Below are 53,613 nucleotides of genomic sequence, written 5' to 3'. Positions count from 1 at the left end.
GCCCTGCAGGCGCTGGCGCTGCGTTGCCAGCTCACCCTCTGGCGTCAGGCTATCGAGCCACATCAGCGAACCCTCACAATCAGCGGCTCGCCGGTTTTCGGATCAAGCTGCATCCGTCCGCCGTTGAGCAGGTAATAAGCGCCATCAGTGCCCTGCACGGGCATCAGCGGCATGGATTCCAGCGATCCCTTGGCGATGCCGCTGCGTTCGGCCAGAGCGCTGATCTGGATTTTGACGGCGCTTTTGAAGTCTTTGTCTGTCATGCCATACGGGCGTACAACCTTCTCGCTGCTGAACCAGCCGGTATCCACTTTGCTTATGCCACCGGTCGCCATCTCCAGTGCCTTGGCTGCCAGGTCATCGTTGACCTCTGCGGCAGTGCCGTCATGCTTCACGTTGGCCGGGCCTGCCATGCCTGCATACAGCGCCTTGTACGCGGCGAAAGCCTGCTCGCGCTGGCTGCTGCCGCTGGGGATGGCCTGGCCGACAGACTCGTCGAACACCGCGCGCAGCTTGGCCTCGGTCGGCATCGGGCTGGACTTGTCCTTGAGCACCTTGTTGCCGGCGAGGATCAGCGGCGCGACGTCCATGCCATCGGTGCTCTTGAGCTGGCGGGCTTGCGCCATGCCGGCGAGCATCAACGGCTGATCGTCTGCCGCAATCGCCTTGAGCGCCCCAGCGAAGTCGTTGGCGTTGGCCGTGGCCTGGGCTATGGCACCTACTACCTGCAACTTGGTGCTGTCGTCTGCCTGGGCCAGGGCAGCCTTGAGCATGCCGGTCTCCTGCGGCAGGAAAGGGTTACGACTGACCTCCGGGCCGATCTGCTTGCGCATGGCGTTGATGGTGTCCATGCGGGCGGCGATCTGCGCCGACAGAGCATCTTGGCCCTCTGGACTGCCAATGCCGGTGAAGTCCAATGGCTCGACAGCTGCGCCAGTACGCATGGCGTTCCACTCCAGCGGCTGGTCACGCATCTGCTTCATGTTGGCGGCCACGGCCCGGTCCAGCCGGTCCAGGTTGGCGATCTGGTCGACGCTGGCACCACTCTGCGCCATCTGCTGCCGCTTCTGCTGGATGTACGCCTGCTGCTCGGCCAGAGGCATGCGTAGCAGGGTTTGCACCTGGTTCATCTGCTCAATGCGGGCTTTGTACTCGCCGGCCATGCTGGTGCCAGACAGGGCAGCCTGCCAGCGCTGCTGCTCGGCAGGGCTGGGCGGAATGCCCGTGGCGGCCTGGCGGTCCATCTGGTCCATCACCCGCATGGCGCGCATCTCGGCAATCTCTGCCTGGCGCGCGTTGTGCTCCTGCACCTGGAAGATACGACCGGTAACGCTGTTGAGCAGTTGGGTACGCTTATCGGCATCGAGTCGCGAGGTGTAAAAGCCGTCCTCCGCGGTGAGTTGGTGCTGCAGGTCCTGCAACTTGCCCAAATCGTTGCGAGCCCCCACAAGCTGTTGGCTGGCGTGGGTGGTGAAGATGCCGTCCTTGAAGTCCTGCTTACGCCGATCCCAGTCCATGCCGTAAGCCATGCGACCAACGGTGTCGATATCCTTCTGATCCATGCGGCGAACGATCGCCAGAGGATCGGAGCCTGGCATGCCGGCGTCCTTACCGAGCATGTCCATGCGCGACAGCAGGTCGCTCTGGGCTGAGGCGATGCGCGCCTGGGACACCTTGCCACCGAGAGACGACAACCCACCTTGCTGCATGCGACGAAGCGACAAGCCGAACTGCTCGGACTCCACCTCGTCCAGTCCATCAGGCGCCATCGGATCAAGCGCACCAACAGCCTGCTCGTAGGCTGCCGATGCGTCCTCTGGCTTCAATTGGCCGAGCCGCAGTTTCTCGCCTAGATCGTTGGTGATGGTGTTGATCTGGCTTTCACGATCGAGCAGCTGATTGCTGGCCTTAACACGCGCCAGGGCGCGAGCTTCCTGGTTCTGCTGATCAACGATGCGGTTAGCCGAATCGGAGATGGCGCTGGCCAGTGTCTGGGCGCCGCGGCCTGGACCGTCCAGCGTGATGACTCGTCGTTGCTCGGCAACAGGCACCACCTGGCCGAAGTTGCCCATCGGAATCCTGGCCATCAGGCTTTCCCCTTAGCGCCGGTTTTCCAGCCCGTGTACATGTTCCCTGCCGTCGAGAGCAGGGTTGCACCTGCCTGTGCATTGGCATTCGACCTGGCCTGCGACCCGGCAAGGCGCAAATTCGACGCATCGAGCTGCATCCGCCCTGCCCTGTTGGCACCGCCAAACACGGTGAGCGCGGCATCTTCCTCGGCGTTCTCGTAGATTTCGCGGTTGATGTTGATCGCCGTGCCCTCGCCCACCTCAACGCCTGACGCGGCCAATGCAGCGTTGGCCTCGCTCGCCTGGATGCGCGCCAGCTTGCGGATGCGCTCGGCCTGCACTTTCGCCGCGCTGCGCTCGGTAGCGGCATCGGCTTCAGCCTGGTCGGCCTGTGCCTGTGCGTTGAGGTTGGCCTGCTTGCCCTGTTGTGCGGTGGTATACGCGCCATACACCGCCGCCGCAGCCATTGCTGCATATGCTGCGTACCCCGCTGCCCCAACTGCTCCTACTGCCATTTCAGACCTCCTTCACGAACATCGGGCCGAAGTGCTTGAATCCGGCCGCTTGGTACAAGCGCGAGGTACCATCTACGTTCACCTCGGTACCAATCCCCATGTAGATCAGCTTCGCCCCCATTTCCTGAGCCCAGTATTCGAATGCTTTCAGCAGCGCCAGAGCTGTAAGTCCGTGCCGCTTCCCAGGCTCTATAAACACCGAGTAGTCATAAGCGATCAGGTCATCCGAGAACCACTGATCGATTAGGCCGCCGAGCAACCCGCCGATTACAACCCCATCGCGCTCAGCAACAAAGGCGACGCCTTGCCCGTCAGCGATCAGGTGTGCGATGAACTTGGCGGCCTTCTCTTTACTGAAGGCCTGGCGTGCGTAGCTGCTGGACTGGTGCAGGATCGTGCCCAGCTCAATCAGCCGGGGGATGTCGTCAAAGGTGGCGACTCTGATCATGGGAACCTCAATCGTTGGTGGTCAGTTTCTGGATCACGCACAGCAGATGGAACGGCAACGGCTGCCGCTGCTCGATCAGCAGCGAGGCCTCGTTGCGATCCCATCCGAGGTTTTCCATGCGGTGATCACCGGTGTAAGGCTCCAGCGGCGCGTCCAGAACGTCGGCGCCAAAGTTCCGGAAGGCGATCACCTTGCCGTTGACCCGGCAACCGATGGTCTGCAGGAAGCGCAGCGTCACCTCGCCGATGCGCATGCTGTTGCCCTGCGAGCTACCGCCGGGGCCGGCAATCTCTGGCCGCAGGGTTTCGATGGTGGTGGTGTACGGCAGGCCTATCTCGATGACCTTGGCAGGACGGCCAATGGTGATTTCGCCCCCAACGACTTCCATGGATGGCATCACCACGCCGTCGGCGACGATATCGACGGTCTTCCCCTCCAGATGTCCGAGTCCATTCCAGGTGGTCTGGCCGGCCGGGTTGGAGCCTGTCACCGCCGAATGGGTCAGCACGCTGGTGTCGATGCGTTCCAGATACCGGACGGTCTGACCGTCGACCTCGCGACGAACGATCATCCAGACCTCTTCGCCCGTGGCGTTGGGCACGGACGCAACCGACTCATAGGCGCCGTCGGTGGTCTGCCTGGCCCAACCAATAACGTCTTGGTCGCGGTCGACCGTAACCGTCGCTATAACGCCGTCTGCCCGCACCAGCCATAGCACCGACTCCGGTTCCTGCTGGTAGGCCATATCGACGATTCCGCTCTCGGTTGCGTGCTCCGACAGCACTGAGGTGTCTGGAGCACCGTAGGCGTCGGTGTCGTAGCGGTAGGCCATCGAGCGCAGCTTGCGGCCGGCGCGCTGCACGAAGTACAGCTCGTTGCCGATCCGGCACGGCCGGACCCGGTTGCAGCCATAGGTCGACTGGTTCTTGACCTGGATGTTGGTCGGGGCGATCGCCTTCTCGACACCGCCGGACAAAGTGAACTCACCGCCATAGGTCAAGGCGATCAGGGCGCGGACCTGGCCCATGTGCTCAATCGGATTGATCTGGTCACTGGACACGGTGAACGACATGGCGTCGTCGTCTTTGGTACCCAGCTCGAAGTTCAGGTATTCGCCGATGCGCGACATCCAAACGACTTGGGGGTACTCGGGAGAGCCCGCGCAGACCAGCCGCTGTTCGTGCAGGGTCACGGCGCCCGGATATCCGTTGGCGCTATTCCAGACGGCGCCCTCCAGGGTCCAGGAATTGGCGATTGCGCCGATGGTCGCATCGAGAGCGCTCTTGATGATCCCGTTCGCAGAGGTAGCAGAGCCGATTGAGGTGATCTGCACGATGCCGCGGTTGATCCGCACGTACTTGCCCGCGTCCTCCGACCGGAACCCTGATGTCCCCAAGGTCAGCGTAATCGACGCCCCAACAGGATCCTTCGCACTGGGCGTGCACACCGCCTGCGGGCTGCCAGTGAGGCGCCAGGCGCCAGACGGAATGGCGGTGCCGCCGAAGGCGGTGCGGATGGTCACGGTGGCAACGGTCGCCGAGGACACGGCTGTGATAACCGCAACGCCTGTGCCATACCAGACTTCGCGCCCGACATCAGCCGCCAGCCAGACAGAGCCAGAAGCCGTCGCCGTGCGGCCGGTGCCGGCGCTTGGGTCGGACAGGGTCACCGATACCGCCGGCTTATGCCCGGTCTCGTCGAACGGCTCAGTCACGAACGGTGCCGCCGACAGGGTCCATTCGGCGTTGGTAACGCGCCGCAGCCGGTAGATCGGCAAGGCCTGGTGGGCCAGGAACATGGTGTCGGCGCCCTGGACGTAGCCAATGTCGAAGAGCATGCCTTCGGTGTAGGGCGTCACCAGCTCGGTCAACTGCACGCCGGCGAGCGACCAAACGCGGACGTAGAGGTCGCCGAACTCCAGCATATAGGCCTGGGATCGGTTGAAAACATAGGGGATCAGGCGGGTGCGCTTGGTGCCAGAGAACTTGGCCGCTGCGACGAAGCGAGTGCCCCAGGTGCGCATCACCCCGCCATGCACAAGCGGAATACCGTTCTCGATCCGGCGGGCGCCGTTCTGGTACCGGGCGATATCGACCCGGCCAAGCATCCGCGGCGACAGCTCGCCGGCGGTGAAGTTGGTCTGCAGGTACGTGACGCGGGCCATCAGAGCACGCCCCCGCTGGTGAAGCGGCCGACCAGCAGCGGGAAGTCACCGAAGGTCTGCGGCGGCTCTTCCTGGCCATCGACAGCACGGGCCTTGCGCAGCGTGAACTCCAGTTCCTGCATGCGCGACTGTTCCATGCTGGTGGACTGGGTGATCGCGTAAGCCATGCGCGCGGCCATGGCCAGCGTCATCACTTGCACCAGGGTCGCGTCCCAGGTCGATTCAACGGTGTTGCGGAACACGTAGCGGAGATTGATCGCTTCCGAGTCACTAAGGATCGATCGTCCCTCAATGGTGAAATCGAAGTTCCCTTCGATCTCGATGGTGCGCAGCCAGTCACCGGGGAGCGTGAATTTGCGGGCGTAGCCAAATGCCGGAGCTATGGCATCCGGAGCAAGCTGGATGCGCTTGATGGCGCAGTTCCATGGATGGGCGCGAAGCATGTCGTCACGGACGGTGCTGTACAGGTTCGACGCCAACCTGGCGCGGTCGTTGTCCTCATCCAGGGCATTGATGGTCTGCGCGCCGAGGATCAGCAGCGCATTGGAGCAGATGGATACGGCGGTCGCGGTCATTCTCACTCTCCAGATGGACAAACCGGGGCGCATGGCCCCGGTCTGAAAGTCGCCATCCCTGGCAGGCCAATCAGTTGCCGTCGACGTACTGCACCTTGAGTGCGACGGTTCCAGCAGAGCCGGCGGCGGCGGTCAGGGTGACAACGACGTCGTACTGCTTGCCCGGATCGGCAGCGAGGCCCAGGGCCTGCCACAGCGGCTTCTCGACATCGGCCAGGCCGAAACCTGCGCCAGCGTCGGCGGCGTCCGCCTCATGGGTCACGTCCTGATTGACCAGGGCAGACGCCAGCGACTGGGCCGAGGCGAAGAAGTCGGCATCGACAACCGCGCCAGCGTTGACCGCCGGGATGTCGTAGAGGCCAACATCGGCGGCGCAGGTGGTGATGGCGTCGCACGACAGCAGCACGCGCGACACGCGATCACCAGAGCTAACGCGTGCCATGCGGTACTGGGAACCGATGGAATCGCCGCTGACGGCCTCCACGACGCCCAGGGACTCGCGCAGGCGGCCACCGTGGATCTTCTGCTGGGTGTTGGTTTGCGGGAACGCATCGCCTGCAGCGCAGGCGGTGGACTTGGTGGTTACGACAGCCATGGGGATGCTCTCCTGAATGCGTTGGGTAGGTGGCCGGTACCGGGCTTACGCCTCGGTTACCGAAATCTCCACGACCTTCTCTTCTTCAACGCGCACCGAGCCAATGGACATCTTGGCGTAGATGCGAACGTTGAAGCCTTTGCCCGGGTCTTCGCCCACCTTGGTGACGATGTCGGCGCCCTTGCCCAAGGTGACGCCGGACTTGGCCCAGGCGTACAACTGGCGGGTGCCAGCACTCAGCGGAGTGCGCTCGGTCGGAATCCAGGTGAAGCCCATCCAACGGCCTTCGACGTCGCCTTGTTCGAGGAACTTGGCGGCCATGTAGTCGGCGCTGGTCAGGGTGGAGTCGGCGAGGATGTCGGCAGCAGCGGACGCGGTGTAGCAGATGAACAGCTCTTCGCCGTTGTGGTTGTCCGCCTCGTTCTTGCGGAACAGCTTGCGGGCCTGAATGATCTTGGCCTTGGTCAAGCCGGTGCCGCCAACGGCGATCTTCTGCGAGCTGGGCAGGACGATGTTGCCGGTGGTGGAGCGAGAGTTTCCGCCCAGGGAGGCGATAATCACGTCGTCCTTGGCACGGTTCAGGCTCGCGACCATCGCCTTGACGTATTCCGACTGCGGGTCGACCAGCATGCGGATCTTGTCCTGGTCGTCGAGCATGTCGCCGTCTTCCCAGTCGAACAGGTCGACGAATCGGGTCGAGTGCGGTTGGTCGTTGATCGGGGTGTCGCCGTGTCGCTGGGTACGGCGCTTCGCGGTGCGCTGGCCCAGGCGGTTGATGGATTTGGACATGCCGACGATGTTCGGCTCGATGCTTACGCACGGCTCGAAGCGCGAACGGGTCTGCTGCGCCAGGTGGCGGAAGTTGTCGCCGTACTGCTGGACGAATGCTTCGGTGATCTGGAAGGACATGTGATGCACTCCTGATGGAAACGGGGTTCATGCCTGCCGGTTGTCCGCGTTGGGGCCGGTGTTCCTGGCGTGCATCGGCGCTGCAGCCTCGGGGCTCTCCGGTTATCTGCGCGCCACCGCAGGCCGGCCCATTGCTGGGATGCCTGCGATGGTGTTTCAGGGAGGGTGTCGGTTTCCCGACTATTTGAAGCGGGAGTTGCCGGTGGGGTACTTGCGGGCGTAGAGCGCATCGAGTTCGGCCTGCACGGCCTTGCGCTGCGGATCTTCGATGGACATGGTTTGCAGCTTGCCGCGCAGCTCGGCGGTCTTGGCGGTGAAGTCGCCTTCGCTGACCTGCTCGCCACCGACCGGCGTATCCTCGCGCATCTCTCGTCCGATGCGGGCGGTGAAGGCGATGAAGTCCGGGTCGTTGCCGAACTTGGCCATCAGGTTGTCCATGCTGCCCAGGCCATCGCCAGCAAAGCCCTGCAACGCGCGGTAGGAGGCACCAAGGCCGGCGTTGAACTCGGCGTCGGTCTTCCACTCGCCGCGCAGCACTTCACTGGCGCCCTGCTGGTCGAGCTGGACGGCACCCTCCATCAGCTGCGGCGCCACGCGCAGGTACTCGCCGATCACGAACTCGAGCTGGGAGTTGGTCAGACCCTTGGCGTGGGCGCCCTTGAGAAAGGCCTGGGTCGACTCGTCCGCCTTGAACTCGTTGAAGTCGAAGCCTTCAACTTCGATCTTCGGGGCGTATTCCTCGACGGACTTCGGCGGCAGGTCGCCGCTGCCCATACGCTTCTCCAGGTGGCCATAGGACTCGGCAAGCTTGCGGCTGGACTGCTCCAGGTCGAGCGAGCCGTCGGCCTTGGTGACGCGGTACTTCTCGGGGATGAAGTCCTGCCCCTGGCTGGCGGCCTGGTTGAGCAACGATCCGCCATCAGCGGGCGGGGTTGGTGATTGGCCGCCGTCGCCCTGGCCGCCATCTGCCGGCGCCTCGTCCTGCAGGTAGTGGCCAAGCATGCGGTGGATGAACAAGTTCATCGTCATTCCTCGTCGGGTTGGTCAGTGTTCACGCCGTTGGCGCGGTTGATGCGGAGCAGGATGTGGTCGAGCACCTCGCGGTGCCCGGCCTGCATGTAGGTCTTGAGGATGGCGTCGATGCCGCCGGTGGTGACTGCGTTGCGGGCGAAGCGCTGGATCAGCAGATCAAGGGCAATGCGTCCTTCGTGGTGATCCTCGAACACGCGCTTGAACAGGGCGTCCTGTTGCTCGGTGGTCAAGCTCATTGGTTACCCGCCTGCCGCATGGCGGCTTGTCCGGCAGCGAGCTGCATCTGCTGGGCCGTCTGCTGCTGCATGGCCTCCTGCTGTTGCTGCTCACGCTGGTCGCGGCGATCTTCGACGCTGGCCTTGCTGCGGATCACCTGCGACGGGACGCCGAGCGCTTCGCCGCGGAAACGGGCGGCCTCGTCCAGGTCGACGTTATCCAGGGCATCGGGCTGCATCTGGGCCTTGGCTTGCAGCTCAGCTGCCATCGCACAGCCGGCAACGAACTGGTCAATGGCGCTGACCTCTTCCAGCTTCTGGGCACGGGCCAGGGGGCTGACGTAGCGGACGGTGAAGTCGCGGCCACCGAGGGACTGCGGCGGCTGGCCGAAGATGCCGGCACGGTAGGCGATGCCGAAACAACGCTCGATCAGCGGTTTCAGGTACTCGGCCTGCAGGCGGCCATAGACCGGGCCCAACAGCTGGCGAATCAGCCCGACGCGCACATGCACTTCGGTCGCGGTCATCGCCGGGCCATCCTGGGGCTGCAGCTGGTCGGCCATCATCACCTTGCGGATTGCGGCGCGCAGCTGCTCGGACTTGGTGAACGAGACGTTGAAGTCAGCGCCAGACAACAGCGGCTTCATGCTGTCGACGCTGTTGGCCACGATGATCTTGCGCGGCCCGACTTTGACGGTTCGCGGATTGAGCACGCCGTCGTCTTCGGCGATCCACATGCCGCTGATTGCCAGGTCTGCTGCGGCCATCTCCATGCGGATGATCTGGTTCAGGGTGCGGGCATCTGGCAGCGCCTCAGAGGCCGGCCCGATGGCATAGACGCTGTTCGGGATCATCATCCAGCGCGGAACCACGACGGGCAGTTCGTGATAGCCGGACTCGCGCACCAGCTTTTTGCTGGCCACCTCGACATGGTACGAGCCAATCGGCATGTTCTTCGCCAGCTTGGCGCCGACCATGTAGGTGCTGCGCGGTTGGATGGCGTGGACGAACTCGAACTTCTCGTCGGGGCTTTCCTTGGCCGCCTTCTGTACCTTCTCGCTGACCTGATCAAGGCCAAATTCGGCAACCGCCTGCTCGGCGGTCAGCTGATAGCAGCGATACACGGTGTCGATGGGCTGGCCTTCCTTGCTGGCCGCGCAGTAGCAGCTCGACAGCGGCCAGAGCTGGAACAGGAACCCGCCTTGGTCGCGGTTCTCGTCGATGTACATGACGAACCAGCCGGCGCACACCTCGTCGATCATGCCCTCATAGGCGGCGCTGTCGAAGTTCGCGGCGTGGATGTTCTCCCACAGCAGCTGGGCGGAATCATCCAGCCAGCGGCGTTCGTCGTCGCTCTCTTCGCCCACGTCCAGGGCGAACCAGCGCGAGTTGGCCGGCGTGATGCCGGACATGATCGAGGACGCCTGCAGCCGGGCGGCATCAGTCAACGTTGAGTCCACCAGCCGGGCGATACGCGACTGCACGTCCTGGGCGTCGTTGAGCTTCATGCCCGACAGGCCGTCGCCGCGGATCGGGTAGGTGTGATCGAAGCAGTCCCGCCAGACCGGCTCATGCGGCAGGCGTAGGGCCTTCAGCGAGGCCAGGCGCTTTACGATCTGGTCGGCGGGTGCTGTCGTCATGATCCGAGCTTGTCCTTACCGGAGGCGATGAGGGATGCGGTGTCGCCACGGGCGCCGCCGGCGGTCGAGAGCAGTGAACTCTCGATCTTGCGTTTCTTCCGGGTGGCGGTTTCCTGGTTGGCTTTGGCCGCCGCTTCGTTCGCCGCCTTCTCGGCCTCGACCTTCGGGTCCGGCTGGGGCTGCACCTTCGGTTTCTTCGGCTTGCTTCCCATGGCTCAGGGCTCCTGCTTGGGCGCCGGGCACAGCCAACCTTCAGAGGTCAGCACGGGCTGTTTCAGCGTGGTGGGATCGATGGCACCGGGCTTCGGCTGAGCTGCCGGCGCGTTATCGTCCAGCTCATGAGCCGGCGCGGCGGGGGCCGTCATGGGCTCACCGCCGGCGTTCAGGCGGGCCGCCTCTGCCTCTGCCTCGGCTTTGGTGCCCTTGAAGTCGCCGACGGCTTCGCCACTGGCATCGACTACGACGTGCTTGCCACCGCCCTTGTGCAGTGGTTTGAACGCCGGTTCGGGCTGCGTCTCGGTGCTGGGTGCGGTGGAATCAGGCGCGTTCGGCGCGGCGCCAGGGGTCTGCGTTGAGAGGTTCTCTGGGGCGGGCATTGGTCTGTCCTCGGTTGATGGGGTTCAACGGCGAGGACAGCATCGGCGTGGTGGGGTGTCGGGTTCCCGACTATTTCGAGTGGTACGCCCGCCAGTCCCCAGGCTCACAGGTCGGCAGCTTGTCCCGACCCAGCCCGGTGATCTGGCTCCAGAAGGCAATCAGGCTCTCGCCCTCGCTGTAGCGCGGTTCCGCCCCCTGCTTCCAGCCGATCAGGGTGGTGCGCGGCACTTTGATCACATCGCTGATTGACTGAACCGAGTAGCCGGCCTTCATGAGCATGGCGATGACCTGGAACCAGTCGATGATGCGACGCTCGTCCGGCTTGGCCGCTGGTTTCTGGTGCACCTGGGGCGGCCTAACTGCCACCATCGGACGAACAGGCGCAACAGGCTCGGGGCGTGCGAAGCCCAGGTCGAGTTGCTGCTGGTCCACCCCTTCCCGCATTGATCAGCCCCCAAACGCGCACGCGCGCGAGGCAGGCAGGGGCTGAGCGACCGCCACCGCCCGCTGCTGCATCTCGGAAATGATCGCCCAGAACGCTTCCGGGTTCTCGTCGAACTGGAACGGATGCACGGCGTATCGAAGCCCGGCCATCGCCTCTGGTGCGTCTTCATCGGTCAGATTGATATCTACGGCGAGCATGACCCAGCCGTCGTTCAGCTCCCTGCAGTGCCAGTGCATCACGAACACTCCCCCACCAGCGGAACGACACGGACCGAAACGCCTGGCGTATCGCCGAAGCGCTTGGACATGGACACGTTCACCACCTGGACGTCATCGCGGAAGACGATTCCGTTGATGCCGTCGCAGATAGCCTTGAGCACGTTGTCGGCGTCGGGCTTCTTCGTGGGCATCACCTCGCCGGCGAGCGCCGCGGCGGTCTTCTTCTTCGACCAGGACGGAGCCACCGGCAGAACAATGCGCAGCTCCATCAGTACTGGGCCGGCAATCAGCTCGCGGTCTGCCATGGCCTGCTGGGCAACCACGGCGATCAGGCTCTCGTAGTTGGCAGTCTTCTTCGGGGTGAACAGCCGGGCATGGTTGCCCACCTTGCCGACGCGCGGCCTGCCTTTCCCTACCGGCTCACCGGGCACAGTGAAATCGACTGGCTCAAGCATGACGCCCCTCCAGCTTGTCCATGCCGATCAGGAACACTAGGAGCGCCACAAGAGGCTCCCGGCCGAATGTCGCCACAAGCATGCAGCCTGTGCACAGACCAATGGTGTAAATCGCCCTACGCATGCTGCTCCCCTCCCCTTTTGATGCCCATTTTTGCCAGCAGTAGAGCGCGCGCGGCCTTCGGGTCGGTTGGCAGTCCCTGGGCGATGATCAGGTCGCGGGCCTCACGGTGGGTCGCGGCGAACTGCACCTGCATTGGGGTCTTGCTGTCGTGCTCGATGCCTTCTGGAATGCTGTCGTCCAGCGGCTTGCCCATGACGGCGCGCGCCCGGACGATGGCGTAATTGCGGTTGAAGCGATCACGCAATCCCTTGTCGTTCAATCGGCCGGCCTGCAGGTCGAACGTGCCGGTGGCTTTGGCGGCGATGCGCACGGCTTCGTGGCTGTACTGGCCGCGTAGCGCCTGGTCCCATGCATCAGCCTCAGTGGGTAGTCCTGGCACCTGTAGGCACATGCTGCGGAACTGCGGCGCGCTGGGTGGCCATCCGTCGCTGTCCAGACTGCTGAGTTGCGCCAGCCCGTTGGCGATCTGCCGTCCGGTTATGCCGGTGAGGTGCTTCGCCCATGCGTGATCAGGCCTCGGGCTCTCGCCAAAACTCGACGTCCAGCGGTGGCCGTAGGTTTCCGCCATGGTCGCCCACAGCTTTTCCAGCAGGTCCATGCGTAATGGCTCCACCCGCTTTGGCTCGCTCCGCTCGGTTTCGCTCGATTGCGGCTTGCACCCGCTCTGGTGCGGAGAGAGGGCGCTGCCGATCAGCTCTCCCACCGGCTTGGGTGATTCCTGGTCGTTGTGCATTTCGCACCTCTCGCTTGAGTTTTTGCGCCAGTTCGTGCTCCCACTGGCCTTGGGATTGGTACTTGTCTGGGCGGTTGATCCAGTACGAACGGAACTCCATCAGCAGCTCAGCGCCCACAGGTGTTGCGCCAAGGCCGTTTCGCATGGCTGTTGCTTTCCAGCCGGCGCTGGTGGGAAGCCAGTCGTCATGCATCGGGAATCGGTCTGAACTCGCGCGCGCGTGGTGACGTGACGTAGGAAGAAACCCGGATACCGGAGGTAGGTTGCTGTTCCCGGTGTCGCCTGTTTCTGATGTGGTTGCTGATGCGCTTTCTTCATCGCTGAAAGCCTCGTCTTTGCTGGCTTCCGGCTGGTTGTCGATGGGTTGCTGATACGGTTGCTGATGTGGTTGCTCATCGGTTGCTGATCGTTTGGGCAGACCATCCCTTGAGGCGAGCGGAAGCTCGTAGACCATGGGGCCTATCGGGCGGATTGCTTCGAGGGTTATCAGTCGATCGATCACTGAGCGGACACGCTGGCGCGTGGGTGACCCAGACTCATGGCGTCCCCTGGTGGGCGCCACGTACAGCACTTCCCTGATCATCTGCTCGCTGATGCGGCGGCGAACGCCGGCGATGCCGGTCTCGTAATCCATGAAGCGCCTGATCGAGCAGTACGCCAGGAACACGTCGCCCGGCTCTTCCATCAGGGCCGCCCACTCGGCGTCGTTGATCTGGAAGGCAGGCATCGTCAATCGAACTCCAGTTGATCGACGCCCTGGACGTGCTCCATCCAGCGCTTCGCCTGGTACAGGATTGCCTCGATGTCGCGCTCGTTGAAGCAGCGCATCTCCTTCGGAACGACCTTCAGATCGAGCACCGCCAGGATCTGGCAGAACTGCTCGAACTTCTCCGGCTTCATCCGGCTGATCGTCGCCTCGTCGCAACCGACTGCAAGCGCCACCGGCGCGTTGCCGACCGATGCAAGCGCCCGCATGAGCACGCTGTAGTTCTTGCGAGCCCTTACAGCCTGTTCCTGGCTCAATTGCTCCGTGGACATGGTCAGGACGCCAGCTGCTGCGAAGGCACATCTTCCTGGCGGGCGGTAATGACACCGCCCGCGGCCTTCTCCAGGACGCATTGCTGCTGGTAGGAGAAACCGCCAGCAGTCTTGCACTGCGAAACGCGGCCTGGGGTAAGCCCGAGCTTCTCCGCAATCGCTCGCCCGGTGCCGAAATGGGCCAGGGCTTCTTGGTAGGTCATACGCCTATCCTCCGGTGACTTCGGCTGGAGTTTAGAAAAGTAAACGCAATAAAGCAAGGTATCTAAACCGAATTATGTTTAGTCTCCTAAACATGGACTTTTCGAACCGATTGAAAGACCGCATGCGAGACACCGGCCTCAGCGCCGCGGATATCGCTGCGCGGGTGGGCGTCTCCAAGGGCGCGGTAACCCACTGGACGAATGGCACGAATCAGGCCAACGGCAAGCGCTTGCTCAAGCTCGCCGAGGTGCTGCAATGCGACGCCAACTGGCTTGCAACCGGATCGACGCCGTCAGTCCACAAGCTTGCATCTGGTGCCCTCTACGCCCCTGCTTCAGATCATGAAGGCAGCAACGTCGAGATGGCGCTCCAACCAACCAGAATGGCTAAGGAGTACCCATTGATCAGTTGGGTTGCCGCTGGAGAGCGAGCCGAGTCCCCGGACAATCACTGTCCAGGTGACGGCGAGGAAATGATTCAATCGACGGAAAATGCGGGTCAGCACGGATACTGGCTGACGGTGAAAGGCCACTCGATGAGGTCAGACGGGGCGCCAAGCTTCCCCGAGGGCACCAAGATACTGGTTAGACCGGAAGGATTCGACCTGATCAGCGGCAAGTTCTACATTGCCAAGCATCGAGACGGCGAAACCACCTTCAAGCAGTATGTGCGCGACGCCGGCACTGAGTACCTGGTGCCACTCAACCCGGCATTCAGAACGGTTGAGATAGATGGCGAGTGGCGGATTATTGGGCGCGTGGTGGATGCCAAGATCACTGGACTTTAAGGCGCATACGCATGAAATGGAAAAAAATAGGACTTTTGATTTTATGCACCCTGGCGCTTTCAACTGGAAAAGTCTTATACGAAAACCGCCAACGATCAAACATGATCCACGAAAGAGACAAAGCTGTTCAGGACGCAGTTAAAGAGATAAATAAAACTTCTCCAAAGATGATTGATGAAGTAACAAGACTTGATCATGCAGTGTTCAAAGACCAAGTATTTACTACTCTTTACACGCTGATCGGAGTAAAAAAATCCGAAACAGATCAATCATATTTTTCAGCAGAAGCCAGAAAGGCCGCAGTTAATCAGCTATGCACTGGAAAGACATCAATGCCCATGCTCAGAGGCGGCCTGGTTTATGGGTATCTTTACCGAGATGAAGACGGCGCGATCCTTACCGACTTCAGGGTATCCAAGTCTGACTGCGCCTCCTACCATGTGCCGAAATGAACTGGCCACGCTACTTCGACGCACTGGTACGCGGTGAACGCTGGGCGGTTCGCGGGTTGGTGGCGTGGGTGGCAGTTGTTGTCGCTGTTTGTATAGCGGCAACTTTTCTATAATTAAGAAGGGATTCAAACGAATGAATACAGCAAAGTGTCCGAATTGCAACAAGACTCAGAACTATTTGAAATTGGAGCGTGTGCTCATCCATGAACACGCAACAAAATGGAAAGGCCTCAATATAATCTGCCCCGGCTGCAACACTATTATTTCATCATCGGTCGATCATCTTACTTTGCAGGATGTTCTAGTAGATCGGATAAAGAAGTTGTTTGGTCGATAGACTCGCACAAGCCCCATTCCTCCCACTGATTGCGGGACTCCGGCGTCATCCAAGCGTGTGGGTCTTCGTTCTCACGTAGGGTCATGCTGGGTTCAGCGTAATTTTTGTATTTCGGTGCTGTATCGGCCATTGCCGCGATCTCCTGTCGTAATGCCTGCAGCTTGCCAGCCAAGCTGAGTCGGTTTCCCGACTATCCTCTCTCCCCCAAGCCCGCACCGAGCGGGCTTTTTTGCGCCTGCCGCATGCCAAGCGAGGCCTTCGGCCGCCCGCGCTGTTTAGTTTTCTAAAATTCTTCTTGACTGCCATCGTTTAGTTTTCTAAATTCACCCCATCGCCAGCCGCAACCGGCCAGCGATGGGCAGCGATGAACCGGCCCGAACGGTTCAGAGGGGATGCCTCACCCCAGGCGTGCAGCGTAAAGCGCCAGAAGTCGAGAGTCGGCAGCCATACCAGCGTGGCCGACTGTTGGGCCCACAGGGCCCCCGAGAGCCGAAAGGCAGCCAAGGCCACCGTGGCGTAACGGAGCCCAGCAACACCCGATTTCCTCGATGCCCTTCCCTCCGAGGGGCATCCGGGAAACCAACCGGAGGAATCCACATGAAAGCCTGGTCTGAGCCCCATTGCGGAGTCACCCACTACGGCTCCTGCGATGACCACCGTCGCTCCAGCATCACTCAGTACAGTACCAGCGTGCTGCTGTCTCGCTGGTACCGGGGCTGCGGCTTCAACCCTGAAACCGAATGGTTCGACTCGATGGATGCCGCCAAGGCAGCCGGCGAGGCCTGGGCCAACGGCAAGTAAACGACGCACCACCTGCTCTACCGCGCCTTGCCCCGGTTCGCCGGGGCCCTTTTTATCCGCCTCCATCCGACAGCACTCCCTATCCGCGCCCACCGGCTCACAGCGGATCGGCGGAGTGTTGCCGCATGCAGGCGAACCAGCAGAGGACACCACCATGCATCACGCAATCAGCCCGGTTGGCTCCAGCGTTGCCAGCTACGAACGCAGTATCAGCCGCGACTACGACTATCGGCTGGCCTATGAGCGGCGCTCCGACGAGGTACGCGACGAACTGGACTGGCAGGAGCTGCGCGACCTGATGGCTGAAGCCCCTGACGCACAGCAGCGCGAGTTCTGGAGCGAACTGCTTGGCCTGCTCGACATCGAGCCCAGGTTTATGGCCAAGCGGAACGTCTCGCTGATCGCCGGCCCGCTGCAGGAAGCCGTGGCGGTCTACGTCGACGAGAAGGTCACCAGGGAGCTGCAGTCATGATCTCGAGCCAGATGAAGCCCACCACCAAATTCGAAGAGGTCGCCGGTAAGACGCTGGCCCAGGCGCGAGCGCTGGCCGCCCGCTGCGGCTACGGCGAGCCGGTGTTCACAACCATTAGCCGCGGCCTGTGCGTGCTGCGGTTCGAGGTGAAGTCGTGAGCCGCAGCCGCTGCACGTTGCGCGTTCACCACCTCGATCGATTCGCGGCCTTCTGTGAGGAACAGGGCTGGCAAAAGGTTGAGACAGGGGGCCCCTACGAGGTCTTGCGCATGCGCCACCCAGACCATCGTGACCCTCTGATCGTGCACAAGCGCAACAAGACCAACATGGGCGGGACGCTCTGTCACCTCACGACATGGGGCATCAGCCAGAAGCTCGCCGCGGCGTACACCCGAAGCAAAAAGCAAAAAGCTGCATCGCCTGCCTCAGAACCCCGCTGATCCCCTTCCCCATCACCACCTATACGCTGCGCCACGCGCGGCGGGAGACCGTCATGACCGACCTAGCAGTCAAACAAACATTCAGCCTGATGCCGCAGAACATCGACGAGGCGTTGCGCTTCGCCGACCACCTGTCCCAGGCAGACATCGTGCCCAAGGACTACCAGCGCAAGCCGGGCAATGTCCTGGTCGCCATCCAGTGGGGCATGGAGCTTGGCCTACAGCCGATGCAGGCCATGCAGAACATCGCCGTGATCAACGGTCGACCATCGCTCTGGGGCGATGCCGTGATCGCCCTGGTTCGCAGCTCGCCGCTGTGCGAGTACGTCTACGAGTCGGACGACGGCGAGACCGCCACCTGCCGGGTGAAACGCCGCGGCGAAGAAGAGCAGGTCCGCACGTTCAGCATGGCCGACGCCAAGCTGGCCGGCCTGGCCGGCAAACAGGGCCCATGGAGCCAGTACCCCAAGCGCATGCGCCAGATGCGCGCCCGCGCCTTCGCCCTGCGCGACGTGTTCCCCGACGTGCTGCGCGGCATGCCGGTTGCCGAAGAGCTGATGGACACGCCCACCGAGCGCGAAGTCGGCCCGGCCCGCCAGGCCGAGGCGCCGAAGGAACTGCCGGCCTACCCCGACAGCAAGCTCGAAGAAAACGCAGACAAGTGGCGGGCAATGATCGGGCAAGGCAAGGCCAACCCTGACCACCTGATGGCAACCATCAGCAGCAAGTACACCCTCAGCGAAGCGCAGAAGGATCGCATCCGCGCGCTCGCTCCCATCGAAGGAGAAGCCACCGATGCAAGTGCATAACGTCCAGCAGGGCACGCCCGAGTGGCATGCCCTCCGCGCCAGCCACTTCACCGCCTCCGAAGCGCCCGCGATGATGGGCGCTTCGAAGTACCAGAGTCGCACCGACCTGCTGACCCAGAAGAAGACCGGCATCGTGCCGGAGGTCAGTGCCGCACAGCAGAACCTGTTCGACCTGGGCCATGCCACCGAGGAAATGGCCCGCCCCCTGGTCGAAGAGCTGATCGGCGAAGAGCTGTATCCCATCGTCGGCACCAGCGGCAACCTGCTGGCCAGCCTGGACGGCGCCACGATGCTGGGCGACACCTTGTTCGAGCACAAGCTCTGGAACGAGAAGGTCGCCTCCCAGGTCCGCACCGGCGAGCTGGAGCCTCAGTACTACTGGCAGCTGGAACAGCAGCTGCTGGTCAGCGGTGCCGAGCGAGTGATCTTCGTTTGCTCCGACGGCACCCGCGAGAACTTCGTGCACATGGAATACCGCCCGGTCCCAGGGCGCCGCGAGCAGCTGATCGCCGGCTGGAAGCAGTTCGAGGAAGAGTTGGCCGATTTCGTGCCGCAGGAAACCAAGGTCGAAGCGGTTGGCCTGGCGCCAGAGCAACTGCCGGCGCTGCGCGTCGAAGTCACCGGCATGGTCAAGGCGTCCAACCTGGACGAGTTCAAGCGTCACGCGCTGGCCGTGCTGGGCAGCATCAACACCACGCTCGAGAGTGACCAGGACTTCGCCGACGCTGACAAGACCGTGAAGTGGTGCGGCGACGTCGAAGAGCGGCTGGAGCTGGTGAAGAGACAGATCCTCGGCCAGGCCACCGACATCGACCAGGTGTTCCGTACCATCGACGAGATCAGCGCCCAAACCCGCGCCAAGCGCCTGGAGCTGAACAAGCTGGTGGAGTCCCGCAAAAAGTCGATCCGCGAGGACATCGTCATCGGCGCGGCCAAGGCTCTGCAGGACCACATCGACCAGATCAACGCCACCCTCGGCGGCAAGATCCGCATGCCCAAGGTGGCGGCCGACTTCGCCAACGCCATCAAGGGTAAGAAGACCGTCGCCAGCCTGCAGGAGGCCGCCGACGCCGAACTGGCCCGGGCCAAGATCGAGGCCAGCCGGATCGCCGACGGCATCCGCGCCAACATCGCCAGCTTTAACGAACTGGCCCGCGCGCATGGCTTCCTGTTCCACGATGCGCAAGATCTGGTGCTCAAGGCCAATGACGACCTGGTCGCACTGATCAAGACCCGCATCAGCGAGCACGAAGAGGCCGAAGCCGAGAAGCGTCGAGTCGCCGAGCAGCAGGCACAGGCTGCAGCGCAACCGCTCCAGGCACAGGCCGTTGAACAGGCGAACGATCTGGTTGAGGTCGCCAAAGAGATTGACCGCGAACAGGCGGTGGCAATCACTCCGGCAGCCGCTCAGCAGGCAGACAACGGCCAGCGCATCAAGCTGGGCGACATCACCAGTCGCCTCGGCTTCACGCTGACTGCTGACTTCCTGTCCTCGCTGGGCTTCGAGCCAGTTGGTCAGGAGCGTGCCGCCAAGCTCTACCGCGCCAGCGACTTCCCGCGCATCTGCGCTGCTCTCATCAACCACATCCAGGGCGTCCAGCTGAGCAAGGTCGCCTGATACAGGAGACCGGCATGGCCAGCCAGACAGTTGAGGAGCTGTACGACCGGATCGAGGAATTCACCTCACTGCTCGCCGCTGCGGAACTCCACGCGGCGAACGCCTGGGAAGACGAGTTCGTAGAAGACATCCGGGCCAGCTTCAAGCGTCACGGCCCGCGCACCCTCCTGAGCATCGCCCAACAGCGAAAGCTCGAACAAATAGCCAAGCACTGAGGATCATCCATGAAAATCGAACACCGCGAAGCCATCGAACGCGCCCGCCTGCACGGCGTTGAACCGATGGTTCTGGCGCATCAACTGATGGTGCACGACCTGGTCGAAGCCGCGCTCTTCGAGCTGCGCAACATGAAGTCGCCATTCGGGCGGCTGAACGAGGAAGACCAGCAAGAAGTTATCGATCGCATCACCGAGAAGGTGAACGACGTGGTGCCGACCGCCATCAGCATCATCAGCTCGCGCAGCGTCGACACCATCCCGATCAAGATCGCCGACTCGAAGTTCAAGGAAAAGAGCATCACCGTGACTGGTCAGGTGGACGCCCAGGACCCGAACCGTCACGGCCTGATCGATCTTTCCGGCAAGCTGGCCTTGCTGGTGCTGGCCCCGAACGACTATGCCGACGGTCTCGACGGTATTCGCGGTGAGCGAGACCAGCGCGAGCTGCCGCTCTCTGCGGCGGAACTTGCGGCCGGCATGGGGCTGAACGAGAAGGAGCCCGAGGAAGGCGCCTGGGGGGCAACCGATCCGCTGTACCAGGAAGCGGTCGCCTTTGTCTTTGAAAGCCAGCGCGCCAGCATTTCCGCAGTGCAGCGCAAGCTCAAGATCGGCTACAACCGCGCAGCTCGCCTGATTGAGGCGCTGGAAGAAGGCGGTATCGTCACTGCGATGAACAGCAACGGGGCGCGTGACGTGCTGACGCAAACGCCGCCAGCCAAAAGCACCGGCACCCTGCTCGACGACCTCAACGCAATCACCCTCGACGAGGTCACCCAACTGGTCCGCAAGTCTGGCGGCAGCATCGACATGACCTTCCTGCAGCAGCACCTGGCCGTCGACAGCAGCAAGGCCACCTCCCTGCTGTTCCAGTTGGTCGAGCAAGGCGTCATCGCCGTAGAGAACAGCGATGCGGCCAACAGCGCCGACTACGTCTACAAGGTTCTTCCGTTCGCAGACGCCAGCTGATCACCGCCAGCATCACCATAGCCGCCTTCGGGCGGCTTCTTTTTGCCCAAGGATTCCCACCATGTCCGACCTGATCTGCGTCTTCGACACCGAGACCACCGGCCTGCCCCTATTCAGGGAGCAGAGCACCGACCCGCTCCAGCCCCATATCGTCGACATCTGCGCCCTGCTCTACACGCCGGACGGCGAGCTGGTCGACAGCTTCGAAACCCTGGTCAAGCCCGATGGCTGGGAAATCCCCGACGACGTGGCCGCCATCCATGGCATCACCACCGAAATGGCCATGGCCGAGGGCATCCCCGAGGTCGACGCCCTGCTGGGCTTCCTGGGCATCTGGCGCCAGGCCGGGCTGCGCGTGGCGCACAACGTGTCCTTCGATGACCGCATCGTGCGCATCGGCCTGATGCGTTTCTTCAGCGACGAGATCGCCGACGACTTCAAGGCCGGCCCCAACTACTGCACCTGCCAGAACAGCAAGAACCTGGTGAAGTGCCCGCCCACCGAGAAGATGATCGCCGCCGGCTTCGGCAACCAGTTCAAGAACCCGACCGTGGCAGAGGCCCTGCTGCACTTCACTGGCGAAGAGCTGGTCGGCGGCCACCGCGCGCGGCCGGATACCGAGGCTTGCGCCCGGATCTACTTCGCCCTGCAGCAGCTCAAGGCTGCGTAACGATCGCCGCCTACGGGCGGCGCAGCACCTGCTCCGAGGTAAGCATGCTCAAGCGCACCCTGTACCACTTCCATTTCTGCTGCGGCCTTGGCGGTGGCGCCAAGGGTTTCAACCGCGCCAAGCCGGTGGTCGGCAACGTGCAGGCCAACTGGGAATGCCTTGGCGGCATCGACGTCGACCCGGCAGGCCTGGCCGACTTCTCCCGCCTGGCCGGCGTGCCGGGCACACTGCTGGACCTGTTCACCCGCGACCAATACACCCGCTTCCACGGGCAGGAACCGCCGGCAGGCTGGCGCGAGGCATCCGCCGATGATGTCCGCCGCGCCGCGCAGAACCAGCGACCCGACGCGGTGTTCATCAGCAGCCCATGCAAGGGCGCCAGTGGCCTGCTGTCCGAGGCCACCAGCAAGACGCCCAAGTACCAGGCCCTCAACGAATTGACCTTGCGCTGCATCTGGCTGATGGGCGAAGCCTGGAAGGATGACCCGGTACCGCTGATCGTCTTCGAGAACGTCCCGCGCCTGGCCACCCGCGGCCGGCATCTGCTGGACCAGATCAACAGCCTGCTCAGCCACTACGGCTATGCCGTGGCCGAGACTACCCACGACTGCGGGCAGCTGGGCGGCTTGGCCCAGAGCCGCAAGCGCTTCCTCCTGGTGGCGCGACACGTCGCCAAGGTGCCGCCGTTCCTGTACGAGCCAGAGAAGAAGAACCTGCGCCCGGTCGGCGACATCCTTGGCCGCATGCCGTTGCCGGGCGACATCGAGGCCGCAGGCCCGATGCACCGCATCCCCTCGCTGCAGTGGAAAACTTGGGTGCGCCTTGCCCTGGTGCGCGCTGGCAGCGACTGGCGCAGTCTCAATGACCTGGCGATCGAGGACGGCTATCTGCGCGACCTGGTGATCGTGCCCGACTACCGTGCCGGCTATATGGGCGTGCGCAGCTGGGACCAGCCAACCGGCACCGTCGCCGGCCAGTCCCTGCCAACCAACGGCGCCTTCTCGGTCGCCGATCCTCGCTACGAGCAGTCGGCACGCTGGAACCACGGCCAGCAGTTCGGCGTGGTGGACTGGAGCGAATCGGCACCGACCATCACCGGGCAGACCATGCCAGGACAAGGCACGTTCAGCGTGGCCGACCCACGTCCGAACTGGAACCGCCACAGCGGCAACTACAAGGTGGTGCCATTCGACCAGCCGGCCGGCACCATCATCGCCGGCGGCAAGGGCGTGCAAGGTGGCCAGCAGTCCGTGGCTGACCCGCGCATCCTGCATCGGGGCAAGGGCGACAACTACCTCACCGGCGGCCACTATGGCGTGATCCCGTTCGACCAGAGCTGTGGCGCCATTGCCGCCAGCTCGCGCTACGACAGCGGACGATTCAGCGTCGCTGACCCACGCATCCCGGCGGCAAACGAGCGGTTGACCTGCATCATCCGCAGCATCGACGGGACCTGGCACCGCCCTTTCACCACGCTGGAGAAAGCCGCCCTGCAGAGCCTGGTGGAGCCGGAAGAGCAGCTGATCCTGGACGGCATGAGCGACAAGGACTGGAGCGAGCGCATCGGCAACGCCGTGCCGCCGCATGCCGCCGAGGCCATCGGCCACGTCATGGGCACCACCCTGCTGCTGGCTGCTGCCGGCGAAACTTTCATGCTCAGCAGCATGCCCATCTGGGTGCGACCAGTAGCGGTCGGGCTGAGCGTTTCTCAGGTTCAGCAGTAAACCACCCTGCCCGGCCGCCATCCTTGCCGGATGTGCGGCCGGTGGGCTACCAGGGCGGCTAAATTCGCCCTGCTTTTACTCTAGCGAGCAGGGTACTTATCCGGTCCGCCATCAGCTTGGTATCAACCAGCGCAAAGCAACCAATACCGATGTTTGCCAAGTCAGCATGGAGTCGGCTAGCTATCCCCCGGTTGGTGGAGTCATTGAAGAATTCGACTTCAAAAACTTCCAGGGCGATGGCGGTATTAAGTAGATCCTCTTGTTCACCGCTTTTGATCGCATCCCCCGCGGCAGTGAGGGCTTCAAGCAATTCATTACGCTCCATCGTTTCCTCCTTGACCCGGCGCTATGCCGGGATCGTAACCAATAGCCCATCACCACCATTCACGCCACCCGGCGAGGACTCTCCATGCCCGCGAAACGCATCTACCTGGCCGGCCCCATGACCGGGCTGCCCGAAGAGAACTACCCAGCCTTCAACGCCGAGGCCGCCCGCCTGCGGGCCTTGGGCTTCCACGTCGAGAACCCGGCCGAGAATCCCCGCCAGGACAGCTGGGAGGCCTATCTGCGCTACTCGATCCGCCAGATGCTGACCTGCGACATGGTTGCGCTGCTGCCTGGCTGGGAAGGATCGCGGGGCGCCGGGTTCGAACGCAGCGTGGCGCTGCAGGTCGGCATGGCCCTGGTGCTGGCCGACCAGCTCACGGAGGGCCTGCAATGCGAGGCGGCCTGACCGAGAAGACCACCGTACAGCGGGCGACCTACCTACACCGATCCAGCGGCATCCGCTACCACATCGCCTACACCGTTGCCGGCGTCCACGAACTGCACCCCATCAGCGGCCAGTGCCGCTACGCCACGGACGAGCAGCTGGCCAACGCCGAAGTCTGGGAGAAGAAGCCATGAAAGAACGCCCCATCCTGTTCAGCGGCCCGATGGTGCGCGCCATCCTCAGCGGCCAGAAGACCGTCACGCGGCGGCCCGTTAAGCGGCTTGCGCTCCAGTGGCTCGAAGATGGTTTCGAGCCTAGCTTCGTAGCGGATCCAGACAACGCCATGTGCCCCTACGGCCAGCCAGGCGAACGGCTGTGGGTGCGTGAGACCTGTCGCGCTGACGAACTGATCAGCGGGGAAGATGGCGTTCGCTACTTGGCAGACGATGCCTGGATGATGATCAAGGACGACAGCCAATCCGCCATCGACTGGCTCAAGCTCTACAACTACGCCAAAGACAAGGGCCGGATGGTTCCCAGCATCCACATGCCTCGCTGGGCCTGCCGCATCCTGCTGGAAATCACTGCCCTGCGCGTCGAGCGCCTGCAGGAAATCACCGAACAGCAGGCGCTGGCGGAAGGCATTGATCTTGAGCAGCTCGCGGACAGCCAAGAGCGGTATGACATGGTGGCCGACCACAATATGACTGGACGACCAACAGCGGGCGGGGCATTTCGCGACCTGTGGGCGAGCATCAACGGCATCGAAAGCTGGGACGCAAATCCCTGGGTCTGGGTCGTCGAGTTCAAGCGGGTGACGCCATGAACCGCCCAGCACTCAGGCCGGCAGACCGCAAACAACTGCGCGCCATGGCCAACGACCTGGTGCGCAAGCCAGCCAGCGAGCCCATCAACAAGGTGATGTTCAACGAGGGCAAGCGCGATGCCGTGGACATCGTCAACGCCTGCAAGGCCCTGCTGCGTTCCCCGGTTGGCCGTGAATCGTTGATCACCAAGCTGCGGGCAGCCAGCAAAGGCCGTCCGCTGAGCATCGTCAAAGGCTTCGACCACATCATCACCATGATCGAAACCGCCCCGCACTAACCCTCCAGCGACCAACCACCGTCACCCCATCACAGCGCCGGCCTCGTCGGCGGAGGTATTCCCATGCCCGCAATTCAGGCTATCGCGCCAGCAGTGGCGCCTCAGTCCGCGCTACAGCCGCGAATCATCAGGGCCAAGGATGCCCCCGCCTACCTCGGCATGTGCCGCAACGAGTTCAACCGGTCGGTAAGGCCGAACATCCGCGAGTTTCGCATCGGTACCCAGGGCGTCGGCTTCGACCGAAAGGAGCTTGACGCCTGGGTCGATGCAGCGCTCGCACCATCCGCAATTGAAAACCCAGGCGCCGGGGGCAACAATCAGCCCCGCAGCGAGCGCCAGGGCAAACAGGAGTTGCCATGGCCAGAAAGACAATCACCGGCCTCCAGAAGCAGCCGAACGGCATCTGGAAGATCGACAAAATCTACAAAGGAGAACGAATTCAGGAGAGCACTGGAACTTGTGACCGGGAAGAAGCGGAGCAGTACCTGATCCACCTGCTGGAGAAGAAGCGGAACGAAAAGGTATACGGCGTGCGCCAGGTGAAGATCTGGCGCGAGGCCGCCACCAAGTTCCTGCTGGACTTCAAGGATCAGCCGTCAATCAGGCTGTCAGCGCTATACCTCGAGCAGCTCGACCCGTATATCGGTGATCTGCCGTTGCCGTTTGTGGATGACGACGCGCTTGCGCCCTACATCCACGACCGGCAGAACCCGGCGACCGGCAAGCCAGCCAGCCCCAGGACGATCAACATCGCGCTCGAGCGCGTGATCCGCGTACTGAACCTGTGTGCCAGGAAATGGCGCGATGATCAGAAGCGGCCATGGCTCGACACGGTGCCGATGATCACCAAGCTGAACGAGAAGAAGGCCAGCCGGAAGCCGTACCCGATTTCATGGGACGAGCAGTCGGCGCTGTTTGCCGAACTGCCCGACCACCTGCAGCGCATGGCGCTGTACAAGGTGAACACCGGGTGCCGGGAGCAGGAAGTGTGCAAGCTGCGTTGGGATTGGGAAATCGCTGTTCCGGAACTGAACACCAGCGTGTTCCTGATACCGGACGGGTTCGGCGGGCGGCATGAGAAGTCGGGCGTCAAGAATGGCGAGGATCGCCTGGTGGTGCTGAACGACGTGGCGAAGCGTGTCATCGACGGTCAGCGCGGGATGCATCCGGTATGGGTGTTCCCCTATGGCCAGCCCGATGACTACGGGCCGACACCGGTTCACCGGATGAACGACAGCGCCTGGAAGAAAGCCAGGGTAAGAGCTGCTGCGAAGTGGGAGAAAGCCCACGGCACACCAGCCCACCCTGGTTATCGATCACTGCGGATTCACGACCTCAAGCACACGTTTGGCAGACGGCTCAGAGCGGCGGGAGTAACCGAAGAGGATCGCAAGGCCCTATTGGGCCACAAGAACGGGAGCATCACCAGCCACTACTCTGAGGCGGAGCTGGACCAGCTGATTGACGCAGCCAACAAGGTGTCAGCAACCGACAGTCGCGCACCGGCGCTGACGATTCTGAAAAGGAGGCAAATTTAGGGCAGTCACTTGGAAAGTCACTGGCCCCAGAAATAACAAAGCCACCCGAAGGTGGCTAAGTCATTGAGGTATATGGTCGGGACGGAGTGATTCGAACACTCGACCCCTTGCACCCCATGCAAGTGCGCTACCAGGCTGCGCTACGCCCCGACTATCACATCTACCTTCGAGCTTCGAAAGCGGCTCGCACTATACATTAACCTTCTGAAATATGGAAGTTTTTAGTGCCAATCACTTTCGCAGAACCAGGAGCACATCTTCCAACTCGACAATCATCTGACGGATCAGTTGTTTGTACTGGGTGGTGTCATCCTTTGCTTCATCGCCTGACAGTCGCTGGCGCGCACCGCCTATGGTGAAGCCTTGGTCGTAGAGCAGCGCGCGGATCTGCCGGATCATGAGCACATCCTGGCGCTGGTAGTAGCGCCGGTTGCCGCGGCGCTTGACTGGATTGAGCTGCGGAAACTCCTGCTCCCAGTAGCGCAATACATGCGGCTTCACAGCGCAAAGGTCGCTGACCTCACCGATGGTGAAGTAACGCTTGCCAGGTATGGGTGGCAATTCGTCGTTATGACTTGGTTCCAGCATAAGCCTCGACTCTTGCCTTCAGTTTCTGCCCTGGGCGGAAGGTGACCACACGGCGAGCCGTGATTGGAATTTCTTCCCCGGTCTTTGGATTGCGTCCGGGGCGCTGACGCTTGTCGCGCAGGTCGAAATTGCCGAAGCCGGACAATTTGACCTGCTCGTTGTGCTCCAACGCCTGGCGGATTTCCTCGAAGAACAGCTCGACCAACTCCTTGGCTTCCCGCTTATTCAGGCCAAGCTCTTCATATAGACGTTCGGCCATTTCAGCTTTCGTCAGAGCCCCCATACGCTATTTCCTTAACGTGGCATTGAACCTGTCTTCCAGCGAGGTGAGGATGTTCTGCGTTGTAGTGTTCACCTCATCGTCATTAAGAGTGCGCGATGGATGCTGCCAGGTCAAGCCGACGGCCAGGCTTTTTCTATGTGGATCAATGCCTTTACCGTGATACACGTCAAAGAGTCTGAGGTCTGTGAGCCACTCTCCTGCGGCTTCGCGAATGGTCTGGAGAACAGCATCGGCTGCCACCTCGCGGTCAACCAACAGAGCCAGGTCGCGACGCACTTCAGGGAAGCGGGACAGTTCATGGAACTGCGGGAGGCGACCACGGGCGACCTCGGCCAGTACCAGCTCGAAGAGATAAACCGGCTGATCCAGATCCAGCGCCTTTGCCAATTCGGGATGTATGGCGCCAAGGAAACCAACCAGCCGGCCGTCACGCTCTATGCGCGCGCACTGCCCTGGATGCAAAGCCGGATGTTCACCCGACATGAAGACGAATGACTGCCGATCACCGGCAAAACCGAGCAGAGCTTCGACATCGGCCTTGAGATCGTAGAAATCGACGGCTTCTCGACCATGGGCCCAGCCTTCCGGCAGGCGACTGCCGCAAATGACACCCGCCAGCATTGCCTCTTGCTTCAGGTCTTCCAATTGGCCGACGAAGCGCAGACCGCTTTCGAACAGGCGAACACGCCCCTGCTGGCGGTTGAGATTGTGCTGCACAGCCCTGACCAGGCCCGGCCACAACGAAGCACGCATCGCCGCCATGTCAGCGGAAATGGGGTTGGCCAGCAGGAGCGGATCGATGCCCGGCGCAAACAGTTCAAACAGCTTGGGATCGATGAAACTGTAGGTGATGGCCTCCTGGTAGCCTCGCGCGACAAGCAGGCGGCGCAACGCCGGTAGCTCGGCCTGGGCTTCCGCACGATGCTGAGGCGCCAAACGCGCCTGGGGATAGCGAACCGGCAACCGGTTGTAGCCATACAAGCGCCCCAGCTCCTCGATCAGATCGACCTCAAGGCTGAGGTCGAAGCGATGGCTAGGCACGGCGATACGCCACAGCCCTTCACCCTCGCAGGTAACACCAAGCCCCAAGGCGACGAGCAAGCGCTCGACTTCGGCGGCGTCCATCTTCAGGCCCAGCATCTGGTCGATACGCTCGGCACGCAGTTGTACCGGCGCAACGCTCGGCAACTCAGCCTCGCTGGCAACCTCGATGATCGGACCCGGTTCGCCACCCACGATATCGAGCAGCAGGCCAGTTGCACGCTCCATGGCTTCACGCGCCAGCTGCCAGTCGACGCCGCGCTCGAAGCGATGGGAGGAGTCGGTGTGCAGACCATAGGAGCGTGCCTTTCCCGCCACCGCGATGGTGTCGAAGAATGCGCTCTCCAGGAACAGGTCACGCGTAGCGCTACCCACTCCGCTGTGTTCGCCCCCCATCACACCGGCGATAGCCAGGGCACGCTGGTGATCGGCGATCACCAGCGTATCGGCCCGCAAGGCGACTTCCTGGCCATCGAGCAACACCAGCTTCTCGCCCTCTTCGGCCATGCGCACACGGATGCCGCCATTGATCTCTGCGAGGTCGAACGCATGCATCGGCTGACCCAGTTCCAGCATCACGTAATTGGTGACGTCTACAGCCGGATCGATGCTGCGAATATCCGAGCGGCGCAGTCGCTCGACCATCCAGAGCGGCGTGGGCCTGGACAGGTCGACGTTGCGCACTACGCGCCCGAGATAACGCGGACATGCCTTGGGAGACAGAACCTCGACCGGACGCGTCTCGTCATGCGCAGCCGGAACTACGGCAATCGATGGACGGTTCACTGGGACGCCGTAGAGCGCGCCGACCTCCCGGGCCAGCCCGGCTACGGACAGGCAGTCACCCCGATTGGGGGTCAGGTCGACTTCGATGCTGGCATCATCCAGCCCCTGATAGGTGCGAATATCCTGGCCAACCGGTGCATCGGCGGGCAGTTCGAGCAGCCCATCGCTGTCATCGCTGATCTGCAGCTCGGAAGCCGAGCAGAGCATGCCGTTGGATTCAACGCCGCGTAGCTTGGCCTTCTTGATCTTGAAGTCACCCGGTAGCTCGGCGCCGATCATGGCAAAGGGGATCTTGAGTCCCGGGCGCACGTTGGGAGCGCCACAGACCACCTGGAAGGTCTCGACCCCATTGCTTACCTGGCAAACGCGGAGCTTGTCCGCATCCGGATGCTGCTCGGTGCTCAGCACTTCGCCCACCACCACGCCGCTGAAAACGCCAGCGGCGGGCGTCACGCTGTCGACTTCCAGGCCGGCCATGGATAGGCGGGCGACCAGTTCGTCGCGGGATACTTGCGGGCTGACCCAGGTGCGCAGCCACTGTTCGCTGAATTTCATCGCTGTTCTTCTCCTAGAAATCGGTTACGGGCATGCGGCCTAGCGGAATTGCGCGAGGAATCGCAGGTCGTTATCGAAGAACAAGCGCAAGTCGTTGACGCCATAGCGCAGCATGGCCAAGCGCTCGACGCCCATACCAAAGGCAAAGCCTTGGTATTTTTCCGGGTCGATGCCGGACATTTGCAGCACATTCGGATGCACCATGCCGCAGCCCATGACTTCCAGCCAACCGGTCTGCTTGCAGACACGGCAGCCCTTGCCGCTGCACATCACACATTGCATGTCGACTTCCGCCGAAGGCTCGGTGAAGGGAAAGAAAGACGGACGGAAACGCACGCCCAGATCCTTCTCGAAGAACACTCGCAGAAACTCTTCGATGGTGCCCTTGAGGTCGGCGAAACTTATGCCCTCGTCCACCAGCAATCCTTCGACCTGATGGAACATCGGCGAGTGGGTGATATCTGAGTCGCAACGATAGACGCGCCCCGGGCATACGATGCGGATCGGCGGCTGTTGCGCCTCCATGGTGCGCACCTGCACCGGAGAAGTGTGGGTGCGCAGCAACATGTTGGCGTTGAAATAGAAGGTGTCGTGCATTGCCCGCGCCGGATGATGGCCGGGAATGTTGAGCGCCTCGAAGTTGTGGTAGTCGTCCTCGACCTCAGGGCCTTCGGCAATGCCGTAGCCGATATGGGTGAAGAACTGCTCGATGCGCTCCAGCGTCCTAGTGACCGGATGCAGGCCACCGGAAGTCTGCCCACGGCCTGGCAACGTGACATCAATGCGCTCCGACGCCAGCTTGGCGCTCAGTGCAGCGGCCTCGAGCATGGCCTTGCGGGCGTTCAGAGCATCCTGTACGCGCTCCTTGGCGGCATTGATCAGGGCGCCGACCTTCGGCCGCTCCTCGGCCGGCAGGTCCCCGAGGGTCTTCATCACCTGGGTCAGCTCGCCCTTCTTGCCAAGGTAGTGAACCCGGATCTGTTCCAGGGCATTGACGTCTTCGGTGTGTTGCACGGCCTCGAGAGCTTGTGAGACCAGCGCATCCAGGTTTTCCATGTACAGACTCCAGATACGAAATAGGGGAAGAGCCAAGGCTCTTCCCCTATTGATGACGTTCAGCACCGGGCAAGCCCGGTGATTGTCGGGGACTTAAGCCAGTTCGGCTTTCGCTTTCTCGACAATCGCAGCAAACGCCGCTTTTTCGTTCACCGCCAGATCGGCCAGAACCTTACGGTCGATCTCGATGGCCGCCTTCTTCAGGCCGGCGATCAGACGGCTGTAGGACAGACCGTTGACACGAGCACCAGCGTTGATACGGGCGATCCACAGAGCGCGGAACTGACGCTTGCGCTGACGGCGGTCACGGTAGGCATATTGGCCAGCCTTGATCACCGCTTGCTTGGCGACACGGAACACGCGCGAACGCGCGCCGTAGTAACCCTTGGCGAGTTTCAGAATCTTCTTATGACGGCGACGAGCGATGACGCCACGCTTAACACGAGCCATTAGTAATACCTCTAATTATCTTGACCGGATCAACGAACGCGCAGCATGCGCTCCACCTTGGCAACGTCGGACGGATGCACCAGGGTGCAGCCGCGCAGCTGACGCTTACGCTTGGTGGACATCTTGGTCAGGATGTGGCTCTTGAAAGCGTGCTTGTGCTTGAAGCCCGAAGCAGTCTTTTTAAAACGCTTCGCTGCACCGCTTTTGGTTTTCATCTTTGGCATGTTCGGATACTCCGCATTCAGTTAGTAACATAACCATAAGGCCTGCCAGTGCCCTGGAGGTTATTTGCGCTTTTTGGGGGCGATGACCATGATCAGCTGGCGTCCTTCCATCTTGGGATGCTGTTCCACGGCGCCGTATTCGGCGAGGTCGTTCTCGACCCGCTTCAACAGCTCCATGCCCAGCTCCTGGTGGGCCATCTCTCGACCGCGGAATCGCAAGGAAACCTTGGCCTTATCCCCTTCACTTAGGAAACGTACCAGGTTGCGTAGTTTTACCTGGTAATCCCCTTCTTCCGTCCCTGGACGAAACTTGATTTCTTTGATCTGGACCTGCTTCTGATTCTTCTTCGCCGCAGCAACCTGCTTCTTCTTTTCGAACAGATGCTTGCCGTAGTCCATGATCCGACATACGGGCGGTACTGCATCCGCAGAAATTTCCACCAGATCCAGCTTGGCTTCTTCAGCTATACGAAGCGCTTCATCAATCGAGACGATGCCAATCTGCTCGCCGTCTGCACCAATTAACCGAACCTCGCGTGCCGAGATATTCTCGTTGATCGGGGCTTTCGGTTGAGCTCGTTTATCTTGTCTCATTTCACGCTTAATAATGATTACTCCAAGTCTTGGCGACCACGCCGGGAAACCGCTTGCGCAAGCGACTCAGCGAACTGGGCGACGGGCATGGAGCCCAAGTCGACACCTTCGCGAGTACGCACGGCAACGGAGTTTGTCTCGACTTCCCGATCTCCGATAACCAAGAGATAGGGAGCCTTGAGCAAAGTATGCTCGCGGATTTTAAAGCCGATTTTTTCGTTTCTCAAGTCCGACTTGGCACGAAAGCCGCTTTGATTCAGGGTTTTCTCGACCTCGAGCGCGAATTCGGCCTGCTTGTCGGTGATATTCATGATCACCGCCTGGGTCGGCGCAAGCCAGGCAGGGAAGGCGCCAGCGTAGTGCTCGATGAGCATGCCAATGAAGCGCTCGAAGGAGCCCAGGATGGCACGGTGCAGCATGACCGGACGCTTGCGCTGGTTATCTTCGGCGATGTAGCTGGCATCCAGCCGCTCCGGCAGGTTCGGATCGTACTGCAGCGTGCCGCATTGCCAATTGCGCCCCAGACAATCGCGCAAGGTGAACTCGATCTTCGGGCCGTAGAACGCCCCCTCGCCCGGCTGATACTCCCAGGCCAGGCCGGACTCGTTCAGCGCATCGGCCAGCGCACCCTCGGCACGATCCCACAACTCATCCGAGCCCACTCGCTTGGCAGGACGAGTCGAAAGCTTCATGGCGATGTCGCTGAAACCGAAGTCCGCATAAACCTTGAGGGTCAGCTTGATGAAGTCGGTGGCCTCTTTCTTGACCTGGCCCTCGGTACAGAAGATATGCGCATCATCCTGGGTGAAGGCGCGAACGCGCATGATGCCGTGCAGCGCGCCGGATGGCTCGTTGCGATGACAAGCACCGAACTCGGCCATGCGCAGCGGCAGCTCGCGATAGGACTTCAGGCCCTGGTTGAAGATCTGCACATGGCATGGGCAGTTCATCGGCTTGACCGCATAGTCGCGACTTTCCGACTCGGTGGTGAACATGTTCTCGGCATAGTTGGACCAATGGCCCGACTTCTCCCAGAGAATGCGATCGACGACCTGCGGCGTGCGCACTTCGACGTAGCCGTTCTCTCGCTGCACCTGCCGCATGTACTGTTCCAGCACCTGGTACAGCGTCCAGCCATTGGGGTGCCAGAAGACCATGCCCGGCGCCTCTTCCTGGGTATGGAACAGATCCAACTGCTTGCCGATACGACGATGATCGCGCTTCTCGGCCTCCTCGATGCGCTGGATATAGGCTGCCAATTGCTTCTTGTCAGCCCAGGCAGTGCCATAAACACGCTGAAGCTGCTCATTCTTGGCATCGCCACGCCAGTAGGCACCGGACAGCTTGGTCAGCTTGAATGCCTTGAGAAAGCGCGTATTGGGCACGTGCGGACCACGACACATGTCCACGTACTCTTCGTGATAGTAGAGCCCCATGGCCTGCTCGTCCGGCATATCCTCGACCAGGCGCAACTTGTAGTCCTCGCCACGGGACGCGAAGACCTCGATCACCTCGGCGCGCGGGGTCATCTTCTTGATGACGTCGTAATCCTTGTCGATCAGCTGCTGCATGCGCTGCTCGATGGCCGCCACGTCCTCCAGGGTAAAGGGACGCTCATAGGCGATGTCGTAGTAGAAGCCTTCCTCGATAACCGGGCCGATGACCATTCTGGCCGTCGGATAGAGCTGCTTGACGGCATGGCCGACCAGATGCGCACAGGAGTGGCGAATGATCTCTAGCCCCTCCTCGTCCTTCGGCGTGATGATCTGCAACGTGGCATCGGCATCGATCAGATCACAGGCATCCACCAGCTTGCCATTGACCTTGCCGGCAAGGGTCGCCTTGGCCAGGCCTGCGCCGATGGACTGAGCCACCTCAAGCACGGATACCGGATGATCGAACGAACGCTGACTGCCGTCGGGAAGAGTAATGATGGGCATGGCGCCTCCTCTCCTAGTGGTGACCCCTACCAAAGGCCACGTGGGTTGGGATGAGCCAGTACGCGATCCGGCGGTTTACCCGCCCAACGATGGCAGGAGCCCTGAGGCCACGCTACCGGACCGGAGTCACTGGAAATTGAAGAACCGCGATACTTTCAGAACGCCTTGGCGCTGACAAGCGGCCCAATGAAAAAGGGTCGCACTAGGCGACCCTTTTCTGGATTTGGTAGGCACAATTGGACTCGAACCAACGACCCCCACCATGTCAAGGTGGTGCTCTAACCAACTGAGCTATGTGCCTGCAATGGCCGCGCATTTTACGGGTACCGCACAGGGTGTCAAGCATTTTTCAGCTAACCCCCTGAATAAACTTATTTTTTGTTGTTCGGCACCGTGTTTAATATCCTGAACAGAGGGCTAGCCGGGTTTTTCCAAGTCGGGTAGCATCGCCGCATTCGTAAAAAATAAAAAACAGAGGTTGCAAGATGGCGAACACACCCTATCCGCAGTCCTACTACGCCGCATCGGCCAACCCAACCCCCGAACGCCCCGCACTGGCTGGCGAAGCGGAGGCCGATGTCTGCATCGTGGGCGCCGGATATACCGGCCTCTCCACTGCCCTGTTCCTGCTGGAGAACGGCTTCAAGGTCAGCATCGTCGAAGCAGCCAAGGTCGGCTTCGGCGCATCCGGACGCAACGGCGGACAAATCGTCAACAGCTACAGCCGCGACATAGACGTGATCGAGCGCAGCGTGGGTGCCAAGCAGGCACAACTGCTCGGGCAGATGGCTTTCGAAGGCGCACGCATCATTCGCGAGCGTATCGCCACGTATGGAATCCAGTGCGACCTCAAGGACGGTGGCGTATTTGCCGCCCTCACCAGCAAGCAGATGGGTCACCTCGAGGCGCAGCAGAAGCTCTGGCAGCGCTATGGCCATACCCAACTGGAACTGCTCGACGCCCAGGGCATCCGCGAGGTGGTGAATACCGACAGTTACATCGGCGGCATGCTGGACATGAGCGGCGGCCACATCCACCCGCTCAACCTGGCGCTCGGCGAAGCGGCCGCGGTCGAGTCCCTGGGTGGCGTGATCTACGAGCAGTCGCCGGCCATTCGCATTGAGCGCGGCGCCAACCCGGTGGTACATACCCCCCAGGGAAGGATCAAGGCCAAGTTCGTCGTGATCGCCGGTAACGCCTATCTCGGCAACCTGGTACCGGAACTCGCCGCCAAATCCATGCCGTGCGGAACCCAGGTACTCACCACCGAACCGCTTTCCGACGAGATGGCAAAGAGTCTGCTGCCGCAGGACTACTGCGTCGAGGACTGCAACTACCTGCTCGACTACTACCGCCTCTCCGGCGACAAGCGCCTGATCTACGGCGGCGGCGTGGTCTATGGCGCCCGCGACCCAGCCAACATCGAGGCAATCATCCGCCCGAAGATGCTCAAGACCTTCCCCCAGTTGAAAGACGTGAAGATCGACTTCGCCTGGACCGGCAACTTCCTGCTGACGCTCTCGCGCCTGCCCCAGGTCGGTCGCCTGGGCGACAACATCTACTACTCCCAAGGCTGCAGCGGCCATGGCGTGACCTATACCCACCTGGCCGGCAAGGTGCTGGCCGAGGCTTTGCGCGGCCAGGCCGAGCGCTTCGATGCCTTCGCCGGGCTGCCGCACTATCCGTTCCCTGGGGGCCAGCTGTTCCGCGTCCCCTTCACTGCCCTGGGCGCCTGGTACTACAGCCTGCGCGACAAGCTGGGCGTCTGACGCCCGGAGCCGAGCCCTGAAACGACAATGCCCGCATCATTCGATGCGGGCATTGTGCTTTTTGCAGCCCGGTCGTCGTTAGCGACCACCGGGGGATGCGAGCGCGGCGAGCGAATCAGGCCTTGACGCGGGACTTGTATTCGCCGGTGCGGGTGTCGATCTCGATGGAGTCGCCGATTTCGCAGAACGCGGAAACCTGCAGCTCTGCACCGTTCTTCAGACGGGCAGTCTTCATCACCTTGCCGGAGGTATCGCCACGAACGGACGGCTCGGTATAGACGATTTCACGAACGATGGTGGTCGGCAGTTCGACCGAAATCACCTTGTCGTTGTAGAACACGGCTTCGCAGACATCGGTCATGCCGTCTTCGATGAAGGTCATCACGCCTTCGAGATCGCCTTTCTCGATTTCGTACTGGTTGAACTCGGAGTCCATGAACACATACAGCGGGTCGGCAAAGTAGGAGTAAGTCACCTCTTTGCGATCCAGGATGATCGGCTCCAGCTTGTCGTCGGCCTTGTATACGGTTTCGGTGCCGGCGCCGGTCAGCAGGTTCTTCAGCTTCATCTTGACCACAGCGCTGTTGCGGCCGGACTTGTTGAACTCGGCCTTCTGGATGACCCAGGGAGCGCCGTTGATGTTGGCTACCTGGCCAGCGCGAAATTCTTGAGCGGTTTTCATACGGATATCCGATTTGGATGGAGAGAACAAAAAAACGAGCGCCGTATCATAGCCAATTTGTATAAAAATGCACCAGCCTTGCAGCGAGATCCGTGCGTGATGCCTGTTGCAGACACCAGCGCTCGGCATGCTCGGCAATCTCGGCCCATTCGGCAAGCAACGCAGGCCAGGCGACAGCCATGTCCCCGCTGCCATTCCAGGCGTGCCACAACGCCTGCAGTGCCGCGGCAGCCGACGGCGACAGGCCGCCGCTGTATTGCGCGAGAAACGCCTCCAGCTTGTCCCAGTGAGCACCCTCCTCTTGCTGGTAGATGTGCCACAACAGCGGCCGACCCGCCCACTGCGCGCGCAGGAAGGAGTCCTCGCCGCGCACCGCGTTGAAGTCACAGCACCAGAGCAACCGGTCGTAGTCGTCCTGCTCGATAAAGGGAATCACCTGGACGACGAGCGCGCCGCGCCGATACCGATCCCCCGCCACCAAGCCGCAAGCCCCCAGCCAGCGCTCCAGGTCGCCCAGCACACGGCCTTCAGGCACCAGCAGGTGCGTCGACTCATCACCGACGGCAAGGACATCGAGCCAACCCGGCAAACCCGGATTCTCGTAGGCGAAGAGGGAAACCAGCCGCGCACCAGGCTCCGGCTCGACACCCAGCGTCTGCAAGAAATCGACTTGCGCCTGGCGATTGACCTGGAACGCCTGACGGCGCGCAACCAGGCCCGCCTCGCGTAACAAGCCGCCGGTGGCTTCGCTGAAGCCCGGAAAGAAGAAGATCTTCTCCAACCCGTTGGCTTGCGGTGAGGGCAAGCCATGGCAACCCGCGACCCAGTCTTCCGCACTCAGATAGTCGAGATTCAGCCATAAGGGTGGACGTGGCGCAGCGGCCATGGCTCTTTCGAAATCAGAAGGCAGCCGACAGGCAAATGCTTCGATGACCACCTCGCCCGGATCGGCAGCTTGCCAGGGCTCGAGCCATTGGCAAACTTCTACCCCACGCTGCCACTGACGAGCGATGGCAGGATCGATCTGCGGACACAAGCGAGCCAGTACCGGTAGTTCGTCCACCCAGAGGCGCACGGCAACCCCGTGCTCTGCCACCAGTTGACGGGCCAGGCGCCAGGTCACGCCAATGTCGCCATAGTTGTCGACGACGCTGCAGAAAATATCCCAGAGAGGTTTCATCCGTTACTCGGCGGCCAAAAAGATTGGTTTGCGCGCAAGCGCGCCGAAACCGCCAACCATCTTACCGTCGAGCATCGCGAAGCAGCCATGGCCGAGCCGCGTCAGGCCGCGGAATGCTCGATCTTCAAGCGTGCCCGGGTTTCGCGAAGCTGAGATAGATAGAAGAACAGCACATAGATAAGCCCCACCCCGCCCGCCGCCACTTCGAAACGGGTGGTGGCGCTCAGGACACGGTACCTGGCCCCCCACAGCACCAGCAGCAAGGCAAGGAAGAGGAAGGGATGACAAAGCAACGCAGCGCCCAGGTACCAGCCGCGACGGGCCATCCTCGCGGACAGCGCCGCCGTGGCCTGCGGGATACCCGTGAGGGCCCAGCCTTTGCGCAGCACTGACAACGTCTTCATGGATGCTCTCTCCTCGAGCGAATGACAATCCGCCCGATGCTGCCACCGAAACGCGCAGAGGAGTATTGAACCTTAGCCGTGTGCCCGGAACGTTCTGCTGCGCAAAACCTTGCAAAGAGAACAGACCCGCCATTGAAGGAGGTGCTTATGAGCGCGCCCAGGCACCAGGCGTCGACATTCATCATCCGTCCGATCAGACCTTGCCAGGCGAAGACCTCGCGGCAAAGGACGACGAGAAGCGCACAAGCCCCGGCAGCGATGAGTCGCAAGAGCCCACAGAGCAGGGAAGCCAATCCCTGATTTGCTTGGTGGAAACGGGCGACCGCTCGGACTCGGCGCCCGCCTCCACTTCTATCAGCGCATCGGTCCGGAGTTGTATAGCGGGCTCCAGGCACACTGGTAACCACCGGTACTCAAGTTGGAGAACCAGAAGCGCCCGCAATAATTGTCATAATTATAAGCGCCGGTCTGAATACGAAAGACTCCCAGATTGACACCCTGCAATGAAACATAGCGGCCGTTATACAAAAGCGAGAAGTGCAAGTGCGGACCGGTGGAACTTCCCCCTTCGCATAATGCAGCGTTTCGATTACCGGCGTAGACACCCAACTTGGTATCGTTGGTGACCCACTGACCGTTGCTGACCTGAATTTGATCCATGTGGTAATAGTTGGTCGCCCAGCCGTTCGGGTTGGTAATACGCACCTGGCATCTCGAAAGTACACGGACCGTTCCGCTATGGGCAGCCGTCACGCTATAAGTTGGACTTCCCCAGCCCGGCCAATCGTAAGAAACATCGATCGACGACAACGGCCAACCCGAACCGGTATGGGAATGCGCGCCATTCGAACGCCACGAATAACCCTGGCGCCAAGGCAATTGCATCATGTTGGTCGGCGGCACCATCTGCATGGCCGCGACAGGTACCTGCGCTTCCATGGCCAACAGCTTGCCAGCGTTCTCAGGGAACAACTTGGAGAACTGCTGGGTAAAACCATCCAGTGCCATTGCCTGCGCCGCCATGGCGACCTGCCCGGAAGGCGCCACTTGCTGCTGCGCCGATGGAGTTTTCAGCATGCTGACCAGAGCTGCCGTGGCTCCGTTCACGGTGCTCTGCCTGGCTGCCGCCATCTTGTCCTGCTGTTGCGATTGGGTGCGCTGGCCCGCCTCGAAGCCGTAGAAACGTTCGGACAGTTGCTGCAGCACGTCCTGCAGTTGCCGATCGAAACCACGCGCCTTGGAAAGGTCGCCGAACGGCGCCTTCAGCTTCCGCCGGCTGGGAGCACTGAGCAGGCCGGACTTCATCTCCATCAGCGTCAGCACAACCTTCGGGTTGATGCTGTAGTAGCCACTCCAATGGGATATCAGTTCGCTCTTCGAGCGCAGGAATGGCGCATTGAGGGCCAGGTAGCCCTCCAGGTCGAAGGACTCCGCATCCTGCCCATAAAGAAACACCTGGTTGTCGAACGGCAGCTGCATGCTCGGCAACGCCACGCTTTCAAGTGCTTTCAAAGAAGGAGCCGGCTCCGAACCGGTTGCTTGAAACGCAACGGCTTGGAAACTCGCGCTCATTACCAGAAGCCCGGCAAGCGAAAGCGTTCCAATACCAAAAGTTTTTTCTGACGTTGTTCTGCTCATGCTGTTCCTCTCCATTGATCGTTGATTTCACCAGAAACCCAGCGCAAAACAGCCCCCACCGCCAACACAGCCGAAGATGATCAATTGGGGATTTGCTACCGCAGTGGCAGTGCCGAGAAGAGTAGCGAGCAAAAAAGCAATTTACATAAAACCAACACACAAATTTCAGCAACCATTTAATCTTCCAAGCCTATTAAACGCAGCGACTAAAACGCATAAATAATTGAAAACAGATCACTGTTTCCTTTGGTCAAGCCGAAAAAAGCTGAATCGATTGGACATTGTCCTGTGCGGTAATCAGCGAATATAACGAGACATGCTTTATAACTTATCAGCGTGCAAATTCATGGCGCCAATTGAATGGCGCGAAACAAACATACTTGTCTTGGATTATTCGCAGCGCAACCTGCGAAGTTGCACACAAGCGGCGATATAGAGCCGCACTGCGCAGCGGCTGAGCTTGGCAGAAGAACACAGGCGGTAGTAGCCGAACGGCGGAGGCACCACCCGAGCGGGGATAGCCGAAGCGAAAACGAAAAAGCCCGACACAAGGTCGGGCTTTTCGTCTTTGGTCTGGCGGTGAGGGTGGGATTCGAACCCACGATACGATTTCTCGTATACACACTTTCCAGGCGTGCTCCTTCAACCGCTCGGACACCTCACCGGATCTCGCCGGACCGTCAGGTCCGTCGAGGCGCGCTAATGTAGCCGAACAGTTGCTCGAAGGCAAAAGTTTTTTTCAGGCGATTCATGCGCTTAAGCGTTTCGCCAAGGTCGATGCGGGCAACGGCTTCCGGGACGGGCGGTAAAGCGCCGCCACAGCTGACCGCCCGGTCGGTCACGACGCTTTACCTGGCCGATGCGGGTGAGTAACGTCTGCCCCACTTCAGCCCAAGGAGTCTCGCCCATGAGCGACCTGATCAGCTACGAACTCGAAGACGGCATCGCCACCCTGACATTGAACAACGGCAAGGTGAACGCCATCTCCCCGGATGTGATCGCTGCCTTCAACGCGGCGCTGGATCGCGCCGAGCAGGACAAGGCCATCGTCATCATCACCGGCCAGCCGGGCGTTCTCTCCGGGGGCTACGACCTCAAGGTGATGACCTCCGGACCGCAGAACGCGGTCGACCTGGTCGCCGCCGGTTCGACGCTGGCCCGCCGCATGCTCGCCCACCCGTTCCCGATCATCGTCGCCTGCCCCGGCCATGCGGTGGCCAAAGGCGCCTTCATCCTGCTGTCGGCCGACTATCGCATCGGCGTCGAGGGTCCGTTCAACATCGGCCTGAACGAAGTGCAGATCGGCATGACAATGCACCACGTGGGCATCGAGCTGGCCCGCGACCGCCTGCGCAAGTCGGCCTTCCACCGCTCGGTGATCAATGGCGAGATGTTCGACCCACAGGGCGCGGTCGACGCCGGCTTCCTCGACAAGGTGGTGTCGGTCGGCGAGCTGCTGCCCGTCGCCAAGGCCGCTGCGCAGCAGATGAAGAAGATCAACATGACCGCGCACAAGAACACCAAGCTAAAAGTGCGCCGTAGCTTGCTCGAAACGCTGGACAAGGCCATCGAGCTGGACAAGCAGCACCTGGTCTGACGCGATCGGCGCCAACCTGAAGCCCGGCCCTCGTGCCGGGCTTTTTGTTTCCGATAGAAATCCTCGGTTTTCCGGGCACTCTGGCAAAGCTGTATTACTTTTAGAGAACAAGCAGAACGACGTTCGCCCCTTTAGCGAATGCAGTGCCCGAGGAGTCGTCAGCCCATGAAGATTGCCCATAAGGTCGGTATAGCCGCCGCAGTGGTCCTGTTCCTCACCACCAGCCTGTTGTCCATCGTGCAAATCAGCCAGGTCCGCGACTCCCTGCGTAACCAGGTGGAAGCGAGCATCGCCGAGACCAGCAATGCGCTGGCCCGGCAGATCGAGAACTGGCTGAATGGCAAGCTGCAGTTGATCGATATGGTGGCCCAGAGCATCAACCCGCGTTTCAGCCCGGAACAGATTCAGGCGGCGTTCGCCCCGCCGGTGCTCAAGGAGCAGTTCCTGCTGGTATTCGGCGGCCTGGAGACCGACGGCAAGCCCATATCCAATGACCCGAGCTGGGCGCCGCCGGCGGGCTGGGACGCACGCCAGCGGCCTTGGTATGCGGCCGCCAAGAGCGCCTCGCGAGCTGTGCTGACGGAGCCTTATGCCGATGCCTCCACGGGCGACATCCTGATCTCGGCGGTGGCCAACATCACCGATAACGGCCAGTTCAAGGGCGCGTTCGGCGGCGACATCAGCCTGAAGACCGTATCCGACGCGGTGAACACGCTGGATTTCAACGGTGCCGGCTACGCCTTCCTGCTCAATCGCAACGGCAACATCATTTCCCACCCCGACAGCGCGCTGAACGGCAAATCCCTGTCCGAACTGTTCGAAGGCAGCAGCCCAGCCCTGGAAAACAAACTGAAAAACGCTCACGGTCGCGACGGCAAGGACCTGCTGGTGTCCTTCACGCCGCTGAGCAATCTCAAGGGCATGGATTGGTACATCGGCGTGGTGCTCGACGAGGACATCGTCATGGCCGAAGCCAATGCGCTGACCTGGCGCGCAGTAGTCGGCACCGTGCTCGGCGTCGTGATCAGCCTGGTAGCGCTGGGGCTGCTGATGAAGCAACTGCTGCAACCGCTGACCCACCTGCAGAACTCGCTGCGCGAGGTGAACAGCGGCAAGGGCGACCTGACGCGCCGCCTGCCAGCCGACGGCAACGACGAGATCGCCCAGGTATCCCAGGAGTTCAACGGCTTCCTGCAAAGCCTGCAGACGTTGATCGGCGAGGTCATGGGCAGTTCGCGCAAGGTACGCGAAAGCAGCGGCCTGACATCCCACGAAGCGGACCAGGCGTCCCATCGCCTGCAACAGCAACTGCAGGAGCTCGACCAGTTGGCCACCGCCATGCAGGAAATGGCCTCCACCGCCGAGGAAGTCGCCCGCAATGCCCAGGCCGCGGCACAGGCAGCCCTCGCGGCGAACCAGGAGACCGAAAGCGGCGTGGCGGTGGTGTCGCGTTCGACCCAGGCGATCAAGAAGCTTGCCGAGGAAATGGACGACACCGGCCAGGCGATCAACGAACTGGCCAAGCTCAGCCAGAACATCGAATCGATTCTCTCGGTGATCACCAGCATCGCCGAGCAGACCAACCTGTTGGCGCTGAATGCCGCCATCGAAGCCGCGCGGGCCGGCGAGTCCGGCCGTGGCTTCGCCGTGGTCGCCGACGAGGTGCGCTCGCTGGCCTCGCGCACCCAGCAGTCCACCCGGGAAATCCGCGAGATGATCGATCAGTTGCAAACCGGCGTGAAGCAGGCCGAGGCACGCATGCAACTGAGCCGTGACACCGCCAGCCAGACCGCCGAGGATGCCGGCGCGGCCAACGACATGCTCGGGCGCATTCGCGATGCCATCACGCGCATCAACGACATGAACCTGCAGATCGCCACCGCCGCCGAAGAGCAGAGCGCCACCACCGAAGAGATCAACCGCAACACCACCAACATCCGCGATATCAGCCAGGAGGTGGCGAGCGGTGCCGAACAGCAGGTCCGCCAGTGCGCAGCGATGGTCGAGCAGGTCGGCCAGCAGGATCGCCTGCTGGGGCGTTTCAAGGTCTGAGCCGCCACGCCAGGCAGCTTCCGTCTGCGCGAGGTCGAACCATGCTCCTGCCAAGAATCGCCTGGCTGGCCCTGTGGCTGGGCATTGCCCTGCCCGTCGCTGCCGTCACCCCGGTGACCATTCTGTGCGACAGCGGCTATCCGCCCTACAGCTATGAGGAGAACGGCGAGGCCAAGGGCCTGTACAGCGACATTCTGCGGGCCGCCTTCGCGCGCATGCCGGAATATCGGGTCCACATCCAGCCGGTCCCCTGGCGCCGCGGCCTGGAGGAGCTGGAGAAAGGCCGTGCCTTTGCCCTCTATCCGCCTTATCTGCGGCCTGCGGAGCGTCCCTATATGGACTACTCGAGGCCGATCCTGGAGGAACGGGTGGTGGTATTCGTGCGTGACGACGTCGCCCGGCGCCAGCCGATCAAGGAATTTCCCAAGGACTACGCCGGCTTGCGCATCGGCATCAACAGCGGCTTCAGCATTGTCCAGGACCCGCTGTACAAGCTGATGCTCGACCAGGGCCAACTGGCGCAAAGCTTCGCCAAGGACAACCGCTCCAACCTGCTGAAGCTGCACCTGGGGCGCATCGACGCCTACATCAATGACCGCACCTCCATCCTCTGGGAACTCAAGCGGCTGCAGCGCCAGGGCGAGCTGCCCAGGCGCGCCCACGAGCACTTCATCGAGGGGCCGACCCTGGCCATCGAGCATGGCCACCTCGGCGTCACCAACCGCAACCCACAGGCCTTCCCCTACAAGGACGACTTCATCCGGCGCCTGGATGTCGTGCTCGACGAGCTGACCAGGGAGGGCGTCGTCCAGCAACTGGAGAGGCGCTACCAGGACCCCAGCGCCGACTAGGGTCGGTACGAACCGTGATTTTTCCTACAGCCCCCAGGGCGACTGGTTCATGCTCCGAGCAACGGCAATTGCCGGCACCAGCGTACAACCGTACACTGCGCCACCTTTTTCCCGCGGGCGTTAATCATGCTGTTTACCCTGCGCATGCTGCTGATGGGCGTGCACTTCATCCTGGCCGGCCTGACCGGTCTGTTCCTCGGCCTCTGCCGTCCGTTCAACCCCGACAACAGCCGCCTGTGCGCCCGCCTGTATTCCTGGCCTGCACTGTGCATCCTGCGGCTGAAGCTGAAGGTCGACGCGCGCGGGTTGCGCGACCATCAGCGCTCCTGCGTGATCGTCGCCAACCATCAGTCGAACTACGACCTGTTCGTGCTTGGCAGCGTGGTGCCCGAGCGCACCGTCAGCATCGGCAAGAAGAGCCTGAAGTGGGTGCCCTTCTTCGGCCAGCTCTACTGGCTGGCCGGCAACGTGCTGCTGGATCGCGGCAACGCGCGCAAGGCCAAGCAGGCCATGCTGACCACCACCGACACCCTACGCCACAAGGACACGTCCATCTGGGTGTTCCCGGAAGGTACGCGCAACCAGGGCCGTGAGTTACTGCCATTCAAGAAAGGCGCCTTTCAGATGGCGATCGCCGCCGGCGTGCCGATCATCCCGGTATGCGTCAGCAGCTACATCAAGCAGATGCGCCTGAATCGCTGGGACAGCGGCCGCATACTGATCCGCTCGTTGCCGGCCATTCCCACCGCCGGCCTGAGCCTGGACGATCTGCCGGCCCTGATCGAAACCTGCCGCGAACAGATGCGCCGCTGCATAGAGGCCATGGACCGGGAACTGGCCCAGGCCTGAGTGCAAGAACAGGCCCGGCACTATGCCGGGCTCGTTTTCAATCGTGGACAGACGGTCCGCCGGCTTCAGGCTTCCAGGCCGTGGCCCGCCACGAAGCGCATCATCCACTCCGCCACCGTGGGGCCCTGGTGGTCTTGGTGCAGGCTGTCGAGCGCCTGGCGATACAGCTGCTCACCCAGGCAGGCCTGGCGGATGTCCAGCAAGGCCCTGGAATAGTCGTGGATGAATTCCGGATGGCCCTGGAAACAGAGCACCTGGTCTTCGATGCAGTAGGCGGCGATCGGGCAGAACTCGCTGGAGGCCAGGACTTTCGCGTTCTCCGGGGGAACGGTGACCTGGTCCTGATGGCTGATCAGCAAGGTCAGGCGCTCGAGCGCCGGCTGCATCCAGCCCGGTCGTTGCTCCACCTGGTAATGGTGGATGCCAACCCCCCATCCGCGCGCGGCCCGTTCGCTCTTGCCGCCAAGCAAAAGGGCCAGCAATTGGTGGCCGAAGCAGATGCCCAGCAGCTTGTCGCCGCGCTGGTAGCGGTCCAGCAGATAGGCCTTGAGGGTCTGGATCCAAGGATCGCTGCCGAAGGAGTCTGCCTTGCTGCCGGTCACCAGGTAAGCGTCGTAGCGCTGCTCGTCGTCGGGGTAGATGCCCTCCACCACGTTGAACATCTCGAAGCGTGCGGGAATCGGTTGCTGGGCGAATAGCCGCTCGAACATGTGGCCGTAACTTTGATATTGCTCGATCAACTCGGGGCGCAGGATATCGGTCTCGAGAATGCAGATGCGTAGCGACATGACGGGTCCTGAAAGGGCAAACGGAACGTGCCCGCACTTTTTAGCACAGCCAACGGCGGGCAGGCAGCGCAGTCCATCACCCGGCTCGATATTCACCATGCCGGGCATTCACTTCTGTCACCCGCGCAACCCGGCAATGATGCGGCCATTACCAACCGCCCTACCGGGAGTTCCCATGAACACGACCGCATCCCTGCCGGTGAACGGCTATGGCATCACCTACGCAACCCTCGATGAAAATGGCCTGCGCTTCGAATCGGAGTTGGCCCTCCATCTCGAAGACGGCACCCTGCTGAACCTGCCGATGCCGACCCGCCAGAGCGAACGCCTGGCCATCCATCATGAAGTCTGCGTGCGCAACGGCTGGTGCCAGGTGGCGTGAAGCCCGCCTGCGCGGCGCCGCATTCAGCGCTCCGGGGCGCTGTCTACCAGCGCCTGCAATGAGGGGTCGCGCAATACGAAGATGTCAAACAGCCCCAGGACCCGTAACGCCGGCAGCAGCGCGAGCAAGTCTTCGCGGACCTGGTCGCGCTGAGTTGGGGAGAGGCTCGCGTCCTTCAGCAGTCGCACGTTGGCGATGAAGGCACCGACGCTCCCCTTGCGTACCGTGATGCCGCCCAACAGCAGTTGATTCAACTCGTCGGGCAGGATGTCTTGCGCTTTCATCGGTGGCTCCTCGTTTGCCGTTGTGGAGCGTGCAGCCTAGCGCTGGCAAGCAATGGCCTGATAGCGTAATCCTGCCAACATATATCGATTGACGGCCATCATGACCGACCCTCTCGCTGCGCTGGTCCCCACCGGTAGCGTCGAACTCCTGGTTCTCCCGCTTGCCGCTACCTCGGTGCGCACGACCACCGCCCACCGGCATGACCGCACCCAGTTGGTCCTGCTTTCCCAAGGCCTGCTGGCCATCGAAACCGAGCAGGCACGCTGGGCGATGCCGCCGGGCCGACTTGGCCTGATCCCTGCGGGCGTATCGCACTGGGCGCAGAGCAACGGTCCCCTGGCGGGCTGGAGTGCCTATCTCGACCCTTCGCTGCTGCGGGGTGCGTTCGAAACGCCCTGCGTGCTCGCCGCCTCCGAACTGATCGCCCCCTTGCTGGCCAGGGCTTCGACCTGGCATCGGGCCCGGCCGCTGACGCCGGCGGCACACCGCGTGCTGGCGGTGCTGCTGGACGAAATAGCGGCTGCTGCCAACGAGCCCCTGTGCCTGCCGCTCCCCGGCGACCGGCGCCTGCGGGTGGTGGCCAGGGCGCTGCTGGAGAACCCTGCGGATCAACGCAGCATCGTGCACTGGGCAAGCCTGGCCGGTATCGGGGTGCGTACCCTCAGCCGCCTGTTCGTCGAACAGACCGGCATGAGTTTCAGCCAGTGGCGGCAATCGGCACGCCTGCTCAAAGCCCTGGACCTGCTGAGCCAGGGCGAGTCGGTGCAGAACACCGCCTGGTCCGTGGGCTACGCCAGCGCCAGCGCATTCATCGGTGCGTTCAGGCAGCAATTGGGCTGCACGCCGCAGGCTTATCGGCTAGGAGAAGGCGGCTCGCGCGGCGGCCGTTCGGCTGCGCGAGCCGGGACGGCCTGAAGGAGCTTGCGCAGCTCGCGCACCTCGTCGCGCAACGCTTCGATGGATGCCTGCCCGGCAGTCGCCGATTTCTTGTCGGCTGCGTCACGGTCGACGAAGAACGAGGCCAGGGTCGCCGTCAGGTAGCCGAACACGGCGAATCCATACAGACCGAGCAGAAAGCACAGCACGCGCCCCTCGGCAGTATGCGGCCAGGCTTCCGAGCCCAGGCTGGTGATCAGCATGGCTGTCCACCAGAGCGACTCGCTGTAGCTGCCGAACCCGTTCGTTCCGCCCTCGAAGGCATACATGCCCGCCGAGCCGGCAAGCACTACCAGTAGCGTCAGCATGACCACATAACCCACGCCACGCCGGCGCATCGCCCGGCGCAGGGCGGTCATGCCGCGATTGGTCGAGGTCAGGATGCGCAGCAGGTTGAAGCTGCGGGTGACGCGCAACAACCGCAGGGCTCGCAGCACGCGCAAGGTCCGCAGGGCGGGCAACAGCAACGCCACCAGGGTCAGCAGATTGCGTTGCAGGTAGACCCGCTTCTGCGGGGCCAGGCCGAAGCGCAACAGGAAGTCGACCACGAAAATCACCCAGATGACCCGCCCGGCCAGCGTCAGCAACGTGGTGCCGCCGCGTACCAGCTCGACGATCAACAGCGCCAGCCAGACGAAGCCGAGCACCACCATCGGCGTTTCCAGCCACGCCTCGACCTGGCGCAGCAGACGCCAACGCTGGTTGTCGATGGCCTGCCGGGTGCTAGCGCGGGGCATCGGCTACCCCACCGGCGCGTGCTGCGGGCAAGGCATCAGCGATGCCGATCATGGGTTATCGGTGGTGGTGTCCGGCGTCAGGCCCGGTGTGCTGCCGGGTGTGCCCGGATTGCTCGGCCGCGGTGCCGGTGCGGGGGTGTTCGGCGCGCCGGGAGCGTTGATCGGAGGAACCGGCTCGATGTCACCGCCGACCCCGTTGGCGTTCGGATCGAGGGGCTGGGAGTCGAGCAACTCGTCCTCCACCTCCTCGCCCAGACGCTCGGCCGCCTGATCGCCACGCTCGCGCTCCAGTTCCATTTGCGCACCGCTCAGTTCGCGCTCCTGCTCCAGGGTCATCACGCCCTCTACGTCCCTGTCCACCGCCCAGGTGGAGGTCGAGCAGGCGATGGCCAGCAGCAACGAAGCAAATGGCAGGTTCTTCATGGCAAGGTCTCCTGGCTGGGTGCATTCAAGAAAATGGACCCCAATTCCCCGCCAGGGTGCAGCTCAGCCGGCCTTCCAATGAAAAACCGGCTCGCAGGGAGCCGGTTCGTTCAAGCCACAGCAGGGTTCAGAAGGCTTCGCCCTTGGCCGCCTTTTCCCGCAGCAGCGCCGGCGGCTCGAAGCGTTCGCCGTACTGCTCGGCCAGGTATTGGGCCCGCGCGACGAAATCCTGCAGCCCGTACTGGTTGATGAACTGCAGCGCACCGCCGGTCCAAGCGGCAAAGCCGATGCCGAAGATCGAACCGACGTTGGCATCGGCCACCGACTTCAACACGCCCTCCTCCAGGCAGCGCACGGTTTCCAGGGCCTGGATGAACAGCAAGCGGTCGCGCACGTCTTCCTGCGCGATCTGCGCCTCGGCGCGTTCGAAGCGAGCCTTGAGCTCCGGCCAGAGCCGCTTCTTGCCTGCTGCCGGATAGTCGTAGAAGCCGGCACCGGCAGCCTTGCCGGCGCGCTTGAAGTCGCCGAGCATTCTGTCGATCACCGCATACGCCGGGTGCGCCGGCAGGGCCTTGCCCTCGGCCTCGAGGTCCTTGATGGTCTGCTGGCGGATATGGCTGATCAGGCTCAGCGAGACCTCGTCGGAGATCGCCAGCGGGCCCACCGGCATGCCGGCCTTGCGCGCCTCTGTTTCGATCATCGCGGCGCTCACGCCTTCCCCGAGCATGGCGATGCCCTCGTTGGTGAATGTGCCGAAGACCCGCGAAGTGAAGAAACCCCGGCGGTCGTTGACCACGATCGGCGTCTTCTTGATCTGCATGACGTAGTCGAACGCGCGGGCCAGGGTGGCGTCGCTGGTCAGCTCGCCCCGGATGATTTCCACCAGCGGCATCTTGTCCACCGGGCTGAAGAAATGCAGGCCGATGAACCTGTCCTGCTTGCGCACGGCGCTGGCCAGGCCTGTGATCGGCAGCGTCGAGGTGTTGGAGGCAATCACCGCATCGCCCGACGCGGCGCGCTCGGCGGCAGCGGTGACATTGGCCTTGAGATCGCGGTCCTCGAACACCGCTTCGATGATCAGGTCGCAACCGTCGAAATCGGCATCCCTGTCGGTGGCTTGGATGCGGGCAAGGATGGCATCGCGCTTCTCCTGGCTCATGTGACCGCGGCCGACTTTCTTGTCCAGCAGCTTGGCCGAGTAGCCCTTGCCCTTTTCCGCCGCGTCCAGGGATACGTCCTTGAGCACCACGTCGATGCCGGCGACCGCCGAGACGTAGGCAATGCCCGAGCCCATCATGCCGGCGCCGATCACCCCCACCCTGCGGGTGGCATAGGGCTCATGCCCCTGCGGGCGCGAGCCGCCGGCATTGATCTCGTTGAGCTGGAACCAGAAGGTGCCGATCATGTTCTTCGCCACCTGGCCGCAGACCAGCTCGGTGAAGTAGCGGGCCTCGATCAGTTGGGCGGTGTCGAAATCGACCTGGGCGCCCTCCACCGCCGCGCAGAGAATCTTCTCCGGCGCCGGGAAACAGCCCTTGGTCTTGTCGCGCAGCACCGAGGGCGCGATGGCCAGCATCTGCGCCACGTTGGGGCTGCTCGGGGTACCGCCGGGAATCTTGTAGCCCGCCTCGTCCCACGGCTGCTTCGGCGACGGATTGGCGACGATCCAGGCGCGGGCTTTGGCCAGCAGGTCGTCGCGGTCCGATGCGATCTGATGGATCAGGCCGGCCTTGAGCGCCGCCTGCGGGCGCAGCTTCTTGCCTTCGGCAAGGTATGGCAGGGCTTTCTCGATGCCCAGCAGACGCACCATGCGCACCACCCCGCCGCCGCCCGGCAATAGGCCGAGGGTCACTTCCGGCAGGCCGAGCTGCACGCTGCCGTGGTCCAGGGCGATGCGCTGGTGGCAGGCCAGGCAGATTTCCCAGCCGCCCCCCAGGGCCGCGCCGTTGATGGCGGCGACCACCGGCTTGCCGAGGGTTTCCAGGCGGCGCAGCTGGCCCTTCAGGCCCAGCACCATGCGGTAGAAAGTCTCGGCGTCGGCCGGGGTGACCTTGATCAGTTCGTTGAGATCGCCACCGGCGAAGAAGGTCTTCTTCGCCGAGGTGAGGATCACACCGGCGATAGAGTCCTTTTCCGCTTCCAGGCGTTCGAGGGTATGGGCCATGGCCTCGCGGTAGGCCGCGTTCATGGTGTTGGCGCTCTGGCCGGGCATGTCCATGGTCAGGACGACGATATTGTCCGGGCCTTTTTCGTAGCGGATGGCGTCAGTCATGTTTCTTGTCCTTGCAGGCCTGTAGGGGCGAATTCATTCGCCTGCGAAGCTTCTTGGAGGGCGAATAAATTCGCCCCTACAACGTCAGATGCGTTCGATGATGGTGGCGATGCCCATGCCACCGCCCACGCAGAGGGTGGCCAGGCCGTAGCGCAACTGGCGCTTCTCCAACTCGTCGAGCAAGGTGCCGAGAATCATGCAGCCGGTGGCGCCGAGCGGATGGCCCATGGCGATGGAGCCGCCGTTGACGTTGACCTTGTCTTCGGCGACGCCCATGTCCTTCATGAATTTCATCACCACCGAGGCGAACGCCTCGTTGACCTCGAACAGGTCGATGTCTTCCACCGCCAGGCCGGCCTTGGCCAGCGCCTTGCGCGTGGCCGGCGCCGGGCCGGTGAGCATGATGGTCGGATCGGTGCTGGTCACCGCGGTGGCGATGATGCGCGCGCGGGGCTTCAAGCCCAGCTCGCGGCCCTTGGCTTCGGAGCCGATCAGCATCAGCGCGGCGCCGTCGACGATGCCGGAGCTGTTGCCCGGGGTGTGCACGTGCTCGATACGCTCGACATGGCTGTACTGGCGCAGGGCGGTGGCGTCGAAGCCCATCTGGCCCATCATCTCGAAGCTGGGCTTGAGCGCGCCGAGGCCTTCGAGGGTGGAGTCGCCGCGAATGAACTCGTCGCGGTCGAGCAGCACGATGCCGTTCTGGTCCTTCACCGGCACCAGGGATTTGGCGAAGGAACCATCGGCGCTGGCGCGAGCAGCCTTCTGCTGGGAGCGCAGGGCGAAGGCGTCGACATCGGCGCGACTGAAGCCTTCCAGGGTGGCGATCAGGTCGGCGCCGATGCCCTGGGGCACGAAATGGGTGTGCAGGTTGGTTTCCGGGTCCATCGCCCAGGCGCCGCCATCCGAACCCATGGGCACGCGGGACATGGATTCCACGCCGCCGACCACCACCAGGTCCTCGAAGCCGGAGCGCACCTTCATCGCGCCCATATTTACCGCCTCCAGGCCCGAGGCGCAGAAACGGTTGAGCTGCACGCCAGCGACGCTGATGTCCCAGTCCGCCGCCAGCGCGGCGGTCTTGGCGATGTCCGCACCCTGGTCGCCGACCGGCGTCACGCAGCCGAGCACCACGTCGTCCACCTGGCTGGTATCGAGGCGGTTGCGCTCTGCCAGGGCCTTGAGCAGGCCGGCGACCAGATTGACCGGCTTGACGCTGTACAGCGCGCCGTCCTTCTTGCCCTTGCCGCGGGGCGTGCGCACCGCGTCGAAAATGAATGCTTCGGTCATGACGTCCTCGCAGGAATGTGGCGGCGCCAGGCTGCCGCCCGTTCGGGTTCCCTACTCTCAACGCTAGGCAAAGCCGGCTCAATGACTTAAGCGCTCAGGCGGATTGACCTCAGCGCTCAGACGAACGGTAGTTTGAATGGACAACCTCGACGAAGCGCAGCCGATGCGTCTGGATCGGGCCCCGTCACAGCCGGTCAGAGGCGGACCGAGCGGTCCTTTCTATGGGCCGGCCAGTTGATACCAACTCTATCTAAGGCACGCCGGACGGGGCCTCTAGAGTGATAGGTGCAAGCAGTCGCCGCCGGGTTTTGCCGGGGCGGCTTTCCAGCAACGCCACAGCGTGGCGTCGCGCCCGGACGGGCCGTAAGCACGGGCAGAGAACGCCACCAACAAGAACAAAGGCAAGCAATCATGTCCAGACAACAGAAGAAAATGCAGCAGGCGAGCCTGATCGTCTTCGCCACCACGGTGATCCTGATTCTTCCCAACCTGACCCGCCTGGTCAGCTGATTCCCCGCCATTGCCGACCGGGCGACGCCGTGGCGCGATCGCCCTGCATCGACAACCCACACCGCGAAAACCCGAATGCCAGCAGGAACCGCGCCGAGAACCGGCCGGAGTCCTGCCGTGGCGCAAGTATCGCTGGCTGAGCGACTACCGGAACACTCGACTGGCGTAGTGCCCATGGAGATACACTTGGCTCCCCTTCGCCGGGCCATCTCGGCAAAGTGCGTCCGATCCAACCACACGAAAGCCATGACCACCAGGCAAGCAAGCACAATGGCAAAAACAACCGTCACCCTCTACCGACCCACCGGCCCCAGAGAATTGGCGCTGGTGAAACAAAGCGGCTACAAAAAATGGCCGCCGCGCCTTCCGGAGCACCCCATTTTCTACCCGGTCACCAACGAAGCGTAGCCAGGCAAATAGCGACCCAATGGAACATCAAGGCGAGCGGCGCGGGCTATGTCACACGTTTCGAGGTCGATAAATCCTTCATGGACGGCTATCCGATCCAACAGGTCGGTGGCGCCGATCACACGGAGTGGTGGGTGCCGGCAGAGGAGCTGGACGAATGAATGCGCACATCATCGGGCGCATCGAAGTGATCGGCGAGTATCTGGCAGATGAGTGAGCTTGCTCTGGCAGCGTTACGCAGAGGATCTATGCAACCGACATTGCCGGCCAACGCGGCTCCGGACCTTCTGCTCAGCAGGAGAGCGCAAAAGCCGTGCACGCGGAGCCTTGGATGATGAGGTACTGAATCGCCCCGGGTTTCGTGGAGGCTGTTTCGTTTAAGTCAGGCCGCCATGGCCTGACCTGCTTGTTGCCGGTGGA

At 62.3% G+C, this 53,613-nt stretch carries 63 protein-coding genes and 3 tRNA genes; 24 read left to right on the top strand and 42 right to left on the bottom strand.

Annotation, left to right across the window (positions count from 1 at the left end):
• Positions 1–62 precede the first annotated feature (62 nt).
• The 19 genes from ACWKV7_RS18725 to ACWKV7_RS18635 all read right to left on the bottom strand — a co-directional run bounded on the left by ACWKV7_RS18725 (position 63) and on the right by ACWKV7_RS18635 (position 13,975).
• Complete coding sequence (locus ACWKV7_RS18725) at positions 63–2,087, bottom strand: hypothetical protein (RefSeq protein WP_483859211.1); 2,025 nt, start codon at positions 2,085–2,087, stop codon at positions 63–65.
• The gene (locus ACWKV7_RS18720; RefSeq protein WP_483859210.1) at positions 2,087–2,584 is read right to left on the bottom strand and encodes a hypothetical protein; all 498 of its coding nucleotides are present in this window, start codon (positions 2,582–2,584) and stop codon (positions 2,087–2,089) included. Before ACWKV7_RS18720 ends, ACWKV7_RS18725 begins: the two co-directional genes overlap by 1 nt.
• 1 nt (position 2,585) lies before the next feature.
• Positions 2,586–3,032 (bottom strand): N-acetyltransferase family protein, encoded by a 447-nt coding sequence (locus ACWKV7_RS18715; RefSeq protein WP_483859209.1) that lies wholly within the window; start codon positions 3,030–3,032, stop codon positions 2,586–2,588.
• 7 nt (positions 3,033–3,039) lie between these two features.
• Entirely contained in the window at positions 3,040–5,196 is a 2,157-nt protein-coding gene (locus ACWKV7_RS18710; RefSeq protein WP_483859208.1) for a phage tail protein, read from the bottom strand.
• On the bottom strand, positions 5,196–5,771 hold the full coding sequence (locus ACWKV7_RS18705; RefSeq protein ID WP_483859207.1) for a phage connector family protein: 576 nt from the start codon (positions 5,769–5,771) through the stop codon (positions 5,196–5,198). The genes ACWKV7_RS18710 and ACWKV7_RS18705 overlap by 1 nt, the downstream gene beginning before the upstream one ends.
• Before the next feature lie 70 nt (positions 5,772–5,841).
• On the bottom strand, positions 5,842–6,366 hold the full coding sequence (locus ACWKV7_RS18700) for a hypothetical protein (RefSeq protein WP_483859206.1): 525 nt from the start codon (positions 6,364–6,366) through the stop codon (positions 5,842–5,844).
• Between the two features lie 45 nt (positions 6,367–6,411).
• The gene (locus tag ACWKV7_RS18695) at positions 6,412–7,275 is read right to left on the bottom strand and encodes a phage capsid protein (RefSeq protein WP_483859205.1); all 864 of its coding nucleotides are present in this window, start codon (positions 7,273–7,275) and stop codon (positions 6,412–6,414) included.
• A gap of 180 nt (positions 7,276–7,455) precedes the next feature.
• On the bottom strand, positions 7,456–8,298 hold the full coding sequence (locus tag ACWKV7_RS18690) for a hypothetical protein (RefSeq protein ID WP_483859204.1): 843 nt from the start codon (positions 8,296–8,298) through the stop codon (positions 7,456–7,458).
• 2 nt (positions 8,299–8,300) lie between these two features.
• Entirely contained in the window at positions 8,301–8,543 is a 243-nt protein-coding gene (locus ACWKV7_RS18685; protein ID WP_483859203.1) for a Bbp19 family protein, read from the bottom strand.
• The gene (locus ACWKV7_RS18680; protein WP_483859202.1) at positions 8,540–10,162 is read right to left on the bottom strand and encodes a portal protein; all 1,623 of its coding nucleotides are present in this window, start codon (positions 10,160–10,162) and stop codon (positions 8,540–8,542) included. The genes ACWKV7_RS18685 and ACWKV7_RS18680 overlap by 4 nt, the downstream gene beginning before the upstream one ends.
• Positions 10,159–10,374: a hypothetical protein gene (locus ACWKV7_RS18675; RefSeq protein ID WP_483859201.1), complete on the bottom strand. Its 216-nt coding sequence runs from the start codon at positions 10,372–10,374 to the stop codon at positions 10,159–10,161. The genes ACWKV7_RS18680 and ACWKV7_RS18675 overlap by 4 nt, the downstream gene beginning before the upstream one ends.
• Positions 10,375–10,377: 3 nt before the next feature.
• Complete coding sequence (locus ACWKV7_RS18670) at positions 10,378–10,758, bottom strand: hypothetical protein (protein ID WP_483859200.1); 381 nt, start codon at positions 10,756–10,758, stop codon at positions 10,378–10,380.
• Positions 10,759–10,828: 70 nt separating this feature from the next.
• Positions 10,829–11,104 carry a hypothetical protein gene (locus tag ACWKV7_RS18665; protein ID WP_483859199.1) on the bottom strand — a complete coding sequence of 92 codons (276 nt, stop codon included), beginning with the start codon at positions 11,102–11,104 and terminating at the stop codon, positions 10,829–10,831.
• A 102-nt stretch (positions 11,105–11,206) separates the two neighbouring features.
• Complete coding sequence (locus tag ACWKV7_RS18660) at positions 11,207–11,443, bottom strand: hypothetical protein (protein WP_483859198.1); 237 nt, start codon at positions 11,441–11,443, stop codon at positions 11,207–11,209.
• Positions 11,440–11,877 carry a RusA family crossover junction endodeoxyribonuclease gene (locus ACWKV7_RS18655; protein WP_483859197.1) on the bottom strand — a complete coding sequence of 146 codons (438 nt, stop codon included), beginning with the start codon at positions 11,875–11,877 and terminating at the stop codon, positions 11,440–11,442. The genes ACWKV7_RS18660 and ACWKV7_RS18655 overlap by 4 nt, the downstream gene beginning before the upstream one ends.
• Before the next feature lie 116 nt (positions 11,878–11,993).
• Entirely contained in the window at positions 11,994–12,599 is a 606-nt protein-coding gene (locus tag ACWKV7_RS18650; RefSeq protein WP_483859196.1) for a hypothetical protein, read from the bottom strand.
• The gene (locus tag ACWKV7_RS18645; RefSeq protein WP_483859195.1) at positions 12,511–13,461 is read right to left on the bottom strand and encodes a DnaT-like ssDNA-binding domain-containing protein; all 951 of its coding nucleotides are present in this window, start codon (positions 13,459–13,461) and stop codon (positions 12,511–12,513) included. Before ACWKV7_RS18645 ends, ACWKV7_RS18650 begins: the two co-directional genes overlap by 89 nt.
• Before the next feature lie 2 nt (positions 13,462–13,463).
• Complete coding sequence (locus ACWKV7_RS18640; protein ID WP_483859194.1) at positions 13,464–13,772, bottom strand: CII family transcriptional regulator; 309 nt, start codon at positions 13,770–13,772, stop codon at positions 13,464–13,466.
• Positions 13,773–13,774: 2 nt separating this feature from the next.
• Positions 13,775–13,975: a hypothetical protein gene (locus tag ACWKV7_RS18635; RefSeq protein WP_483859193.1), complete on the bottom strand. Its 201-nt coding sequence runs from the start codon at positions 13,973–13,975 to the stop codon at positions 13,775–13,777.
• A gap of 74 nt (positions 13,976–14,049) precedes the next feature.
• Between ACWKV7_RS18635 and ACWKV7_RS18630 the strand changes: the two genes are divergently transcribed.
• The 12 genes from ACWKV7_RS18630 (at position 14,050) to ACWKV7_RS18575 (ending at position 23,269) form a co-directional block, all read left to right on the top strand.
• Entirely contained in the window at positions 14,050–14,763 is a 714-nt protein-coding gene (locus ACWKV7_RS18630; protein ID WP_483859192.1) for a LexA family protein, read from the top strand.
• Between the two features lie 11 nt (positions 14,764–14,774).
• Positions 14,775–15,215: a hypothetical protein gene (locus ACWKV7_RS18625; RefSeq protein ID WP_483859191.1), complete on the top strand. Its 441-nt coding sequence runs from the start codon at positions 14,775–14,777 to the stop codon at positions 15,213–15,215.
• Between the two features lie 934 nt (positions 15,216–16,149).
• Entirely contained in the window at positions 16,150–16,353 is a 204-nt protein-coding gene (locus tag ACWKV7_RS18620; RefSeq protein WP_483859190.1) for a hypothetical protein, read from the top strand.
• A gap of 154 nt (positions 16,354–16,507) precedes the next feature.
• Positions 16,508–16,825: a hypothetical protein gene (locus ACWKV7_RS18615; RefSeq protein WP_483859189.1), complete on the top strand. Its 318-nt coding sequence runs from the start codon at positions 16,508–16,510 to the stop codon at positions 16,823–16,825.
• The gene (locus ACWKV7_RS18610) at positions 16,822–16,983 is read left to right on the top strand and encodes a hypothetical protein (protein WP_483859188.1); all 162 of its coding nucleotides are present in this window, start codon (positions 16,822–16,824) and stop codon (positions 16,981–16,983) included. The genes ACWKV7_RS18615 and ACWKV7_RS18610 overlap by 4 nt, the downstream gene beginning before the upstream one ends.
• On the top strand, positions 16,980–17,264 hold the full coding sequence (locus ACWKV7_RS18605; protein ID WP_483859187.1) for a hypothetical protein: 285 nt from the start codon (positions 16,980–16,982) through the stop codon (positions 17,262–17,264). The genes ACWKV7_RS18610 and ACWKV7_RS18605 overlap by 4 nt, the downstream gene beginning before the upstream one ends.
• 53 nt (positions 17,265–17,317) lie before the next feature.
• Entirely contained in the window at positions 17,318–18,073 is a 756-nt protein-coding gene (locus ACWKV7_RS18600) for a recombinase family protein (protein ID WP_483859186.1), read from the top strand.
• A complete protein-coding gene (locus ACWKV7_RS18595) occupies positions 18,060–19,691 on the top strand; it encodes a YqaJ viral recombinase family protein (RefSeq protein WP_483859185.1) in 1,632 nt (543 codons plus the stop codon). The genes ACWKV7_RS18600 and ACWKV7_RS18595 overlap by 14 nt, the downstream gene beginning before the upstream one ends.
• A gap of 14 nt (positions 19,692–19,705) precedes the next feature.
• Entirely contained in the window at positions 19,706–19,906 is a 201-nt protein-coding gene (locus tag ACWKV7_RS18590) for a hypothetical protein (RefSeq protein WP_483859184.1), read from the top strand.
• A gap of 9 nt (positions 19,907–19,915) precedes the next feature.
• On the top strand, positions 19,916–20,875 hold the full coding sequence (locus ACWKV7_RS18585; RefSeq protein WP_483859183.1) for a DNA translocase FtsK: 960 nt from the start codon (positions 19,916–19,918) through the stop codon (positions 20,873–20,875).
• A 61-nt stretch (positions 20,876–20,936) separates the two neighbouring features.
• Positions 20,937–21,545 (top strand): 3'-5' exonuclease, encoded by a 609-nt coding sequence (locus ACWKV7_RS18580; protein WP_483859182.1) that lies wholly within the window; start codon positions 20,937–20,939, stop codon positions 21,543–21,545.
• A gap of 44 nt (positions 21,546–21,589) precedes the next feature.
• On the top strand, positions 21,590–23,269 hold the full coding sequence (locus ACWKV7_RS18575; protein WP_483859181.1) for a DNA cytosine methyltransferase: 1,680 nt from the start codon (positions 21,590–21,592) through the stop codon (positions 23,267–23,269).
• A gap of 58 nt (positions 23,270–23,327) precedes the next feature.
• On the opposite strand, the gene ACWKV7_RS18570 is transcribed toward ACWKV7_RS18575, so the two are convergent.
• Positions 23,328–23,594, bottom strand: a complete 267-nt coding sequence (locus ACWKV7_RS18570) for a hypothetical protein (protein ID WP_483859180.1) — start codon at positions 23,592–23,594, stop codon at positions 23,328–23,330.
• A gap of 84 nt (positions 23,595–23,678) precedes the next feature.
• On the opposite strand from ACWKV7_RS18570, the gene ACWKV7_RS18565 reads away from it, so the two are divergent.
• The 5 genes from ACWKV7_RS18565 to ACWKV7_RS18545 all read left to right on the top strand — a co-directional run bounded on the left by ACWKV7_RS18565 (position 23,679) and on the right by ACWKV7_RS18545 (position 26,623).
• A complete protein-coding gene (locus tag ACWKV7_RS18565) occupies positions 23,679–24,002 on the top strand; it encodes a DUF4406 domain-containing protein (RefSeq protein ID WP_483859179.1) in 324 nt (107 codons plus the stop codon).
• Positions 23,987–24,175, top strand: a complete 189-nt coding sequence (locus tag ACWKV7_RS18560; RefSeq protein WP_483859178.1) for a hypothetical protein — start codon at positions 23,987–23,989, stop codon at positions 24,173–24,175. The genes ACWKV7_RS18565 and ACWKV7_RS18560 overlap by 16 nt, the downstream gene beginning before the upstream one ends.
• Positions 24,172–24,807, top strand: a complete 636-nt coding sequence (locus ACWKV7_RS18555; RefSeq protein WP_483859177.1) for a hypothetical protein — start codon at positions 24,172–24,174, stop codon at positions 24,805–24,807. The genes ACWKV7_RS18560 and ACWKV7_RS18555 overlap by 4 nt, the downstream gene beginning before the upstream one ends.
• Positions 24,804–25,085 carry a hypothetical protein gene (locus tag ACWKV7_RS18550; RefSeq protein WP_483859176.1) on the top strand — a complete coding sequence of 94 codons (282 nt, stop codon included), beginning with the start codon at positions 24,804–24,806 and terminating at the stop codon, positions 25,083–25,085. The genes ACWKV7_RS18555 and ACWKV7_RS18550 overlap by 4 nt, the downstream gene beginning before the upstream one ends.
• A 356-nt stretch (positions 25,086–25,441) precedes the next feature.
• Complete coding sequence (locus ACWKV7_RS18545) at positions 25,442–26,623, top strand: tyrosine-type recombinase/integrase (protein WP_483859175.1); 1,182 nt, start codon at positions 25,442–25,444, stop codon at positions 26,621–26,623.
• A 73-nt stretch (positions 26,624–26,696) separates the two neighbouring features.
• Here ACWKV7_RS18545 and ACWKV7_RS18540 read toward each other — a convergent pair.
• The 10 genes from ACWKV7_RS18540 to ACWKV7_RS18495 form a co-directional block, all read right to left on the bottom strand.
• Positions 26,697–26,773, bottom strand: a tRNA-Pro gene (locus ACWKV7_RS18540).
• Positions 26,774–26,854: 81 nt separating this feature from the next.
• Positions 26,855–27,211, bottom strand: a complete 357-nt coding sequence (locus ACWKV7_RS18535; protein ID WP_137972021.1) for a MerR family transcriptional regulator — start codon at positions 27,209–27,211, stop codon at positions 26,855–26,857.
• Positions 27,192–27,494: an integration host factor subunit alpha gene (gene ihfA, locus ACWKV7_RS18530; protein WP_003282572.1), complete on the bottom strand. Its 303-nt coding sequence runs from the start codon at positions 27,492–27,494 to the stop codon at positions 27,192–27,194. Before ihfA ends, ACWKV7_RS18535 begins: the two co-directional genes overlap by 20 nt.
• A gap of 3 nt (positions 27,495–27,497) precedes the next feature.
• Positions 27,498–29,876: a phenylalanine--tRNA ligase subunit beta gene (gene pheT, locus ACWKV7_RS18525; RefSeq protein WP_483859174.1), complete on the bottom strand. Its 2,379-nt coding sequence runs from the start codon at positions 29,874–29,876 to the stop codon at positions 27,498–27,500.
• A gap of 39 nt (positions 29,877–29,915) precedes the next feature.
• On the bottom strand, positions 29,916–30,932 hold the full coding sequence (gene pheS / locus ACWKV7_RS18520) for a phenylalanine--tRNA ligase subunit alpha (RefSeq protein ID WP_483859173.1): 1,017 nt from the start codon (positions 30,930–30,932) through the stop codon (positions 29,916–29,918).
• Between the two features lie 93 nt (positions 30,933–31,025).
• Positions 31,026–31,382 (bottom strand): 50S ribosomal protein L20, encoded by a 357-nt coding sequence (gene rplT / locus ACWKV7_RS18515; RefSeq protein ID WP_483859172.1) that lies wholly within the window; start codon positions 31,380–31,382, stop codon positions 31,026–31,028.
• 29 nt (positions 31,383–31,411) lie between these two features.
• Positions 31,412–31,606 carry a 50S ribosomal protein L35 gene (gene rpmI, locus ACWKV7_RS18510; RefSeq protein ID WP_483859171.1) on the bottom strand — a complete coding sequence of 65 codons (195 nt, stop codon included), beginning with the start codon at positions 31,604–31,606 and terminating at the stop codon, positions 31,412–31,414.
• 60 nt (positions 31,607–31,666) lie between these two features.
• Positions 31,667–32,218: a translation initiation factor IF-3 gene (gene infC / locus ACWKV7_RS18505; RefSeq protein ID WP_483859263.1), complete on the bottom strand. Its 552-nt coding sequence runs from the start codon at positions 32,216–32,218 to the stop codon at positions 31,667–31,669.
• Entirely contained in the window at positions 32,218–34,140 is a 1,923-nt protein-coding gene (gene thrS / locus ACWKV7_RS18500) for a threonine--tRNA ligase (RefSeq protein ID WP_483859170.1), read from the bottom strand. The genes infC and thrS overlap by 1 nt, the downstream gene beginning before the upstream one ends.
• Before the next feature lie 224 nt (positions 34,141–34,364).
• Positions 34,365–34,441: transfer RNA gene (locus ACWKV7_RS18495), tRNA-Val, on the bottom strand.
• 184 nt (positions 34,442–34,625) lie between these two features.
• Between ACWKV7_RS18495 and ACWKV7_RS18490 the strand changes: the two genes are divergently transcribed.
• Complete coding sequence (locus ACWKV7_RS18490; RefSeq protein ID WP_483859169.1) at positions 34,626–35,909, top strand: NAD(P)/FAD-dependent oxidoreductase; 1,284 nt, start codon at positions 34,626–34,628, stop codon at positions 35,907–35,909.
• A gap of 115 nt (positions 35,910–36,024) precedes the next feature.
• Here the strand turns inward: ACWKV7_RS18490 and efp are convergent, their stop codons facing one another.
• From efp to ACWKV7_RS18460, 6 genes are all read right to left on the bottom strand, one after another.
• Positions 36,025–36,591, bottom strand: a complete 567-nt coding sequence (efp, locus tag ACWKV7_RS18485) for an elongation factor P (RefSeq protein ID WP_483859168.1) — start codon at positions 36,589–36,591, stop codon at positions 36,025–36,027.
• A 46-nt stretch (positions 36,592–36,637) separates the two neighbouring features.
• Entirely contained in the window at positions 36,638–37,771 is a 1,134-nt protein-coding gene (gene earP, locus ACWKV7_RS18480) for an elongation factor P maturation arginine rhamnosyltransferase EarP (RefSeq protein ID WP_483859167.1), read from the bottom strand.
• 101 nt (positions 37,772–37,872) lie between these two features.
• Positions 37,873–38,175: a hypothetical protein gene (locus ACWKV7_RS18475; RefSeq protein ID WP_483859166.1), complete on the bottom strand. Its 303-nt coding sequence runs from the start codon at positions 38,173–38,175 to the stop codon at positions 37,873–37,875.
• A gap of 354 nt (positions 38,176–38,529) precedes the next feature.
• A complete protein-coding gene (locus ACWKV7_RS18470) occupies positions 38,530–39,813 on the bottom strand; it encodes a M23 family metallopeptidase (protein ID WP_483859165.1) in 1,284 nt (427 codons plus the stop codon).
• A gap of 574 nt (positions 39,814–40,387) precedes the next feature.
• A tRNA-Ser gene (locus ACWKV7_RS18465) sits at positions 40,388–40,477 on the bottom strand.
• A gap of 16 nt (positions 40,478–40,493) precedes the next feature.
• Positions 40,494–40,655 (bottom strand): PAS domain-containing protein, encoded by a 162-nt coding sequence (locus tag ACWKV7_RS18460; RefSeq protein ID WP_483859164.1) that lies wholly within the window; start codon positions 40,653–40,655, stop codon positions 40,494–40,496.
• Positions 40,656–40,720: 65 nt separating this feature from the next.
• On the opposite strand from ACWKV7_RS18460, the gene ACWKV7_RS18455 reads away from it, so the two are divergent.
• The 4 genes from ACWKV7_RS18455 to ACWKV7_RS18435 all read left to right on the top strand — a co-directional run bounded on the left by ACWKV7_RS18455 (position 40,721) and on the right by ACWKV7_RS18435 (position 45,162).
• Complete coding sequence (locus tag ACWKV7_RS18455; protein ID WP_483859163.1) at positions 40,721–41,410, top strand: crotonase/enoyl-CoA hydratase family protein; 690 nt, start codon at positions 40,721–40,723, stop codon at positions 41,408–41,410.
• Between the two features lie 165 nt (positions 41,411–41,575).
• A complete protein-coding gene (locus ACWKV7_RS23770) occupies positions 41,576–43,462 on the top strand; it encodes a methyl-accepting chemotaxis protein (protein WP_487249227.1) in 1,887 nt (628 codons plus the stop codon).
• Between the two features lie 41 nt (positions 43,463–43,503).
• A complete protein-coding gene (locus ACWKV7_RS18440; protein WP_483859162.1) occupies positions 43,504–44,313 on the top strand; it encodes a substrate-binding periplasmic protein in 810 nt (269 codons plus the stop codon).
• Between the two features lie 126 nt (positions 44,314–44,439).
• Entirely contained in the window at positions 44,440–45,162 is a 723-nt protein-coding gene (locus tag ACWKV7_RS18435; protein ID WP_483859161.1) for a 1-acylglycerol-3-phosphate O-acyltransferase, read from the top strand.
• A 65-nt stretch (positions 45,163–45,227) separates the two neighbouring features.
• Here ACWKV7_RS18435 and ACWKV7_RS18430 read toward each other — a convergent pair whose 3' ends face one another.
• Positions 45,228–45,950: an amidotransferase gene (locus tag ACWKV7_RS18430; RefSeq protein ID WP_483859160.1), complete on the bottom strand. Its 723-nt coding sequence runs from the start codon at positions 45,948–45,950 to the stop codon at positions 45,228–45,230.
• A 175-nt stretch (positions 45,951–46,125) separates the two neighbouring features.
• Between ACWKV7_RS18430 and ptrC the strand changes: the two genes are divergently transcribed.
• On the top strand, positions 46,126–46,332 hold the full coding sequence (gene ptrC, locus ACWKV7_RS18425; RefSeq protein ID WP_483859159.1) for a type III secretion system co-regulatory protein PtrC: 207 nt from the start codon (positions 46,126–46,128) through the stop codon (positions 46,330–46,332).
• Positions 46,333–46,355: 23 nt separating this feature from the next.
• Here ptrC and ACWKV7_RS18420 read toward each other — a convergent pair whose 3' ends face one another.
• Entirely contained in the window at positions 46,356–46,616 is a 261-nt protein-coding gene (locus ACWKV7_RS18420; RefSeq protein ID WP_483859158.1) for a hypothetical protein, read from the bottom strand.
• Positions 46,617–46,716: 100 nt separating this feature from the next.
• Here ACWKV7_RS18420 and ACWKV7_RS18415 point away from each other — a divergent pair, with 100 nt between their 5' ends.
• Positions 46,717–47,532 (top strand): AraC family transcriptional regulator, encoded by an 816-nt coding sequence (locus ACWKV7_RS18415; RefSeq protein ID WP_483859157.1) that lies wholly within the window; start codon positions 46,717–46,719, stop codon positions 47,530–47,532.
• On the opposite strand, the gene ACWKV7_RS18410 is transcribed toward ACWKV7_RS18415, so the two are convergent.
• The 4 genes from ACWKV7_RS18410 to ACWKV7_RS18395 all read right to left on the bottom strand — a co-directional run bounded on the left by ACWKV7_RS18410 (position 47,469) and on the right by ACWKV7_RS18395 (position 52,275).
• Positions 47,469–48,290, bottom strand: a complete 822-nt coding sequence (locus ACWKV7_RS18410; RefSeq protein WP_483859156.1) for a potassium channel family protein — start codon at positions 48,288–48,290, stop codon at positions 47,469–47,471. The two genes, ACWKV7_RS18415 and ACWKV7_RS18410, sit on opposite strands and share 64 nt — an antisense overlap.
• 48 nt (positions 48,291–48,338) lie before the next feature.
• Positions 48,339–48,713, bottom strand: a complete 375-nt coding sequence (locus ACWKV7_RS18405; protein WP_483859155.1) for a hypothetical protein — start codon at positions 48,711–48,713, stop codon at positions 48,339–48,341.
• Positions 48,714–48,840: 127 nt separating this feature from the next.
• A complete protein-coding gene (locus ACWKV7_RS18400) occupies positions 48,841–50,985 on the bottom strand; it encodes a 3-hydroxyacyl-CoA dehydrogenase NAD-binding domain-containing protein (protein WP_483859154.1) in 2,145 nt (714 codons plus the stop codon).
• Between the two features lie 84 nt (positions 50,986–51,069).
• Positions 51,070–52,275 (bottom strand): acetyl-CoA C-acetyltransferase, encoded by a 1,206-nt coding sequence (locus tag ACWKV7_RS18395; protein WP_483859153.1) that lies wholly within the window; start codon positions 52,273–52,275, stop codon positions 51,070–51,072.
• Positions 52,276–53,613: the final 1,338 nt, after the last annotated feature.

Source organism: Zestomonas ipomoeae (genome assembly GCF_057128665.1).
The sequence above is the reverse complement of the archived record's forward strand: the minus strand, read 5'-3'. Positions and strand labels throughout refer to the sequence as shown.

Coding starts and splice junctions, on each gene's coding strand:
- ACWKV7_RS18680 (WP_483859202.1), bottom strand. CDS start 10,162: ATGACGACAGCACCCGCCGACCAGATCGTAAAGCGCCTGGCCTCGCTG.
- ACWKV7_RS23770 (WP_487249227.1), top strand. CDS start 41,576: ATGAAGATTGCCCATAAGGTCGGTATAGCCGCCGCAGTGGTCCTGTTC.
- ACWKV7_RS18560 (WP_483859178.1), top strand. CDS start 23,987: ATGCGAGGCGGCCTGACCGAGAAGACCACCGTACAGCGGGCGACCTAC.
- ACWKV7_RS18565 (WP_483859179.1), top strand. CDS start 23,679: ATGCCCGCGAAACGCATCTACCTGGCCGGCCCCATGACCGGGCTGCCC.
- pheT (WP_483859174.1), bottom strand. CDS start 29,876: ATGAAATTCAGCGAACAGTGGCTGCGCACCTGGGTCAGCCCGCAAGTA.
- ACWKV7_RS18610 (WP_483859188.1), top strand. CDS start 16,822: ATGATCTCGAGCCAGATGAAGCCCACCACCAAATTCGAAGAGGTCGCC.
- ACWKV7_RS18655 (WP_483859197.1), bottom strand. CDS start 11,877: ATGCTTGAGCCAGTCGATTTCACTGTGCCCGGTGAGCCGGTAGGGAAA.
- ACWKV7_RS18720 (WP_483859210.1), bottom strand. CDS start 2,584: ATGGCAGTAGGAGCAGTTGGGGCAGCGGGGTACGCAGCATATGCAGCA.
- ACWKV7_RS18670 (WP_483859200.1), bottom strand. CDS start 10,758: ATGCCCGCCCCAGAGAACCTCTCAACGCAGACCCCTGGCGCCGCGCCG.
- ACWKV7_RS18700 (WP_483859206.1), bottom strand. CDS start 6,366: ATGGCTGTCGTAACCACCAAGTCCACCGCCTGCGCTGCAGGCGATGCG.
- ACWKV7_RS18600 (WP_483859186.1), top strand. CDS start 17,318: ATGACCGACCTAGCAGTCAAACAAACATTCAGCCTGATGCCGCAGAAC.
- efp (WP_483859168.1), bottom strand. CDS start 36,591: ATGAAAACCGCTCAAGAATTTCGCGCTGGCCAGGTAGCCAACATCAAC.
- ACWKV7_RS18635 (WP_483859193.1), bottom strand. CDS start 13,975: ATGACCTACCAAGAAGCCCTGGCCCATTTCGGCACCGGGCGAGCGATT.
- ACWKV7_RS18690 (WP_483859204.1), bottom strand. CDS start 8,298: ATGAACTTGTTCATCCACCGCATGCTTGGCCACTACCTGCAGGACGAG.
- ACWKV7_RS18550 (WP_483859176.1), top strand. CDS start 24,804: ATGAACCGCCCAGCACTCAGGCCGGCAGACCGCAAACAACTGCGCGCC.
- ACWKV7_RS18570 (WP_483859180.1), bottom strand. CDS start 23,594: ATGGAGCGTAATGAATTGCTTGAAGCCCTCACTGCCGCGGGGGATGCG.
- ACWKV7_RS18410 (WP_483859156.1), bottom strand. CDS start 48,290: ATGCCCCGCGCTAGCACCCGGCAGGCCATCGACAACCAGCGTTGGCGT.
- ACWKV7_RS18725 (WP_483859211.1), bottom strand. CDS start 2,087: ATGGCCAGGATTCCGATGGGCAACTTCGGCCAGGTGGTGCCTGTTGCC.
- ACWKV7_RS18415 (WP_483859157.1), top strand. CDS start 46,717: ATGACCGACCCTCTCGCTGCGCTGGTCCCCACCGGTAGCGTCGAACTC.
- rplT (WP_483859172.1), bottom strand. CDS start 31,382: ATGGCTCGTGTTAAGCGTGGCGTCATCGCTCGTCGCCGTCATAAGAAG.
- ACWKV7_RS18440 (WP_483859162.1), top strand. CDS start 43,504: ATGCTCCTGCCAAGAATCGCCTGGCTGGCCCTGTGGCTGGGCATTGCC.
- ACWKV7_RS18420 (WP_483859158.1), bottom strand. CDS start 46,616: ATGAAAGCGCAAGACATCCTGCCCGACGAGTTGAATCAACTGCTGTTG.
- ACWKV7_RS18715 (WP_483859209.1), bottom strand. CDS start 3,032: ATGATCAGAGTCGCCACCTTTGACGACATCCCCCGGCTGATTGAGCTG.
- ACWKV7_RS18625 (WP_483859191.1), top strand. CDS start 14,775: ATGAAATGGAAAAAAATAGGACTTTTGATTTTATGCACCCTGGCGCTT.
- earP (WP_483859167.1), bottom strand. CDS start 37,771: ATGAAACCTCTCTGGGATATTTTCTGCAGCGTCGTCGACAACTATGGC.
- ACWKV7_RS18580 (WP_483859182.1), top strand. CDS start 20,937: ATGTCCGACCTGATCTGCGTCTTCGACACCGAGACCACCGGCCTGCCC.
- ACWKV7_RS18475 (WP_483859166.1), bottom strand. CDS start 38,175: ATGAAGACGTTGTCAGTGCTGCGCAAAGGCTGGGCCCTCACGGGTATC.
- ACWKV7_RS18710 (WP_483859208.1), bottom strand. CDS start 5,196: ATGGCCCGCGTCACGTACCTGCAGACCAACTTCACCGCCGGCGAGCTG.
- ACWKV7_RS18595 (WP_483859185.1), top strand. CDS start 18,060: ATGCAAGTGCATAACGTCCAGCAGGGCACGCCCGAGTGGCATGCCCTC.
- ACWKV7_RS18615 (WP_483859189.1), top strand. CDS start 16,508: ATGCATCACGCAATCAGCCCGGTTGGCTCCAGCGTTGCCAGCTACGAA.
- ACWKV7_RS18630 (WP_483859192.1), top strand. CDS start 14,050: ATGTTTAGTCTCCTAAACATGGACTTTTCGAACCGATTGAAAGACCGC.
- ACWKV7_RS18435 (WP_483859161.1), top strand. CDS start 44,440: ATGCTGTTTACCCTGCGCATGCTGCTGATGGGCGTGCACTTCATCCTG.
- ACWKV7_RS18470 (WP_483859165.1), bottom strand. CDS start 39,813: ATGAGCAGAACAACGTCAGAAAAAACTTTTGGTATTGGAACGCTTTCG.
- ACWKV7_RS18405 (WP_483859155.1), bottom strand. CDS start 48,713: ATGAAGAACCTGCCATTTGCTTCGTTGCTGCTGGCCATCGCCTGCTCG.
- ACWKV7_RS18545 (WP_483859175.1), top strand. CDS start 25,442: ATGGCCAGAAAGACAATCACCGGCCTCCAGAAGCAGCCGAACGGCATC.
- ACWKV7_RS18645 (WP_483859195.1), bottom strand. CDS start 13,461: ATGCCTGCCTTCCAGATCAACGACGCCGAGTGGGCGGCCCTGATGGAA.
- ACWKV7_RS18695 (WP_483859205.1), bottom strand. CDS start 7,275: ATGTCCTTCCAGATCACCGAAGCATTCGTCCAGCAGTACGGCGACAAC.
- ihfA (WP_003282572.1), bottom strand. CDS start 27,494: ATGGGGGCTCTGACGAAAGCTGAAATGGCCGAACGTCTATATGAAGAG.
- ACWKV7_RS18675 (WP_483859201.1), bottom strand. CDS start 10,374: ATGGGAAGCAAGCCGAAGAAACCGAAGGTGCAGCCCCAGCCGGACCCG.
- ACWKV7_RS18705 (WP_483859207.1), bottom strand. CDS start 5,771: ATGACCGCGACCGCCGTATCCATCTGCTCCAATGCGCTGCTGATCCTC.
- ACWKV7_RS18650 (WP_483859196.1), bottom strand. CDS start 12,599: ATGGACCTGCTGGAAAAGCTGTGGGCGACCATGGCGGAAACCTACGGC.
- ptrC (WP_483859159.1), top strand. CDS start 46,126: ATGAACACGACCGCATCCCTGCCGGTGAACGGCTATGGCATCACCTAC.
- ACWKV7_RS18685 (WP_483859203.1), bottom strand. CDS start 8,543: ATGAGCTTGACCACCGAGCAACAGGACGCCCTGTTCAAGCGCGTGTTC.
- ACWKV7_RS18535 (WP_137972021.1), bottom strand. CDS start 27,211: ATGCTGGAACCAAGTCATAACGACGAATTGCCACCCATACCTGGCAAG.
- ACWKV7_RS18620 (WP_483859190.1), top strand. CDS start 16,150: ATGAAAGCCTGGTCTGAGCCCCATTGCGGAGTCACCCACTACGGCTCC.
- ACWKV7_RS18395 (WP_483859153.1), bottom strand. CDS start 52,275: ATGACCGAAGCATTCATTTTCGACGCGGTGCGCACGCCCCGCGGCAAG.
- ACWKV7_RS18585 (WP_483859183.1), top strand. CDS start 19,916: ATGAAAATCGAACACCGCGAAGCCATCGAACGCGCCCGCCTGCACGGC.
- ACWKV7_RS18430 (WP_483859160.1), bottom strand. CDS start 45,950: ATGTCGCTACGCATCTGCATTCTCGAGACCGATATCCTGCGCCCCGAG.
- thrS (WP_483859170.1), bottom strand. CDS start 34,140: ATGCCCATCATTACTCTTCCCGACGGCAGTCAGCGTTCGTTCGATCAT.
- ACWKV7_RS18575 (WP_483859181.1), top strand. CDS start 21,590: ATGCTCAAGCGCACCCTGTACCACTTCCATTTCTGCTGCGGCCTTGGC.
- pheS (WP_483859173.1), bottom strand. CDS start 30,932: ATGGAAAACCTGGATGCGCTGGTCTCACAAGCTCTCGAGGCCGTGCAA.
- ACWKV7_RS18590 (WP_483859184.1), top strand. CDS start 19,706: ATGGCCAGCCAGACAGTTGAGGAGCTGTACGACCGGATCGAGGAATTC.
- ACWKV7_RS18640 (WP_483859194.1), bottom strand. CDS start 13,772: ATGTCCACGGAGCAATTGAGCCAGGAACAGGCTGTAAGGGCTCGCAAG.
- ACWKV7_RS18455 (WP_483859163.1), top strand. CDS start 40,721: ATGAGCGACCTGATCAGCTACGAACTCGAAGACGGCATCGCCACCCTG.
- ACWKV7_RS18400 (WP_483859154.1), bottom strand. CDS start 50,985: ATGACTGACGCCATCCGCTACGAAAAAGGCCCGGACAATATCGTCGTC.
- ACWKV7_RS18555 (WP_483859177.1), top strand. CDS start 24,172: ATGAAAGAACGCCCCATCCTGTTCAGCGGCCCGATGGTGCGCGCCATC.
- ACWKV7_RS18490 (WP_483859169.1), top strand. CDS start 34,626: ATGGCGAACACACCCTATCCGCAGTCCTACTACGCCGCATCGGCCAAC.
- rpmI (WP_483859171.1), bottom strand. CDS start 31,606: ATGCCAAAGATGAAAACCAAAAGCGGTGCAGCGAAGCGTTTTAAAAAG.